Below are 56,252 nucleotides of genomic sequence, written 5' to 3'. Positions count from 1 at the left end.
ACGCCTCGGCCCCATCGGTCAATCCGCCGCCAAGGTCGTGCCAGTCGCCGCCCATGGCGAGCGATGCGGCGCGGATGCTGCCGCCGAAGTCGAAGGCGAAAACCTGCGATCCAGCGTAGCGCCGGAACTGCAAGGCCATGAGGGCGAGCAGCACGGATTTGCCCGCGCCCGTGGGGCCGACGACAAGGGTGTGGCCTACGTCGCCGACATGGAGACTTAGCCGGAACGGCGTTGAGCCTTCGGTCTTTCCAAAGAGCAAAGGGGGCGCACCGAAATGCTCGTCCCGTTCCGGCCCCGCCCACACCGCCGACAGCGGGATCATGTGGGCGAGATTCAAAGTGCTGATAGGCGGCTGCCGGACATTGGCGTAGGCGTGTCCGGGCAGGCTGCCGAGCCATGCGTCAACCGCGTTGACGCTCTCGGGCATGGCGGTGAAGTCGCGGCCCTGAACAATCTTCTCGACCAGGCGCAGCTTCTCGTCGGCTATGCGCGGCTCGGCATCCCATACGGTGACGGTGGCCGTGACATAGGCCATGCCCGCCACGTCTGCGCCAAGCTCCTGCAAGGCCATGTCGGCGTCGAGCGCCTTGTTCGCCGCGTCGGTGTCCACAAGCGCGGACGCCTCGTTGGTCATTACCTCTTTGAGAATCGCCGCGATGCTCTTGCGCTTGGCGAACCATTGTCGCCTGATCTTGGTGAGCAGTCGGGTTGCGTCCGTCTTGTCGAGCAGGATGGCGCGGGTGTTCCACCTGTAGGGGAACGGCAGGCGGTTCATTTCGTCGAGCAGGCCCGGCGTCGTCGCGGTCGGGAATCCCACAATGGTCAGCACGCGCAGATGCGCGTCGCCAAGGCGCGGCTCCAGCCCGCCGGTCAAGGGCTGGTCGGCGAGCAGCGCGTCGAGGTGCATGGGCACCTCGGGCACGCGCACGCGATGCCGGTTGGTCGAGATGGTGGAATGGAGGTAGGTCAGCGTCGCGCCGTCATCCATCCAACGGCACTCGGGCATGAAGCCGTCGAGCAAGGCCAGCACGCGGTCGGTGCGGTCGATGAAGGCGCGCAGCAGCTCCCACGGGTCCACGCCGGTTTTCTCGCGGCCCTCGTAGAGCCATGTTTCGGCGCGCGCGGCTTCCTCGGCCGGGGGCAGCCAGAGGAAGGTCAGGAAATAGCCCGACACGAAATGCGTGCCTGCTTCCTCGAACCCGGCTTTGCGCTCGGCATCGACCAGCGCCGATGCGGGATCGGGAAAGGTGCTGTCGGGATAGGTCGCGGCCTCGCTGCGCTGCGCCTCAACGAAGATGCTCCAACCGGAGCCGAGGCGGCGCACGGCATTGTTGATGCGGCCGGCGACGGCGACTAGCTCGGCGGCGACGGCGGAATCCAGATCGGGACCGCGAAACTTCGCCGTCCTCTGAAAACTGCCGTCCTTGTTCAAGACGACGCCCGAGCCGACCAGCGCGGCCCATGGGAGATAGTCGGCGAGCCGGGATGCGGTGCGGCGGTATTCGGTAAGGTTCATCATGGCCGCGCCCTCACACCGCCAGAAAAGCCGGGATGCGGATATGTCGCCGCCCGACCTCGACGAATTGGGGGTCGCGCTTCGCCGCCCACACGGCCGCGAAATGCCCGATGGCCCATAGCGCGATGCCCACCAGCCAGAGGCGCAGGCCGAGGCCCACGGCCCCGGCCAGCGTTCCGTTCATGATGGCGATGGCGCGCGGTGCGCCGCCGAGCAGGATATGCTCGGTCAACGCCCGGTGGACCGGGATCGAGAATCCCGGCACCGCGTCGAGCTGTTCGAGGCCGCCCGCCATCAAACGAGCGCCCCGCCGCCGAACGAGAAGAACGACAGGAAGAAGCTCGACGCCGCGAAGGCGATGGACAGGCCGAACACGATCTGGATCAGCCTGCGGAACCCGCCGCTGGTATCGCCGAAAGCCAACGTGAGGCCGGTGGCGATGATGATGATGACGGCGACGATCTTGGCAACCGGCCCCTCGATGGACTGAAGGATTTGCTGAAGCGGCTGCTCCCACGGCATCGACGATCCCGACGCATGGGCGGCCGGGGCGAGCATGAGACTGATGGCAAGGATGGATGCGGCGGTCGCCATGCGGCGATAGCCGCGCGAAATCGTGCGGATCATGAAGATTCTCCTGTGTTGGTGGGGATTGCCGAAGGGATGGGATGCGTGATGCGGTAGTCGCCGTCCGGCCCCAGCCCTTCGACGCGGGCAAGCTCGGCAAGCCGGCGCGCGGAACCACGCCCGGAAAGGACGGCAACAAGGTCGATTGTCTCGGCGATCAGGGCGCGCGGGACGGTGACGACAGCCTCTTGAATGAGCTGTTCAAGGCGACGGAGCGCGCCGATGCCGGTGCCGGCATGGATGGTGCCGATCCCGCCCGGATGGCCGGTGCCCCACGCTTTCAGAAGGTCGAGGGCTTCCGATCCGCGCACCTCGCCAATGGGGATGCGATCCGGGCGCAGGCGTAGCGAGGAACGGACCAGATCGGAAAGCGTTGCCACGCCGTCTTTCGTCCGCATGGCGACAAGGTTCGGCGCGGCGCATTGCAGCTCGCGCGTGTCCTCGATGATGACGACGCGATCCGCCGTCTTCGCCACCTCGGCGAGCAGCGCATTGGTCAACGTGGTCTTGCCGGTGCTGGTGCCGCCCGCCACGAGGATGTTGGCGCGGGAAGAAACGGCCGCGCATAGCGTCGCGGCCTGATCGGCGGACATGATGCCCGCCGCCACATAGTCGTCGAGGCTGAACACCGCGACTGCGGGCTTGCGGATGGCGAAGGTCGGGGCGGCGACCACCGGCGGCAACAGGCCCTCGAACCGCTCCCCGTTCTCCGGCAACTCGGCCGAGACGCGCGGGCTGCGGGCGTGAACCTCCGCGCCGACATGATGCGCGACCAGCCGCACGATGCGTTCGCCATCGGCGGCGGACAGCCGTTCGCCCGTATCGGAAAGCCCTTCGGACAGCCGGTCCACCCAAAGGCGGCCGTCCGGGTTCAACATCACCTCGGCCACGGCCGGGTCTTCGAGCAGCCGGGCAATGACGGGGCCGAGCGCGGTGCGCAACATGCGCGCGCCGCGCTGGACCGCTTCCTGCCTGTGGTGGTTGGTGGTCATGTCGGCCCCGCTTCTTCATGGGGCGCGACATGCGATCCCCGGATCGGGGTCGATTAAAAAAGCCCGGAATTGGGCTGGTTCAACAAGTATCTAGCTGCGTGCGGTGATCGGCGGCGAACGGCGGCAAATAGGATGGGTCCGAATACTTACTCTTGATCGCCGTTGCTCTCGGACTCGTCCGGCAACGGATCGTCGGGAAGTGAGTTGAGGTCACGCGACAGCTCTTTGAGGAACCTGTCGCCCGTCGCCAGACGCCGGCCGATATTTTGCATGAAGCCCTCGAACCGCTCCGCGCCTTTGGCGCGGGCAGCGGATCGTGCGGCTCCCGTGAGCGGCGGCGTGATGGTCATCCAGAAATGGATGAACTGCGCGACTGTCTCGCCGAGAACGGCGAGATCCAGGTCGAGCGTGTCGATCTGCCGGCCGAGCTTGTCCAATCGGCGCGACATGGCGGCTTCAAGCTGGTCGTCGGCATCGCCGGACAGGTAGGACATGACCGCCGCCTCCACGATGGCGGATTTCGAGACATTGCGGCGCAGAGCCACCGAACGGCGCAGCGCCATCGCCTCGATCTGCGGAATGAGCGCGGGATCGAAATAAAGATTCAGGCGGGTTCTGGTTGCCATGGGCCTATCCTCAAAGGTCAATTCCGTCATCGGGGTTCAGCGCCACCTGCCGCGCGACCATTCTCATGCGTTGACGCATGGCGCTGGCCTTGGCGGCGTCAACGTCCGGCTCGTCGTCCAGAAACTCGAACTCCTGTTCCGGCGACGACGGTGGGGCGACGATTTCCTCATGCTCCGGCAATTCCGGTTCGCGGCGGATGCCGGCATTGGCCGGATCGCCCTCGGCCCCATGTGCGGCGTCGGTCGCGGAACGGCTTTCCGCCCCGACCACGCGGCCGGACCAATCATCGGCGGATGGGCTGGGCGCAAGCGGAGCGGTGACCGGATCGGGCGGGGTCAGGATGCGTTCCTGAAACTGTGCATCCTCGAAATAGCGGGCCTTGGTCGCGCGGATCGGCGGCGTGCCCGCGACCATCACGATTTCATCGGTGGGCGGAAGCTGCATGATCTCGCCCGGCGTGAGCAGCGGCCGGGCCGTCTCCTGCCGCGACACCATGAGATGCCCGAGCCACGGGGCCAGTCTGTGCCCGGCATAGTTGGTGGAATCGCGCAGCTCGGTCGCGGTGCCGAGCGCATCGCTCACCCGCTTGGCGGTGCGTTCGTCGTTCGTGGCGAAGCTGACGCGCACATGGCAGTTGTCGAGAATTGCATTGTTCGGGCCATAGGCGCGCTCGATCTGGTTGAGGCTTTGCGCGATCAGAAAGCCCTTGAGGCCGTAGCCCGCCATGAAGGCCAAGGCGGACTCGAAAAAATCCAGACGGCCGAGCGCGGGAAACTCGTCCAGCATCAACAGCAACCGATGCCGCTTGCCGGAGGTGGTCAATTCCTCCGTCAACCGCCTGCCGATCTGGTTGAGGATCAGGCGGATGAGCGGCTTGGTGCGGTTTATGTCGGACGGCGGCACGACAAGGTAGAGCGTGACGGGCTGGCGGCTGCCGACCAGATCGGCAATGCGCCAGTCGCATCGCGCCGTCACCCGCGCCACCACGGGATCGCGGTAGAGGCCGAGAAACGACATGGCGGTGCTCAATACGCCCGACCGTTCGTTCTCGGATTTGTTCAATAGCTCGCGGGCCGACGACGCGATAACGGGATGAACGCTCGCCTCACCGAGATGCGGCGTATCCATCATAGCGCGCAAGGTCGCCTCGACCGGGCGGCGGGGATCAGACAGGAAATTGGCGACGCCCGCCAAAGTCTTGTCCTTCCCCGCATAGAGAACATGCAGGATCGCGCCGACCAGCAAGCTATGGCTGGTCTTTTCCCAATGGTTGCGCTTGTCGAGACTGCCTTCGGGATCGACCAGAATATCCGCGATATTCTGCACGTCCCTGACTTCCCATTCCCCTTGCCGGACCTCCAGCAGCGGGTTGTAGGCCGACGATCCGGCGTTGGTCGGATCGAACAGCAGGACGCGGCCATGCTTCGCGCGGAAGCCGGCCGTTAGCGTCCAGTTTTCCCCTTTTATGTCATGGACAATGGCGGATGCCGGCCATGTCAGCAGCGTCGGCACCACCAGCCCGACGCCCTTGCCGCTGCGCGTCGGGGCGAAGCATAGGACATGCTCGGGACCGTCATGGCGCAGATAGTCCCGGTCGTATCGGCCGAGCAGGACGCCATCGGGGCCGAGCAATCCGGCCGCGCGGATTTCCTTGTCCTCGGCCCATCGTGCGGAGCCGTAGGTGGCGACGTTGCGAGCCTCCCGTGCCCGGATGATCGACATGAGGATGGCGGCGGCGATGGCAAGAAAGCCGCCCGATACGGCGATGATGCCGCCCTCGACAAAGATCGCGGGCGCATAGGCGTCGAACGAAAACCACCACCAGAAGAAGGCCGGCGGATAATAGACCGGCAGGCCCGCCAGCTCGAACCATGGTGTTCCAAGCTGCGGCTGGAACCCGAGGCGGAAGGCAACCCATTGCGTCGCAGCCCACGTCATCACCAGAACGATGGTGAGGACGACAGCGATTTGACCCCAAAGGATTCGGCCTCCGCGCAATGCAGCCTCCAGTCGGCAAAAGAGACGGAGCCGAACAGAGAGTAGTCAGAATCGGGATGGGCAACAGGAAAGAGGATGCCGGAGGGCTGCCGGATACTATCGGCGGCAAATAGGACGGGTTCCCTTCACGTTATCCGGCCGAGTGGTCGCCATCGCGCAACTGGCCGGGCGAATCGCCGAAACGCCTCATATTGTTTGCAAGGTTGAGCAGGTTTTTCAGCGCGGCGCTGCGATTGAACGGCAACCAGACAGCGGTAAAGGCAACCGGCTCTGGTTCATCCGCAAAAGGTAGGAAGACGATTCCGGTCGTCGGCAGCAGCGCCGTGGCCGCGCCGACGATGGTGATGCCGAAACCCTGTCCGACCATGGACAACATTGTTCCACGCTCCACATCGAAGCGCAGGATCGACGGCGCAGGCCAGCGTCCGGCATGGCGCAGCACGATATGGTCGTGGACTTGCGGGCCAGTGCCGCCATAGCGGACAAGGAAGGTCTCGCCGGCCAGATCGGCCCATGTGATAGCCGCCTGCCCGGCAAGGCGATGCCCATCCGGCAACACGGCAACCAGCGATTCGGTCCAGATCGGGCGCGTATGGCAGTCAGACAGTTTGGGCTTCCCAACGACGAACGCCACGTCGAGCCGGTCGGCGCGAAGCTGCATCACCGCGTCGCGGGCCGTGCCTTCGATCATCTCGATCTCGATGCCGGGATGGTCTTCCCGGTATTGTGCGATCAGATCAGCAAGGAAGCTGCCGGGGATCAGGGCATGGATACCGATGCGCAGACGACCCCATTTCCCTGCCGCCGTCATGCCTGCGGTCTTCACCGCATGGTCGAGCTGATCGACGCCGGCCGCTATCCGCTCGACGAAGTGGCGTCCGGCCTCAGTCAGTCGCACGCCCCGAGCATGCCGCTCGAACAGAAGGATGCCAAGGTCTTCCTCCAGCGCCTTTACGCGCGCGCTGACGCTGGATTGCGCCACGCCGAGCGCATTGGCCGCGTGGCGGAAGTTCAGATACTCAGCGACGGCAAGCGTCTGGATCAGCGATGCGAGGGGGATACGCGATCCGAGCGTGGTCGGCACGCCCCATGGGCAACCATTCATCGGTGCTGATCGCCGCCGTCGCATCGCTCAAATGCCACTACAGTGCTTCATTGCACGCCGTAGCGGACGCAGTTGCTTGGCTTCCTTAGAATGACGCATTGGATTGCCCCTCCCTCTATGTCGCCTACTACGCACAAGTGACTTGCATGATGGAAGTTACACCATTATGGATGTGTCATGCAACGAACAAGCTTTCTGTCATTAGAGTGTCCCGCAGCCCGAGCGCTGGAAAGCGTCGGTGACTGGTGGAGCATCTTGATCCTGCGGGACGCCTTCCAAGGGTTGAGCAAATTCGATGAATTCGAGAAGAATCTCGGTATTTCCGCGAACATTTTGGCGAGGCGATTGAAACATCTCACAGCCGAAGGGTTGTTTGAAAGGCAACGATACAATGATCATCCGCCTCGATTTGAATACGTCCTTACCGACAAAGGGCGAGATTTCTATCCGGTAGCAATCGCCCTGTTCGCATGGGGAAACCGGAACCTTGCGCCCAATGAAATAGCCATGCGCCTTGGCGACAGGGAAACTGGTAGGGAACGAAACGCCATCATAGTCGATGCGGATACTGGAGAAAAAATCACTCCTGAAAACACGGTTCTTCTAGCAGGCCCAGCGGCAACGGAAGAAACGATGCGCGTCATAAACCGCGTGAAGCGGATAAGCTCAGAAAAAGGAGCGGAATAATCCAATGCGTCGAATTGTTGTGACCGGCATGGGTTTAGTCGGCCCTCTTGGTTCCGGGGCTGAAATAAGCTGGAACAGACTCCTTGATGGAAAATCAGGCATTAGAACATTGCCTGATGAAATTTCCAGCAATCTACCAGTGAAAATCGGGGGACTCGTTCCTAGCCTGATTGAAGATTCCGAAGCCGGTTTCGATCCCGATTTGATCGTTGACACAAAGGATCAACGAAAAATGGATCGCTTCATTCTGTTTGCACTTGCGGCCGCAAAGGAGGCTCTTGAAACGGCGGGATGGCATCCCGCGAGCGACTACGAATTTGAGCGCACAGCAACGATTATTGCTTCTGGTATAGGCGGGTTTCCCGCTATCGCTTCGGCAGTTCGCATAACCGACACTCGGGGGCCACGGAGGCTATCACCGTTTACCGTACCATCGTTTCTTGCCAACCTCGCGGCGGGACAGGTTACCATCAGGTATGGATTTACAGGCCCAATTGGCACGCCTGTAACCGCCTGCGCTGCCAGCGTTCAGGCCATCGGCGACGCCGCGCGGCTGATACGCTCCAACGAAGCCGACATCGCTCTGTGCGGCGGGGCAGAAGCGTGCATTGATACGGTTAGTCTCGGGGCATTTGCTGCCGCGCGAGCACTATCCATGGGGTACAATACTACGCCGGAAATGGCGTCGAGGCCGTTCGACACCGAGCGCGATGGTTTCGTAATGTCCGAAGGGGCGGGTCTGATCGTCATAGAGGAATTGGAACATGCCCTGGCTCGGGGTGCCACGCCCATAGCCGAATTGGTGGGATACGGCACAAGCGCTGATGCACACCATATGACTGCCGGTCCAGAGGACGGTCGAGGTGCGGCCCGTGCGATGAAAATCGCGCTCCAGAGTGCCGGGTTGAAGCCAATCGATATTCAACATTTGAACGCTCATTCCACCTCCACTCCCGTAGGAGATCGAGGAGAAATTGCCGCGATAAAATCCGTGTTTGGCAATCATGATGTGGCCGTAAGCGCCACGAAATCGGCGACGGGGCACCTACTTGGTGCCGCAGGTGGTATTGAGGCAATCTTCACGATACTCGCCCTACGGGATCAAATCGCTCCCCCCACGAGAAACTTAGAAAACCCCGATCCTGTTGCCGCAGGTATCGACCTAGTTCACCGATCTGCGCGGCCCGTTCTCATGGAACATGCCATTTCCAACGGATTCGGCTTTGGCGGCGTTAATGCAAGTGTCGCTTTCCGGCGATGGCAATAACAGTCCCGGACGGTGCTTCCGCGACCACTTCGGCTCACGCCCTCGCTATCCGTGGCGGTACTGAATTCGTGCAGACCTGCCGGCCCATGTCGCTGGCGACCGTGAGCAGGTTGCGCAGCGCGGCGCTGCGGTTGGACGGCGACCAGACAGCCGAGAAGGCGACCGGCTCGGGCTCATCGGCGAAGGGCAGGAAGACAATGCCGGTTGTCGGCAACAGCGCCGAGGCGGCCCCGACGATGGTGATGCCGAAGCCCTGTCCGACCATGGACAGCAGCGCGCCGCGCCCCACGTCGAAGTGCAGGATCGACGGCGCGGGCCAGCGTCCGGCATGGCGCAGCACGATATGGCTATGAACCTGCGGGCCGGTGCCGCCATGCCGAACAAGGAACGTCTCGCCCGCCAGATCGGCCCATGTAACGGCCGACCGCTCGGCGAGCGGATGCTGCTCCGGTAACACCGCCAAGAGCGGTTCGGTCCATATGCGGCGGGAATGGCAGTCGGGCAACTCGGGCGTGCCGGCGACGAACACCACGTCCAGCCGGTCGGCGCGAAGCTGCATCACCGCTTCGCGGGCTGTGCCTTCGGTCATTTCGACTTCAACGCCGGGGTGGTCTTCGCGGTATTGGCCGATCAGCTTTGCGAGGAAGCTGCGAGGGATCAGGGCATGGATACCGATGCGAAGCCGGCCGCTTTCTCCGGCTGCCGCCATGCCGGCGGTCTTCACCGCATGGTCGAGTTGGTCGATGCCTGCGGCTATCCGCTCGACGAAGTGGCGTCCAGCCTCGGTCAACCGAACACCCCGCGCATGGCGCTCGAACAGAAGGATGCCAAGGTCTTCTTCCAGCGCCTTCACGCGGGCGCTGACGCTGGATTGCGCCACGCCGAGCGCATTGGCGGCGTGGCGGAAGTTCAGATATTCGGCGACGGCGAGAGTGTGAACTAAGGTCATCATCGGCACTCGCCCCGAGAGGAGATGATGGCTCAACGGATTTAATCCGTCATTCCTCGTAAGTCTACGCATACCAATTCGCCATGACTCAATCACAATGAAGTTGCGAAAGGTCTGAGTAGTATTGGCAGACATATTAAATAGAGGATCGCGCCGACAATCCAAACCCAACCGTTCCATGCTCCTATGGTGGCAGAATAGAGTGCCGTGAAGCCAAGCGGTCCCGCGATAGAGCTTAGATTGGTGAGGCTTGTAAGCGTTCCCTGTAAAGCTCCTTGCTTGTTACTTCTGACATTGTTTGAAAGCATTGCCTGCAAGGCCGGCATGCCAACACCTCCGGCGGCAAGCAGCAACAAAATCGGGAACACCATCCATCCCTGCGTGGCAAAAGCCAGAAGAATGAAGCCAGTCGCATCCGCAGCCATGCCAAAGAGTAGCGTGCGCCGCTCTCCAAGCCGGCTTGAAAGCGGGCCGGTAACAAACGCTTGGAAGATCGCATGTGTTGCTCCAAATGCCGCAAGCGACAAACCAACAGTCGTGGTGTCCCACTGAAAACGGTCCTCGCCATAGATGACCCATAGGGCCGCAGGCACTTGGCCGATCAGTTGAATAATGAAGAAGACTGCGAAAAGCGCAGCTAGCCCGCGCAATGCATCATCCAGCCGGAACAGAACGAATGGTTTGATGCGAACCGGCTTTCCGGTCCCGCCATGGCTGTGATGAGTCTCCTTGAGAAAAATGCAGGCAAGCAGGAACGCGAAGCCGTTGAGAAGGGCAGCGGCGATAAACGGAGCATGGGCAGAAATACCACCGAGCATGCCACCAAGTGCTGGCCCGGCAATCATGCCTGCTCCATAACAGGCCCCCATGTAGCCGAACCAGCGTGCGCGAGAACCTTCCCCCGTCGAATCGGCAATGGTTGAGGCAGCTACGGCTCCGGTTGCTCCCGTGACGCCAGAAACGAGTCGGCCGATATAGAGAACCCATAAGACCGGCGCTGATGCCATAATCGTGTAATCGACTGCGGCCCCCGCAAGAGAAGCCAGAAGCACCGGACGCCGGCCGTAAGCATCTGAAAATTTTCCAAGCACGGGCGCGAAGACGACCTGCATCAACGCATAGAGTGACAGCAAAGCACCATAGTGACCAGCGACCTGTTCCGCCGGCACAAGCTCGCGCAGAAGCGTCGGAAGGACCGGCATGATGAGGCCGAGTCCCATGGCGTCGAGACTGACGATCAGCAGGGCGATGATGGCAGAGCTGCGCACCTGAAACTCCAGCGCCGCTCAATGCGAGCGACTTTATCAATGATAAGAACATAGACATAGAAATTATCGTTGATAAATTGTCAAGCACTGGCAGAGGAACGTGAATGACCAAACTGGACAAAGGCACCGTGATCGCAGCGGCGCTGGAGCTGCTGAACGAGGTTGGCATGGACAACCTGACGACGCGAAAGCTCGCTGAACGCCTCAAGGTTCAGCAGCCTGCGCTTTACTGGCATTTCCAGAGCAAGCGCGCGCTGCTTGACGCACTTGCGGAGGCGATGTTGACGGAACGCCACACCCGCTCGCTACCCGAAGAGAACGAAGACTGGCGGCTATTCCTGAAAGAGAACGCCCAGAGTTTCAGAACGGCGTTGCTCTATTATCGCGACGGGGCGCGCATCCATGCCGGCACTCGACCGACAGAACCGAATTTTGGCACTGCCGAGACACAAATACGCTTTCTCTGCGCGGCGGGCTTTGGTCCGAAGCACGCTGTTTGGGCGCTCCGGGCGGTCAGTCACTATGTGGTCGGTTCCGTTCTCGAGCAGCAGGCATCTGATGCCGATGAGAGAATGTCGGACAGATCAGATGTGTCCGGGCAGGCAGCATCGTCCTTCCTGCACGATCTGTTTCACGAGTTGGAAACAGAAGGCATAGATGCTGCGTTCAACTTCGGACTTGACAGCCTCATCACCGGTTTCGAGCGGCTACGTTCATCTACAACAGATTAGAGGCTTATCCCCCTCTGCCGCGCGAGTTGCCACGATTCCGATCCGCCCTGCACGACGCCCATGACCTCGCGGCCGAGCTAGCGGTCGATGACCGGCCGCCAGCGGTGCCCTCCGTGATTTCGATGTCGAGATTGGGATGGTCCTTCCGATACTGGCCGACCAGCTCTGCAAGGAAGCTGCCCGGAATCAGGGCATAGACACCGATGCGTAGCCGGCCGCATTCGCCTTGCGCTGTCATGTCGGCGGTCTTGACGGCGTGATCGAGCTGATCGACGCCCACCGCGACCAGCTCCATGAAATGTCTGCCTGCATCCGTTAGCCGGACGCATCGCGCATGGCGCTCGAACAGCAGGACACCAAGATTTTCTCCAGCGCCTTCACGCGCGCGCTGACGCTCGACTGACTGACGCCGAGCGCGTTGGCCGCGTGCCGAAAATTCAGATGCTCGGCAACGGCCATGAACTGAACAAGGGAAATGAGCGGTATCCTGCCGGACAGGATACCGCCATTCATGAAGCTGCGATGACGGGTGCGCCGCATGGGTGCCGACCGTCCTGCCAGTCGCCGGTCAGACGACCGGCGACCTCTCGGCGTGAACGTCACGGAATCGAAGTAGCGCAAGACCCGTCGAAACTAGCATCGCCATCGTCGTGGCGTAACAGATCACGGGCCAAGCCGTATCTCCGTTCAACAGCGTTACCGCTAGTGTCCCGACGATGCTGACGATCAGGCTTTGGACGCAGAAGTAGAAGGCGACTGCCGATCCTGCGATGTCGTCGAACTGTGCAAGCGCGCCGTTGGCGGTAACCGACACCGTAAAGACAATGCCGACCGCTATGACCCACATCGGCACGATGAAGGTGAGGAATGACGGCGAACCGAATAGCTCGCCGATCCCCAACAGGACCGCCCCGAAAACGAGCAACGCCATTCCACGCGCTACGCATCCCGCGATGCCCCATCTGGTGACAAAGGACTTCGCGAACCGGGTTGTCACGATCATGACCAATGCGACGGTGGCGAAGACCAAACTGAATCCAATTTCGGAATAGTCGGCTTGGCCTATGAGCACGCGGGGCGCTGTCGAGAAGAAGACAAAGAATGTGCCCATGCCGGCGCTAAAGCCTATCGTGTAAACCCAAAAGGCCGGACTCGCGAAGATCGGCAAAACGGATCGGCGCGTCCCTGCTCCATCCAACGGGCGGGTTTCGTGCCATCTGAAACCGGCATTCAAGAGTGCGGGTAACGCAAGCGCAGCCAGCGTGACGAATATCGCCCGCCATCCGAAAAACTCGCCGATCAGTGCTCCGGCGATTGGGCCAAGGGCGGGCACAAAGGCCAGCATCGAACTGAAAAGACCGTAGATGACGACGCCCTCGGGCCGGCTGGCATAAACGTCGCGAACCGTCGCGAACGTCGCCACCAGCGCCGCCGACGCGCCGACCGCTTGTAGCAGGCGGAAAGCAACGAAGGCTGCGGCCGTTGACGACCATGCCGCTCCGAGAGAAGCGACGATGAAAAGCGCCCCGCCCGCAAGCAAGACTGGCCGTCTCCCGATGCGATCCGAAATCGGTCCGAAAATCACCTGTCCCACGCCGAGCATCACCATGTAGAGGCTCAACGTGAGTTGGATCATGGATGGCGTCGTATTCAGGATGCCGGGCATCGCCGGAACGACGGGAAGATAAACATCCATCGCCAGTGACGCGAGGATGTCGAAAGGAGCCATCAGCAGCAAGGCTGCCGGCAACGTATAGGCCCACGCGGGGCGTGTGGTGGTCATGACGAATCAACCGCTCGATTAGAGATACCGGGCGGCGTCTGCTCGTCAGCAATCAAACAGGATTGGTCTTACAGAACGCCGCAACAACAATGCTTGTTGTTGCGGCTTACTTGTCTGCTGTAATACTGGCTCCCATGCCGTTGACCTCACATTGAAAAGATGGATGGCGGATCCTATCCGATCATCCCTTCCATCGCAATGCGTCGAGCTGCCAATCCGGGGTTGGACCACCTAGAGTCCAATCCCTCTCTGCCGGCCTAACTGCCAAGACACCGATCCGCCCTGCACGACGCCCATAACCTCGCGGCCGAGCTGGCGGTCGATGACCGGCCGCCACGGGACAAGTGTGAACTCATGGCTCTTTTCGACCACGGCGAACTTGCCGCTCGATAGCTGCACGGTGCCAGTGAACTTGCCGCTCACGTTCTCGCCGTCCGTGGCAGCGCGGAACGGCAGGCCCTTGCTCCCGACCATCTCCGCGCCGACGCGGGCAACCTCGCGCTCGCGCAGGGTGGCGAGAAGGCTACGCCGATAGAAGATGCGGCCGTCCCGTGCTCGGGTGGCATCGCCCTGTTCGATGTGATGCTCGCGGCGCTGGTCCATCGCCTCGCGCACCTGCTGGCCGAAGCCGGTCGGCGCAAGGTCGGCTGTCTCGCCATGGACCAATCGCCGGTCCAACCATGTCGCCCCGTCCGAACGTATCTGCCTTTCCAGATTGGCGGGGGACAGGACGCGAACGCTGGCCTGCCGGTCACGACCGGCGTCATAGGCGGCTGCACGGCTGACCAGATCGTCGGGGATGCGCCATTGGTCGGCGTCGATGCGCTCGACGATTCCGGCGCGGCGTAACGCCTCCAGCCGCCGGACATGGGCATCGACATAGCCCTCGTAGTCGCCGCCCGGAACACGGCCCTCGAATTTCGCCTGCTCCAGATGGCGGCTCGGGCGATAGATGCCGTCCTCGGCGATGGCCGTGATGGTGCGGTCGGACGGTCGCGCTGCCGCTTCTGCCGGGCCGATCTGGATGACGCTGCCTATGCGGGCATCCTCCAGCCGTTCGGGCGCGATGCCGGCGATGTGGTGCGTGCGGCCGTCTATCCCGTCCACCACGATTGTCAGGTTCTCTCCCAGCTCGTCGGACAGGTGCTTGTCCACGACGCAGCCGACGATGGGCGTCTCGGGCGCTCCGTCATGGATTTGGAAGCTCATGGGATCGCGTTCGCCGCCCTGCGGGCCGAGCGCCTTTTGCATGGTTCGGATAACGTCGCCGCGCTCGCCCAACTCACGCAGGACCGGTTCCATGTCCTTGCTCAACTCCCAAACGCCCGGCGCGTGCTCCGTCGCCAGCCCCATCTTCTCCAGCTTGGTAAGACGGCGCAGGCGCAGCGTCCGCCCGAACTGCCGCCTCGGCTCTGCCGGTTCATGGCGCAGGTCGAGGTAACGGGCATCGGCTTCCTCGGCCATGGCGCGGTCGATCCGGGTGAAACGGTCTTGGTCGATTTCAGCCGACAGCTTGCGGGTCTGCTCGATCTCGATGACGGGGCCAAGTTCCAGACTGGCAAGCTCGCTGGCGCGTTCGCGGAGGCCGGCGGAAAGGTAGTCGCCGTTGATGACTAGATCCCGGCCGGTATCGTCGCGGCCGTTGACGATGACATGCACATGAGGATGGCCGGTGTTGTAGTGGTTGACGGCGACCCAATCGAGTTTCGTGCCGAGGTCGGCTTCCACCTGTTTCATGAAATCGCGGGTGTAGGCCGTGAGGTCCGACAGCTCCGCGCCGTCCTCGGGCGAGACGATGAATCTGAATTGGTGGCGGTCGCCCTTGCCGCGATCAAGGAAGGCGTCGCCATCGGCGCGGTCCTCGGTCGCCGAATAGAGCCGGCCCCGCTCGCCGTCGCGTGACGTGCCGTCGCGCTGGACATAGCGCAGATGCGCGCGGGCGCGTCCGCCCTTCCACGCGGCCCGGACGCTGCGCTGCTTGACGATCACGCGGCGGCTGCCGGGCTGGCGATGATGCCAGTGGCCGGAGATGTTGCGGGCGCGCACGAAGCTCGCGCCCCGGCCGCGCTTCACGCCCTTGCCGCTGGCGACCACGGCGCGGGAACGGCCCGGCGATGACGGGCGGGCGGATGACGGCATGGAATGATCGCGGGAGGCTGCCGCCTGATGCTGCCGGGTGATCTTCTTGACCTGCGTGAAAAAGCTCTTGGTCTTGCCAGCCTTCGGCGTGTCGGATCGGATGCGGCCGGGCTTCGGACGGAAGCGGTTTTCGTCGTCGGCGCTCATGGGCGCGACTCCGGCCAAAACCGCCGAAAACAGGCCGATATGGGCGTATGGTGTCGCTTGAAACCCTGCAAAGCCAAGGCTTTGCGCGAAATCGCGGCACGCGGCCCGTCAAAACCATGGTGCCGGAACCGGCAACCTAACCAGTGTGCAGACAACAATAATTTCCAGAAGCGGCCCGACATGGTGCCGTCTTCTTTAATCTTGCCCTCCGCTCTTCCTGCCTTTTCTGCCCCTCCTGCCGGGAATCCTGCCGGGCGCAAACCTGCCTGACCGGATGCCGAAACCAGCGTCGCCGAGCGCAGGAACGCCGCCCTCATGGCGTTCCTCCGTCGCTGGTGTTCGCCACGAAGATACTGCCGTCCTGCGGCTCCGCACGGGCGGGATCGCGCGCCAGAACGGCAGCGCGGCCGTCCCCTGATTGCACCTCGGACGGCGACGCGGCGGCAGCCCGCGTGTCGGCCGGGCGCATGACGAACAGCGGAGCGTCGCGCCAATCCGGCGGCGGTGGTGGCGATGATGGCGATTCGGTTGCAGCCGCGCCGCTGAGAACCGGCGCGAGCGCGGCGACATAGGCCCGTGTCTCGGCCGGCAGAGTGCGCCCGGTCGCAAGGTATTCGTCATAGCGGCCGGGGCCAGCGTTATATGCCGCGAGCATCGCCGCGACATTGCCGTAGCGGTCGAACATTTCGCGCAGGTAGGCGGTGCCTGCGAGGATGTTATCGCGCGGGTCGTAAGGATCGCGGCCGAGACCGTAACGACTGCGTAGCTCGGCCCATGTCGCGGGCATCACCTGCATCAACCCCATTGCGCCGGCCGACGAAACCGCGCGCACATCGCCCGCACTCTCGGCGCGCAGCACGGCGCGAATCCAGTGCTCGGGGATTCCGAAACGCTGCGACGCCTCTGCGATGTGAGCCGCATAGGGATGGGCGGCGGCCGGGCGCTCGACGGGCGCGGATTGCGCGACCGCAACGCCTGATCCGGCGCAGACGGAAAGCGTGCCGGCCAGTATCAGAACGGCATAATGCCATGCAGTCCTGTCTCCGCTTCGCCGCCAGCCTGCCAGCGTGCTCGCTGCGGTCAAGGGCAAGACGCAAGCGTCGGCCGTCTGGTCGCCGAGCGGGACGAATGGGGTGAGCGGTGACGGCGGCAGCGCCGCCGGCAAAATGCTCCGGTGGAGCATTTTGAACCGCGAACACGGCTTCGCGAACAAAGGGATGCCGATCTTGGACCGGATGGCGGGCCGAACGCGCGCGGCTGTCATTCCTCATCCTCGATCTTCCGGGCGTGCTTCCAACGCAGGGTCCAAACCGAAGGATCGTCGTTGGACTGGAACAGTTTGGCGCGGATCGGGAACGGGAAGATCGGTCCCTCCAATCGCATCGACACGAACTCGCCAGCGTTCTCGCTGGAGTCTTTCCATGCGGGGCCGGCGTCCGGGCCGTCCTCGCTATCGAGGCGCACGCGATAGTCGGGCGCGTTTTTCACGTCGCTCGGCTTGGCCGGGACTATGAATAGCTTTTCGTGAAGGCCGAACGAATGAAGCTCTCCCGCATAGCCGGTTTCGGTGCGGGTGAAGGTGCCTATCTCTGCCATGGGAAATCTCCTGTGGTTGGTTCTCGGGGGGGTGGTTTCAGTGCGTTGGCGCGCGCCACTCGTAGCGGCCGACGCCTTCCTCATCGGTCCAGAGCGGGACCGCTCGGCCGATGACGGAAGCTGCGGGGACGGGTCCGAAATACCGGCCGTCGAGGCTGTCGCGGACTTCCCAATTCATCAGGAAGATTTCGCCGGGAGCGATGACGCGGCAGCCCTGCCAGACGGGCAGATTGCGGCCGAGGCTATCGCGCTCCAGCGCCTCGCCCATCTCTATCCCGTCAACCGTGATCGTGGATCGCAAGCGGCATACCCGCTGCCCCGGCAGGCCGAGCACGCGCTTCAAGAGCGGAACGCCTCGCGCGATATAGCCGCGCTCGACCATGAAGGCGGCGAGCGGTTCGGGCGGCATGATGGCGACCAACTCGGGCACGTCGATCCGGTCGGCCGGCTCGACGGTGTAGAATCCGACTGGCGCGCTGGCGGTGGCGTTCCATATGAGTTTCGTCGGCGTCTCGACCGCGCTTGCAGCGGCGATGCCGAGCACCGCCAGCGCCGTCACCGTAAGGGTGCGGCGGCGTGTCATGGGTCGATCCTTCGGTGAAGCCACGCGGCATGTCGCTCGGACGTGTAGGCGTGCGGCTCCAGATTGGCCGTCAAACGGTTGTGGACATGCCGCCAGTGGTCCGGCGAGGCGTCGGCCGGATCGAGACCGAGCGCATCCACGGCGTCGATGGCGGCAAGCGCGCGCTGCACCTTGGGCCAACTATCGAGGCGCAACAGGATTTCGCCGCCGGGGCGGACGAAGGGTAATGTCTGGAACGGCTCGCCCCGACCGATGGCGCGCACGATGTCGATGCGGGAAACGACCGTGCCATGCTCGCCAGATGCCCATCGGACGAAGGCGAAGACGCTGCCCGGTGCGAAGCCGACGACGCTGCGGCGGCGGTCGATGATCTGTACGTAGCTCTTGCGACCGAAGCGTATCCAGTGCTCGACCTTGCGTTTCTCGAAGGTCAGCTCGACCAATGTTGTGAAGGGCGCAGGCCCGTCCGGCAGCGGACGGCCGTGCGCGCTCCGATGGGCGCGACGGGTCATTGTGCGTCTCCGGCGATGTGCTGGTGGGGATTGCGCGCGTGCGCTGCGTCAACGGCGAGCGTCATGGCTCGCCGTTCCCGGCACAACCGGCACCACGCTTCGCCTGCGCGCGCGTCAAAGAAAAAGAGTTAGATTCTCTGTTAGATAAGTTAGCGGTCGGATTCCGCGTTTCAGGCCAAAGCGTTAGCTGCGGTTCGTGCGCCTGATCTGCCGATAGTCGTGCGCCTGATGTGCCGATACCCCGTGCGCCTGATGTGCCGATGGCATTAACAGGGTTATCAACAGTGCCTGTTGATAAGTTTTCCGGGCGGATGCGCAGCAGCTCGCGGCCGTCTTCCCGCTCGATCTGGAGCAGATAGCCGGGGAGCTGCTGGCGGGCCGCGATCCGGCGCAGATCAAGCGCGAAGTCGGACGGCCGTGCGAGGCTGCCGGATTTCTGGTGAAGGTGCGCGACCTCGAAAATCCAGCCGTGGCGCTGGTGCCCAGCGTGCTTTCGGGCGACGCGGTAAAGCCATCGCTCGATGCCGCCAGTCAGCCGGAAATAGGCCGGGTCGATGGTCAGGACCAGCGAGCGGTCGATGACGCTGTTGTAGAACCATTCGGGCAGGACGAACTCCATGCCCTCGACGCGGCCGGCGCCCGTGGTCATTTCCTCCCACTCGTTGATCCATGAGAATTGCCGGCGACGCCAATGCGGGCCGTTGCGGATCGTGGTGGCTATGACGGTCGATTGCAGACGCGCCAGCGCGGCTTTCAGAAGACGGTATTGGTGATTGCCGGTCGGGCGTCCGATGGCGCGCAACAGATGGTAGGGCGTGAAGCGGACAAACCGCGACGTGGCGAAGCCGTTATTCTCGGCCGCGACGATCTGCGAAGCCGCCCATATGAGCACATCGGCGTCCCATATGGTCGCCATGCCGTGCTTGGGCATCCCGAACACCTGCACCTCTATGTCGGCGGCCTTGTAGAGAATCGGCTTGGTGCGCGGGGTCTTCGCCAGCGAGAAAAACGGCCGTTCCATCAAATCGCGCTGATCGCGCGGCGGCGCATCGCCTGTGGCGACCACGAAGGGGTCCAGGCGGCTGCGCTCGCTGTCCTCGGCCGGCCGCGCGGGGTCGTGATCGTCCTCGCGCAGCATCTAGCCGTCGCCCCGTTCTTCGGGCGTGAGCGGACGGGCTGGAAAGACCCTGCCGGCGGTCTTGTCACGGGTGGATTTGCGTTCGCCCGCCGCGCTCCAGTCTTCCAGATCGCGGACGGTGTAGAGGACGCGCCCGCCGACCTTGCGATAGGTTGGGCCGGTGCCGTAGGTGCGATGTTTCTCAAGGGTGCGGATGGATATGCCGAGGAAGCGCGCGGCTTCCTTGGTGCGCAACAGGCGCGGCGGCAGGCCCGCAAGCGGGTTGGGCATGGATCACCTCCAGTCGGGATTGGGCTGCCGGGGGGCGGCAGCGGACTGTGGCGAACCATGGCGAGAGACCGGCGGCGCGTAGCGTGCCGCATTTGCGCCTATGCGCTGGCGGCACCCCCTTCGGGGCGGTGCGCTGCCAATAGATGAGGAATTTCAGCGGCTCGTCGCCCGCCACGCCGAAAAGCCGGAGACATTCCCGCGCGGTTCGGTTAAGAATCGCAGCGGAGCAGACGCGCTGCTCTGGGGCGTCGAAACCCCTCACGAATGGCCGGTGCCAGCCAGAACGGCACCAACTCCTTGACCTTATGGTCGGGGAGCCTGTGGCGTATACAACAGGCTTTCCGAGCTAAAGGCCATGGGGCCGTTTCGTGACGGTTTCGAACTCCCCGATCACCAAGAGTCAGAGAGAATCGTTTGCGGGGGCGCACCGCAGACAAGCTCTCTCGGATACGGGGAATGACCATGCGGGTTCCCGTCGAACTCGATCCAGATGTGGACGATGAAGCGCCGACCGGCGACACCATAACCGTCTATGACGAACGGCATTACGTCACCTATCTGCGTTTGCTGGATGCGAAGGCCGAGGGCGCGGACTGGAAGGAAGTCGCGCAGATCGTGCTGCACCGTGATCCGGTCGCCGATGAACTTCGAACACGCCGTTGCTGGCAAAGCCATCTCGAACGCGCGCAATGGCTGTCGCGTGAGGGCTATCGGAAAATTCTGGAGCAGGCGGCAGCCAACAAGGCGTGAGGGCCACGCCAGCACGATTAACGCTTGTTGGGCTTGATCGGATAATGGAGCAGTAGGCGATAGCCCCCGCGCATCATTTTGATGCCGTGCGCGACCAGGCGGCGGGCCTTGTTCTTGCGGGGGTCGCTCTCGAAATCCTCCTTGGTGCCGCTAAAGCCAAGCAGGACTTCGGCGATGGTACGATAGCTTTCACCGCACAGTCGGGCGTCCAGCGCGCGCAGGGACAGGATATGCCATTCTCGGAGTTGGGCGGGCACCGCTCTGAAATCGGGGCCGGGCGCGCGGCCGTTGAGGGATCGCCAGAAGCGGCGGGCAGCGTGAGCACGAAGCTCCAGAAAGGTATCCATCGGCAGGGTAACGGCATAGAAGGCGGCCGCGTCCGGCATCAACTCGGGTAGCCAGAACTGGTGCGCGACGCCGTCCACATGCCATATGCCGTGCCAGCCATCGGCAGCGCGGCGCAGGTCGAGACCGTCGAGATGCGCCAACGTGAATATTGGTTCGGCGTCGTCGTCCTTGTGGTCGACCGGCGACAACATCACGGCTTGCGGTTGAAGGCGCGGACTCCAGATCGGCGATTGCCGATCATGCGGCGCGTCGGGATCGCACGGGAAATCGCAAACCCCAGCAATGCGCGAATTCTTCAAGATCGCGAGCAGCCGCCGCTCCGGCTAATGCGATGGTCTGGTAGTCCCGACGATATTCGTCGTTGCGGCGCAGGTATTCCCAAGCGAAGCCAGCGGCAGGGATGTGCTTTGTGTGCCCGTATGCCGCCGGAGATCGCCAATCAATGCTGAGCATGGCGTCACCTCCCCAAGCCGGGATGCTGGGCAGCGCCCGGCAAAAAGAGGTTCAAGGATCACTGGAAATATAGAACCCGCTCAAAGCAGATATCTTGAGCGGCTAACCCGATCATTCTTTGGTGTTTTCGTAGCATTGGTGAGCCTTCGGGTCGCCCGTCCGCATGTGCGGACAGAAGAACATGTTTTCATCTGCTGGAGAACACATGCACCTCGCCGTGCGCCGTCTCGATGGTGAACAGGTCGCCGCCCATCTCAGCGTCGCGCGCCATGGCTTCCCAATCGACATAGTAGCGCAGGGCCTCGGGGATCGTGACGCTTTCGGTGGTCAGCTCCTCCATGTAGTCGGCAAGACTGGCGAACTGACCATGATAGCAATCCTCCAAGGTGGATTCCGCTTTGTCCATGTCGCCGCCGAACTGCTCCAGCAGGCCCGCGCCAAGTGCGCCATGTTCTGCGATGAAAGCGGCCATCCGCGCCACGCTGTCGATGCCAGCATATTCGGAGATGCTGACGCCCTCGAAGCCCTCATAGTCGTGAATGGCGTATTCCTCCGCGTCCTCGACGGGGGAACGTGCAAGCATCGCAGCAATCTCGTCCCAGATCTGGTCGGCGTCCTGATTCGCGTCGATCCAAGCTCCATGCAGAAAGCCGTTATTGTAAGCTGCAAGGCAAGCAACATAGATGCGGGGGGTGCTGCCGGATACATTGGTCATGTCTCTGATCCTCGGGTCTGAAGGTCAGCGAAGCGAAACGCCGCGCCTGACCTTCTGGCCGTCGCCGAGACTGGGGTAGCAACGAGCAAGGGCGGTCGGGGGGTGGAGGGGAATCACCCGGCCTGCACAAGCGAAGCGCGGAAGGCTGGGGACACCACACCGGACGGTTTCACTTACCTTGCTGGCGCGAGGGCAACGCCCTTAGCAAACCTGTCGAGCAGGATGCGGCGGCAACCGCGCCGGCCCGAAGACCGAACGCGCTTCCACACTGCGCCGTAGTTAGCCGGAGGACCGCCAGTGGCAGGAGGTTCTCGCACGCCCTACCAGTTAGCAATAGCCCTTCGCTGCAACCGCCGATCACACGCTATGGCGCGAACGGCGGTGCGTTCATCCGGTTCTGGCCCAGCACGATAACCGTGCAATGGTTCTGCGCGCGCGTGATGCCGTTGTAGAGCAGCCTGCGCAGGTGTTCCGCGCCGCCTGTGGCGGTGTGCGGCCAAAGCACGATGACGTTTGGAAACTCGCGGTTCTTCGCGCGCTGGATTGTCATAACAAGATGACCGGGTTGCTGTCGGAAGCCCAGACGCGAACGGTTGCGCACGGACTCCCGCACAAACTCGGTGACTTGCGCGGCGGTGAAAGTTACTTGCCCGTGTGCGCGGCGCAAACGGTCCATGCGATTGATGGCTTGCGCGATTGGCGCATATCCGGCCAAAGGCGTGAGAAGTGCACGAAAATCGGCGCAGGACGCCGTTTCAGGCAAGGCGATATCAGCCAGCAAGGCGTTCGCTTCTTCGTTGTCGTGTAGGTCCCATGTGTGCGGATACGGCCCGAAGGTCGCGCCATTGTTGCGCGTCCACTGTCTTGTCTGAACGGTAGCAAGCGCCGCGCGGATAATTGCGTTGCTTCCATCCGGCGTGAGAATGACCACCGGGCCTTGGCGCTGCGCTATATCATTGGCAATCGCCCAAGCCAGAAGCCCTGTGTTCGCCTGCGTTGCCGCTGCGTCTTGAAGGCGGAAGCCTGCGCCGTTCCATGATGTTCGGTTGTTGAAGGTGTTGGCTGCCAGAACTGTCTTCATATCGCGACCTTCGCGCACGGCGAGCGCGGCGGCCAGCAAGCCCTGCTGCGTGGTGCGCCGAACCTGCGTGAGACGGTGGATTTGTCCCGCGCCTTCAAGCCAGCCCATGAGCGGCGCGGTATCGCGTCCGTTGTGAAGGCACTGGAAGGCGTCCGCCGCTGCCACGATCCGGCAAGAGGGTGCAAGCCCTTTCAGGATGCGCAAGCGGTGTTCATCAAGGTCTTGCGCTTCATCGACCAGAACGAGCGGGTAACTTCGCGCCACCCATTGGCGGACGGCCTCGTTATCCAGAAGGCCCGCCGCCAGGGCGCACGGTCCGTCAAATTCGCTCAACGCACCGGCCTGCGCCAGTATCGCTTGCGTAATCAGGCTCCTGCGCCGCGCGGCCAGTGTCCGGGCAAACACGTCGAAGGTCTGGCAAGCAAAGCGCCGGTGGAAAGCCGGGTTCTCACTAAGCCGCGCGTCCAGACGGCGGCGCGCGCCATTCATAAAGGTGAGCGCCAAGAGCTTGTGGTTTTCGCCTAGCACTCCGTCCTGAACGATCTCTCCCGCGCGGCCCACGAGATTGTGGGTCTTTCCTGTCCCCGCCGCGCCTTCGAAGAAATCGAACGTCATGCAGGCACAAACCGGAACACGTGCATGTCGGCGGTCGAGTCCGCCGCAACGCGCGTAAAGAGCGGTGTGTTAGCGTTCGCGGGATCGCGCAGCACGGTGCACAAAGCATTGAGCAACTGCGCGGCGCGTTCCCGGCAGGCCGCATTCCCCATAAGAATGACGGCGGCGCTCTCATGGGTCGGGGCATAGGACTTCTGGGTCAGCAAATGAGCGGTGAGCGTTTGACTGTCGGCAAACGGGGTTCCCAACCCGGTTGCGAGCGCGGCCAGCATTGCGGCTTCGTCCGCGCCTGCAAGCCAAGAAATCACATGCTCCATCGCCCAGCCCTGCGGCCAGAACACGACTGCGCGCGGCGGCGGATTGCTGGCCTTCACCGCATCAAAGTATCCGCGCCCGTCATTGTCGCCGTCCACGAGGATGCAAGGCTGCGCGTGAACGGCCCGGACCAGGGCGAACGTGTCGGCAACCTTGGCGTCGATGGTCGGTACGATGCCAACGAAGGTGGAGAGAAGCGGCGCGTCATCTCCGGTGTCCTGCCAGCCTTGATGCAGTTCAAGGGCGGTTTGCAGCGCCTCAAGCCATGCTACGTCCGAAACCCCTTCGGGGATCAGGACGCTTTCGTGCATGAGCGCGCCAATGAGCTTCTGCCGCCATGCAAAGAGCAAGTGTTGCTGGTGGTTGGTCGGCTGCGCAGGTATGGCGTCCATGAGCGGTTTGGCGTTCAGGACTCCCCCGCGCGTTTCGATAAAGAGCGTATCGGACGCGGGAAACATCGCGGCGACGATGGGCGAATGGGTGGTCACGAGGGTCTGGTTGCAGAGCGCGTTGAGACGGTTGACCAGTCGCTTCTGCTGCGAAGGCTGAATGTGGAGTTCGGGTTCCTCGACGGCCAGCACAAAGGACTGGCCCGTTTCCGCGCGCGCCTTACCGAACTGCATGAGTAAGAGAAGGCTTTGCAGCGAGACAAGACCCGTACCCTGCCGCTGCGAGGGAAGGGTTGGCCCCGTGCCGTGCGCGAAGTGCGGGACCACGCTTTCCAGAACGGAATCGCTGTCAGTCGAGGTCAAACGCAACTGGAGTCTGGGCGCACTGGCCATGAGCGCGCGCAACTCGTCATTGGCCGCGCCGACGATCTCGGACAATCCCGGCTGATCCTCAAGCCGGGTGCCTTCGGGCGGAGTCCAGAGGCGCGCCCGTTCGGCCCGCACGGCCTGCGCGGGCATGTCCCCGCGCGTCGCCACCACGCGGCGGAACAACTCCGACGAAAAGGAAATCCAGCGGTCCCACGTGCGCGAGGCCGGGACCAGAAAGAAGCCCAGTTCCTGTAGAATTTTCGTGTGGATGGTGCGCAGGTGCGCGTCTTCCGCGAACGGGTCGCCTAACGTGGCTTCATCGTCCACGAAGAAGCGGATCGTCTCGGCCTCCAGTTCTTCAAGATCGAAGCGCGCCGCAAACCCGATCTGCACTGCCAATTCGGTGTGCTGCGCATCCGATGTGGCGCTTAGGGTCCTAGCGTTCGGATCGAACCATTTCTCCACGCCGCGTTCGGGGCTGAACCAAGAGGAATGGTGATGCGGGTCGTTCGGCGTAAAGCCCGTAACGGTGGCGATGCACAGAATGCGTGCCTGCTCGTTCGGCGCGCTGCCGTGAAAATCATGCTCAGTGAGGCGGCGTACCAGTCGGTCACGCCCAAACAGCAAGGCTAGCGCCTCGATGATCGTGGTCTTGCCGCTGTTGTTAGGTCCGACTAGCACCGCATGGCGGCCAAGCGTGATGTCCGCCGAACTAACGCCTCTGAAACCGGCGATCTTCAGTCGGACAATGTGCATCCGTGTATCCCCTTCTCCTCAACCCTATTCCTGTGGGCTTGTATATTCTTACTATTTGCCGTCTACGCTAAGGCAACCTCTACCTCGCCGTCGCCCTCATCTTGAGCTTTCGCGGCTCCAAGGCGGCGACTTATGCTTCGATAAGCGGTACTGACTGCATCGCGCCAACCATCTGCGGCTAAGCTTAGGCTCTCCGGTTCAAGTGCCTTCTTCACATCGTCAGAGGTCCACTCGCGAATGAGTTGCTTCGCCTGAGCGTAGACGACGGCGTAACCCACACGGCCCATCACCAGCCGCTCTGACCACTGCCTCGCCAACTCGCGAACGATCTCTGGGTCTTCATAGGTCGCGTAGCGCACTCCAAGGTGATCCTGTGCCGCACTGACGGCCGAATAAGTAAGATTCACAAACAGTTGGTTCGTTTCCCGAACATAGCGGGCAGCCTTGCCGGTGATTCCCTTTTCAGCGACCTCATCTTCGTCTCTCAAGGGTATGATCTCAGGGGCTTGCTCCAAGTTCTTGGAAATATTGGCTCGCTTCGCCCCAGCAGGATTGAAAATAAGATCGGTCGGGCTGATTGGTGTTTTATTGCTGTCGCCGGCCGTGCCTTCGCTGTGCTCAGATCTAGCGCCCCTTGCGCCGCCTTCATCGACAAGATGTAAGCCATCCTCCATCTCGCGCGGGCTCTTAGTCTTGACCCGCAGCTCGTTGAGCAGGTCCTGTAGCTCCTTTCGGAGATCATCGGTCGAGGCGGACGACTTTGGCGCGAGCGAGTTGACTATCTCAATGAGCCATTCCGGCCGATTGCGGAATGCAAGCTCGGCGAAATCCTCGACCATGACTTGGCGCTGGTCGCTGCCTACAAGTTGAACGAAGCGGCGATACGGCTCATGCCGAACAGGGAAGTTGTCAGGCAGTTCGACGTGGATGGAAATATGGCGAGCGCCGAAGGGGATGCCGAAGGCCGGGGCATCGGCGGCCCACTTCCGCCCCTTACGAACGTCATACATCTCACCCCGGAACACGATAGCGGCGGTACTCACTGAAGATGTCAGCGAGCCAGATATCGACTTGTTATGGCCGCCGTCCTGATATGCTGGGTCATAGAGATAGTGAAGACGGACTCCCTCACCGACCTCAACCACCTCAACGCGGCCGAACGCATCAGCACGTTCTGGAATCGGTTTGAACTGCCGCCGACCGTCGCGCGGATGCGTGCCCTCGTGCAGATATACCTCGACACCGGCCGGAAGGTCGTAGAACCGATGATATAGGTATGTCGTAATCCACTGTCGGTCCTGCTTCGGGTCGCCACTGTAGGGGTCAGCTACCGTGTCCTGATCCGGGTGGTTGCCGAACAGAACAACCTCGGTCCAATCCTCTTCCAGCTGATACTCACCCTCGTCGAGAACCTGTTCGGTGACGTCAACGACTTCCTCGAAGGAGTCCTCGACTGGAATCCATACCTTTCCGTAGATGCCCTCGCGCTTCCCGAGGATCACCTGACTGACCACACCATCACGACAGGAGCGGTAGCGCATCCCAAGGGTGTTCGACGGGAGAGAAGCCACTTTCGCACCCATGCCGAAGTTCCCCTCCAGCGCCATGTCCTTGCCAAGTGAAGCCGCAAGGTCACAGATGTGGTCAAGCTCAGTGCTGCTCAAGCCTGGGCCTGTATTCCAGATCGCCAGCTTTCGAGTTTCACCGCATTCTGGAACAGACTTGCCTTTGATCTCCACGACGCGCCGACCGATAGGCGCTTTTGCAGCGGCCTCTACGGCGTTCATCATCAGTTCCCGCAACATCATCGTCTTCGGGCATTGCTCGATTTGACGCGAGACGGTGAAGTCAATGTCGCGGATTGTTATCGGCGTAATTTGCTTGATGTGGCTCACAACGCCCCCCGCTTAAAGTTTGAACTCGCCGCCGCCTCGGCCCGTGGACTTACCAAAGCGCGCTTCGACCTCCGACACAGCGTCTCGCAGCGCTTTCATGACCTTTCGGACTTCCGCTTCCTCGTAAACGTAAGTCTGACGATTTGAGAGGTTGCCTATAAGTCGCACGGCCTCAAGCGCCTTGTTAGTCCGCTTTTCGGCCAGCTCGCGGAACTTTGCGTGCTTCTTCTCATCCGCAGCCATACGCCCTTCGCCTAAATATGTTGAATCCATGCGAGATTGGTGGCGCCTGTCAGCGTTAGAGTCAACATATTCTGAAAATATCTTGCAAATATGTGACGCTTTACGACGACGAACCCGACGCCGGGGGTGCAGCCTTTTCCGATGACGTGGCATTGGAATGCCGCTAAAAGACCCTGGCGCTTTCGCGCCGGGGGCCACACCCCGCGTTTCTCAAGCCGTTTCGGGTGAAAATTTGGGTTTGGCACTGAGAGCTATTGTTGAAGTGCATGTCCTAAGGTGATTGTCTGGTTACAGACAGGCCAACACTTCTCTATCTATAGATAGGCGAGCCAGACAGGTGTGACCATATGGTGGATTTCAAGAAACTACGGGAATCTAAGGCAAAGCCAAAGCCTACGAACCCGCGTGATATATTCAATGGGCTGCCGAAGCCGCCAGGCATCAACGATTTGTATGCCAGCCAAGCTGAGGTTCTAGATGCTTGGTATGCACGGCGCACCGACAAAGATGTAGTAGTTAAATTGCACACCGGTGGTGGCAAAACACTTGTTGCTCTGCTGATGGCTCAGTCAGTGATGAACGAGACCGGTGAGCCTGTGCTGTATCTCGCGCCGACCAATCAACTTGTTGAGCAAGTAATCGCGAAGAGCAAAGAGTACGGCATTGCGGCGGTCCCGTACATCAAGGGACAACCACTTTCGGCAGAGTTCCAAGACGGTAAGAGTGTGCTGGTCGGCGCCTACGAAACGCTCTTCAATGGGAGGAGCAAGTTCGGCGTTCGCGGATCAGGGCAAGAAGTAATTAAGGTCGGTGCCATCGTGCTCGATGACGCGCACGTGGCGCTATCGTCAGTCCGCGAAGCCTTCACCCTGAACATCTCTGTTAAAGACCATAAAGACGTATATACCGAACTTGCTGACCGCTTCCGCCCCGCGTTCAAGGATGTTGGTCGTGGCGGTTCCTTCGGCGACATCATCAGCGGCAAGGAGTTCGGCGTCATTGAGGTTCCAAGCTGGGCTTGGCATCGGAAACTTGATGAGATTCAGCAGTACCTATCGGGTGAGGTCGACGACATCGATCCGTTCGTGTGGCCATTCCTTCGAGACAATCTGGGCGTCTGTCACTGTCTCTTCAGCAAGTCGGCGGTCAGCATCACGCCGATCTTCCCGCCAGTCGATCTCTTGCCGACTTTCGAGGAATGCGGCCGTCGCATTTATATGTCGGCGACGATTGCCGACGACAGTGAGATTGTCCGGACTTTCGGAGCAGCCCAGGAAGCCGTGGCTATGCCCGTAACCTCGACGTCTCTAGCTGGCGTCGGGGAGCGGATGATCCTTGTTCCGGGGCTTATGAAGCTGGGTGGAACGGCGATACTTCCTATGGTGAAGGACATCGCTACAAAACTGGCTGAGAGAAAACGGGGCGTCGCGATCCTTTCGGCATCGGGTGCGGCAGCTAAAGAGTGGACCGACATCGCCGATTACCCAGAAACAACCAAGGCGGTATCGGCCCAAGTCGCGGAAATGCAGGCAGGTGACTCTTATGGCCCTGTGGTGCTTGCCAACCGCTACGATGGCATCGACTTGGCAGGGAACGCTTGCCGCTTTCTGGTGATGGACAATCTACCCCAAGGCACCACCAATTACGACGTCTTCCGCATGAACGTTGTAGCGGATGCCGCAGTGAACTCGCTGCTCGCCCAGCGCATCGAGCAGGGCATTGGCCGTGGAACCCGTGGCGGCGCGGATTACTGCGTCATCATGCTGGTGGGAACGAAGTTGGTTGGTTGGATCGGACGGAAAAAGAATCTCGACTTCCTCACTGCCAGCACGCGGGTCCAACTTAAGATGGGCCAAGAGGTGAGCGAGGCGGTGACAAAACCACAGGAAGTCCGTGAGACGATTCTCAAATGCCTGAAGCGTGATCCCGACTGGGTCGCCTATCACGCCTCCGAACTCGCCGAGGCCGCTCACGCCGCCCCGGTCGACACGGTGGCGTTGAAAGTGGCTTCTGTCGAGCGCAGAGTCTTCAAGCTTCAGCGTCTTGGGCAGTATGAGAAGGCGCTCTCGGCGCTAGAAACCTTGATAGACGACGTGACGCTGTCGGATGATCCCCAGCGGCGAGCTTGGCTTGCGGCCTTGGGAGCACGGATCGCCTACCAAATGGAAGACGAGCCGAAAGGTCAGAAGCTACAGACCACAGCCTTTTCCGTTAACAACAATCACAGCCCGCCGCGAAAGCGACCGATGTACGTGGCGCGGCCGACGCCGGGCAAACAGTCGGGCACGATTGTCAAGCGTCTGAGAGAATACGACCAGCGAGCGGCTATGCTAGCGGACTTCGACGAGATCATGAGCGACCTCGTGCCGGAGGCTTCCCCATCCCGGTACGAGGAAGCCTTGGCCAACCTCGGAGCCTACCTCGGCTTTGACGCAGAGCGGCCGGAGAAGGTGCACAAGGTTGGGCCGGACGTTCTGTGGCGCACCGATGCAGAGTTTGACTTCGTAATCGAGGCCAAGAGCGAGAAAGTCGACGGAAACCCGCTCTATAAGAAGGATCACGCTCAACTACTGGAGGCTGAGCACTGGTTCAAGCAGGCGTATCCGGGCCGCGATTCGATACGGGTATCTGCGCTCCCAGAGGCAGTGGCGGATGAAAAGGCGACCCCGGTTGGGAGTTTTGCTTTCCGCCTAGACGATGTCACCAAAGTCGTGGGTGCACTCCGAGGTGTGCTGGTCGAACTCGTAGGCGCAAGCGGGGATGCGGCCGCACTAAGGGAACAATGTGAGGCCGCTTTGACGAAGGCCGGACTGAAGCCAGCTATGATCCGGGATCGCTTCATGAAGCCGTTCGGCAAAAGCAAGCTGAAGGGCAAATAGTGCGATTGGACTCTCTTTAAGGGCAATCGCCAAAAGACAACAGCGCGTGCCGAATTTCAGTAAGCCTCTTTCCTACTCGGATATGCATCACCTCCGTGGCGTTGCAACTCAATGGGTACAAGGTATGGTTCGGTTAGGGGGAGAGCAACGGCATGGATTTCAAGAACCTGAAAGTTTCTGGATGGAGGCAATTCAACTCCATAAACATCGACTTTCACCCGCGTCTTACCATCCTTGCGGGCGCAAATGGTGCAGGCAAGAGCACGTTGCTCAGAATTCTTTCGCAGCATTTTGGCTACAGCTACAACCTAATTGCCACTCCCACCATCGCTAAGAATGGAGTGCTTAGCTATCTCACCGGATTATTCGGTCGAGGAAAAACACAGCCGGAAAACCATAATGTTCTTGGTAGCATTACATATTCCAACAATGTCACATCCCCCCTAGTCGTTCCCGAATCCGGACAGATAAGTTACACCGTCGGAATCCAGAACCAACAGCACGTTGAAGGACTTTTCATCAACTCACACCGTCCGGTGAGCAACTATCAGGCCATCGCCTCCATCCCGACAAATGCGATCGGTGTCGAACAGGCGTACCAAGCCTATAGCCAGGAGGTGATGAACAAGTACAACAATGCCTATACTCAATACAGCCCGATATACAGGATCAAAGAGGCAATCATATCGATGGCTACATTCGGTCCTGGAAACAGAAACGTTCAGAGGAATTCCGAACTAGAAAAAACCTACGACGACTTTAAGGCTATGCTCACCAAAGTGCTGCCGGATACGATTGGATTTACGGACATTAGCATCCGAATTCCAGATATCGTGATCGTTACAAAGACGGGAGAGTTCGTTCTTGACGCTTCATCCGGCGGGCTGATGGCGCTCATCGACATGGCATGGCAGATGTTCCTATTCTCCAGAGGAAAGTCATCCTTTGTTGGCGTGATCGACGAGCCTGAAAATCATCTGCACCCTTCAATGCAGCGGGTCATCATCGGGAACCTACTAGACGCGTTTCCTAAGGCCCAATTGGTCGTGGCTACACACAGTCCTTTCGTGGTGTCGTCGGTTAGAGATTCCTCGGTGTACGTACTTCGCTATGCGGATAGCGAGCAGATGGGGGCGCCCAGCCGTTCAGTCTACTCAGAGAAGCTAGACAACGTTAACAAGGCCGGAACAGCAAGCGAGATACTTCGGAGCGTCCTCGGTGTACCAGTTACATTACCGCTTTGGGCAGAAAGCCAGATAGAATCTATCGTTCAGGACTTCGACATCATGGCTCTGGACGCACAGACAATCAGCCAACTCCGCGCCCGATTGGAGCAAAATGGGTTAGGCGATTATTACTCAGACGCCCTGGGCCGGATGTCGCAACGCCGATGATAAAGCTTGAGAAGCGTCCGATACCGAAACGCCTTGAAGACAACGCGGCGGCTTGGACTAAAGCTGTCGTGGATAAGAAAAATGCCGGCTTGGTTCCGACTCCGACCGAACTCGGCCGCTATCGGCATCCCGATATCAAGGACGTGCTCGTCGAGGAGACTGCCGGCAAATGCGCGTACTGCGAAAGCAAGCTACAGCACATTCACCACGGTGACGTAGAACACATGTATCCAAAGTCCCTTGATCCAACGAAGACATTTGAATGGGGAAACCTGACACTCGCTTGTGAGGTATGCAATCAGCACAAGAGCAACAAAGACCCGCTTCTCGAACATATCATCGACCCGTATCAGACGGATCCGGAAGGGCATCTAATTTTCGTAGGTGGCTTAGTGTTTGCGCGCGGAACCTTGGAGGGTACCTCCACAAGAATTCTTTTGGAACTGCACCGCGCAGAACTCGTGGAGATGCGCAACGACCAGTTGGAAAAGGTGATGGCGATCTACGCTCAGATTCTGGATGTCACTCTTCCGCTGCCCGTAAGACGGGCGCTTTATCAAGATCTGCTCCAACGTGAAGCGAGCCCGAGAGCCCCATACACCGCAATGACCAAATGCCTCGTCGCAAGCATGGAGAGAGCACTTGATCCGGCAATTCTCGCCGCGTGACTTCGCGCGAATTTTCAGGGGCACGCTTTCAATTCTTCGGTCCAAGAGCGTGATACGTCACTACGCTTCTATGAACGGTATGGGGCCGCGCTTCTATCGTAGCAGGGTGCCAGCTGAATTGCCAATTTCTCCGCCTCGTCACCCAGAGGCAGACCGGCCACTTTCCACCAATGACTGCCTTCCCCGCCTCAATTTAATAGGGCTATAGCGTAGCTGTAGTTCTCCGTTTCGTCGGCTTCGGCCCGCCACTTGCCCTCGCGAAATCGTTCTCCACATCCGGCTGCGGCCGGATTTTCTCGTTGTTTTCGAGGGTTATGCAGGTGGGGCTGAGCACTGGCCTTGGTGCCAGGTCGCCCGCAAGCGGTCTCTCCGGGCCGATATTCTCCGGAGCTGTGAACTGCGCCAGTTTCGGTGAATTTCTGTAAGAGGCTGAAATCGAACGCATACTTCCGTGACCCGCTGAACACTTCGACAGCGGTCGCGTTTCGAGATGCGACTGCGGTCCAACGGATGTGCGAGCCTAGAAGTTGTCGCGCTCATTCTTCGGCTTCTTCGGTGCCCATCACTCCTGTGGCATTGCCCTTATGTGAGCTGAAACGGCCCTTCGTCCCACTTGCTGCTGGTGAACTCGTTCAACTGAATCCCAAGCCTCCCTGGATCTTCAACCAGAAGGTACCTCCAGACGCCGTGCCCGCCGAGGCGATTGACCGCTTCCACCCATCGCTCTGCGGCCTTCGCCTTGGCATCGGCGTCGTCCGTAACTTGTCCTTTGATCTCCACGATGACATTCTCGTCGCGGTCCGTGACGACGATGAAGTCTGGGAAGTAGCGAGCAAGCAGGCCACGCTGACGATAGGGAATCGTGAAACCCAACCTGTCGTTCTTTACCCACCGCTTCACACCGCTATGGCTATCCAGCAGGAACGCTGCGCTCTGCTCCCACTTTTTCGTGTCAGCCACCATCGCATTCAAATGGCAGCGGGTGACTGGATAGATCGGCTTCGTAGTGTGGAAGTCGACGTAAATCGTACTTCCCCTGCCTGCCGCTCCCTGGGGGATAATCGCGACCTCACCTTGGTCGGTCGCGGAGCCCATCTTGATGGCCTCCAAAAGAGACCCGATGGCCGCCTGCATATACTCTCCGACAAGCAGTACATCACAGGGGCGGCTGTCCCCTTTGCGGTCCAGTTTCTCTGCAAGAAAGCGCTTGGCTGCAAAGGCGACCTTCGGAAACAGCTGGTGGACAGGCACGGCCTCGGCACCGTTGTCGGCTTGCCATCGATCGCATATTTCCCGTGCCAACCTGAATGCAACTTGCTGGTCTCGGAAGCGGGAGCGCCAATCCTTGAGAGACAGGATCGGTCGCTCGCCTGGGCCGAACGCGGCGAGGCTACCGTCCGGCGTCGTCAATGGGGTCAGCTCGACAACTTGAGGGATCTTCATCGGGTCGAGCGTGACCTTGGCGTGCCGGGGCTGATCGTGGCGAACTGGGTGGAGGGTAGGTTGTGATCGCATCGATGCGCAATCTTGCTCGGCAGCCACGAAACCGACGGCTCGGGTCACCCCGCGCAGCACGACAGCTTCGCGACATCCTTGTCGAAGGTCTGCGCGGCGAGCTTCAGGCCCTCGACCGTGGTGAGATAGGGGAAGATCGTCTCGCCGAGCGCCTTTGTCGTCATGCCGAACTTCAACGCCAGGACAAGCGTCTGGACACTGTCGGCGCCCTCCGGCGCCATGATCACGCCGCCCAGCAGGCGGTCGGTCGCCCGGTCCGCGACCAGCTTGATCAGGCCGCGCGTGTCGCGGGCGGCGAGCGCGCGGGGTACGTTGTCGAGGGTCAGCACGCTGGTCTTGACGTCATGACCCGCCGCGCGCGCCTGCGCCTCGGTCAGGCCGACGCCGGCGACCTGCGGATCGGTGAACACCACCCAGGGCATCGCGGCGTTGTCGTAGCGCTCGGCCCCGCCCAGCACGGCGTTGCGGGACGCGAGCTTGGCGCCATAGGCGGCCATGTAGACGAACTGGTCCCGGTCCGTCACATCGCCCGCCGCATAGATGCCGGGGCGTGTCGTGGCCATGTCGTCGCCAACCTTGATCGCGCCGCGTCGATCGGTCTCGATGCCCATTTCGGCCAGACCCAGCCCTTCGGTGTTGGGCGCGCGCCCGGTGGTCAGGACAAGGTGATCCGCGGTCAGATCGCGTACGTTGCCGTCAACCGTTACCGTCAGAACGGCGCGGTCGCCGTCGCGCCGCGCGGCGTCATAGGTCACGCCGTCGAGGATCGTGAGACCTTCGGCACGCAAGACCTCGGCGAGTGCCCTAGAGACCTCCGGCTCTGCCCGCGGCAGCAGGCGCGAGCGGCAGACGATGGTGACGCGTGTGCTCATCCGCGCCATCATTTGCGCGAGTTCCACGCCGATATAGCCGCCGCCGAGGAGAATCAGGCTCTCGGGCAGCCGCTCCAGCTCCAGGAGCGACGTGCTGTCGAGCGTCGGGACGTCCAGGATACCGGGGATGTCGGGCACGGCGGGCCGCCCGCCGGTGGCGACGATGACCTTGGGGGCTGTGATCTTGCGCCCGCCGATTTCGACGCCGCCTTCGACCAGACGTGCCGGACCCTCGTCGAGATAAGTCACGCCATCGTAGCCCGGCAGCAGGTCGGCATATTTCTTCTGGCGCAGCGTCGAGACGAGATCGTCCTTGGCCGCGACCAGCGCCGCCCAGTCGGCGACCTGCGCCTCGCCCCTGAGGCCCGGGAACCGATGCGCCGACTGCGCGCCGTGGACAGCCTCGGCGGCACGGATCATCGTCTTGGACGGCACGCAGCCCACGTTCACGCAGGTCCCGCCGATGGTGCCATGACCGATCAGGGCAATCCGCTTGCCTCCTTCGGCGGCGGTGATCGCGGCCGAGAACCCGGCCGAGCCGGCACCGATCACGGCAAGGTCGAAATCGTCTTTCGGGGCGCAGTCGTCTTTCATGGGGTCATCCGTCCGTTCGAGTGTTCAGTCGCCGCTGCCGCCGTCAGACAGCCTAGACCTGTAAAAGGCGCCCAACAGGCACCCGCTGCGAGCCATCCCTTTCGGGCCGGGCGATCCGCGGTCGGGCTGTCCGTTCGGTCGTCTGCAAGCTCCCCGTCGCGTACCTCTCGTCTGCTATTGATGAGAGGTGTAAGGTCTGTAGCAACTACAGGCTCAAGGGGAAACTGGCCGATGACCGATCACGAGAGCGAGAGCGGCCTTACACGCGGAGACCTAGCTCGGACGACCGACTGCAACATCGAGACGATTCGCTATTACGAGAAGACTGGCCTGCTGCCCGACCCGCCCAGGACGGGCGCAGGCTACCGCATCTACTCCTCTGTGCATGCCACGCGCCTGCGCTTCATCCTGCGCGCGCGCGAACTCGGGTTCTCGATGGAGGACATCCGCGGATTCATGGGGCTCGAAGACGGTGCCGCGCCAACTTGCGCAGAGGTCAAGGAGCGGACCGAGCGCCACCTTGCCGATGTCCGCGCGAGGATCGCGGATCTCAGGCGCATCGAAATCGTCCTCACCGAGACCGCATCCAAGTGTTCGGGCGCCGAGGTTCCGGACTGTCCGGTGCTCGACGCAATTTCCAGGTCCGCCAATCCATGACCCCTCGCGAAACCATCCTCGCCGCGCTGCACACGCGGCTCTCGGCGCTGCCTGCCACCGCCCTGCGCGGCGACGTCCTGCCCGAGCGCGTACCGACCAATGGCTTGCTGATCCTGCGCGATGGCGAGCCGGGAGAGCCCGAAGTGACGCTGTCGCCGCTCGCCTACCACTATCAGCACCGCGCCGAGATCGAGGCGGTCGTGCAGGGCACCGACCGTGACGCTGACTTCGACACGCTGATCGCCAGCATCGGGGCTGCGCTCTCGATCGACCGCACACTCGGCGGCCTCTGCGACTGGGTCGAGGCGGAAGCGCCGCGCCCGGTCGATCTGCCGGTCGAGGGCGCGGCCAGCCTGAAGGCTGCCGTCATCCCGGTGGTGCTGCATTATTCCACGGCCGACCAGCTGGCCTGACCCAACCGATCATAGGAGACGAACATGGCACGAGCCCAGGGGGCGCGGGCGCTGATGGCGCTTGCGTTCGAGACCACCTATGGAACGCCGCCCGCCAGCGGCTTCACCCGCATGCCCTTCGCCAGCACCTCGCTCGGCGCGGAGCAGCCGCTGCTGAACTCGGAACTGCTCGGCTACGGACGCGATCCGCTGGCGCCGATCAAGGACGCGGTGACGGCCGACGGCGATGTCGTGTTGCCGCTCGACGCAGAGGCCTTCGGCTTCTGGCTGAAGGCGGCCTTCGGCACGCCGACGACCACCGGCGCGGAAGCCCCATACAGCCACGAGTTCCAGTCGGGGTCCTGGACGCTGCCCTCGATGTCGATCGAGACGGGCATGCCCGAGGTGCCGCGCTACGCGATGTATTCGGGCTGCGTCCTCGACCAGATCACCTGGCAGATGCAGCGCTCGGGGTTGCTGACCGCGACGGCGCGGCTGGTCGCGCAGGGCGAGACGGTGGGCACGACCACCAGCGCGGGAACTCCTGCCGCGCTCGAACTGAAACGCTTTGGGCATTTCAACGGCGCGATGACCCGGAATGGCTCCCCGCTTGGCAATGTGGTCTCGGCCGACATCACCTACGCGAACAACCTCGACCGGATCGAGACCATCCGGAACGACGGTCGCATCGACGGCGCGGACCCGTCCATCGCGGCACTGACCGGCTCCATTGAGGTGCGCTTCGCCGACAGCACGCTGGTGACGCAGGCCATCAACGGCGAGGCCTGCGAACTCGAGTTCGGTTATTCGCTACCCTCCGGAGAGAGTTTCACCTTCACCGTGCACGCCGTCTACCTGCCGCGCCCGCGCATCGAGATCTCGGGGCCGCAGGGCGTTCAGGCCACCTTCGACTGGCAGGCGGCGCGCGACAGCGTCGTTGGCCGGATGTGCACCGCAACCCTGATCAATGACATTGAGGTGTACTGATGCTCACGCTCGACCTGACCAACGCGCCCCGCTGGCACGACCTTGCCCCGGGCGTGCGGGTGCAGCTGCGCCCGCTGACCACCGCCCTGATGGTCGCGACCCGGAGCGATCCGGCCGTCGAGGCCATGCCGGACAATGCCTCCGACGAGGAACGCGCCGTCGCCTTCGCCAAGGCGCTGGCGCGGCGGGCGGTGCTCGCCTGGGAGGGCATCGGCAACGCCGACAGCAAGCCTATCGACCCGAGCCCGGAGGCCATCGACGCGCTGCTCGACATCTGGCCGATCTTCGAGGCGTTCCAGCTGACCTACGTCTCGAAGGGCCTGCTTCTGGAGCAGGAAAAAAACGCCTCCGCGCCCTCGCCGAATGGTCCTTCGGCGGGGGCGAGCGCTACTGCGAAGCCTGCGCGCAAACCTGCCCGGACTGCCCGACGCGGCTGAACCGTCCGGAAACGCCGGAGGGTTGGCAGGTCTGGGACCTGGTCGGCCGTCTCGGCGGCCAGCTGCGTGTGCTGCCCGGCGCTGTGATCGGCTGGGACATGTCGGCGGCGCTGGCGCTCGGTGACGCGCTCGGCGTGCCGCCGCTCGCCATGGCCGAACTGCTGCCCGTCCTCGAAGCGGTGATGGTCGCCAAGCTGAACGAGGAACTGGCCGCGAATGGCGGCAGCGGTGTCAGGTCTTGATCTTCTCGATCAGCGAGACGCCGGGCAGCCCCTCGAAATGCGCGTCGCAGGTCAGAAGCGTCGCGCCTTGGGCCCGTGCAGTTGCGAAGATGATGGCGTCGGCGGTTGCCAGCTTATGCTCCCGGCACGCCTCCGCCGCCGCGAGCGCGATCTCGGTATCGAGCGGAACGACAGTGCAGACCTGCGTGAACGCGATGACCTGATCCGCCTTGTCCTCGCCGACCTCGCGGGTCAGCCATTTCGCCAGCTCGAGCTGGACCATGGTCGGGACAAGCCACTCGGCCTGTTCGGGCAATTGCCCGGACATCTTCTCACCCGTTGGTGAGCCGATCAGCCATTCGATCCACGCCGACGTGTCGACGAGGATCATCAGAGCCGATCCGTCCGGTCGCGATAATCGGTGGCGGACGCGCCGCGCGCGAGCCCCTTCAGCGCCTCCCGCTTGGGCACAGGCACCAGCAGGACGCCCGTGCCTTTCGGGATGAAGGCAAAGGTCAGCCCGGCCTCCCAGTGCTGCGCCGCGCGGATCGCCTTGGGGATCGAGATCTGGAACTTCGAGGACAGGGTCGCGGTCTCGGCCATGGTCATACCCTCATGTAATCGATGCCTAAAACGTAAGACGCCGGTGCGGCGAAAGCAAGGACTCTGACCAATGGCTGAAAAGCGAGTGTCCGTCCGCCTCGCGGCCGTGGGCGGACGGCAGGTGCGCGCCGAACTGGAAGGCGTCGGCGAGGCCGGATCGCGCGGCTTTGGACGGCTGAGCCGGGAGATGGAAGCGGCGAACGCACGGCTCGCGGCCGCCGCCGCAGTTGGAGCCGCAGCTGCCGCTGGCGTGGCGATGATCCGCTCCGGCCTCCAGACCGTCGATGCGCAGGCCAAGCTCGCGCAGTCGCTCGGCACCACCGTCGCCTCGATCCAGACCTTGGAGCGGGCGGGCGAGTTGGCGGGCGTGTCGATGTCCGGCATCGAGCAGGCCACCAAGGATCTGACGCGCCGTCTCAGCCAGGCGGCCGCCGGGACCGGTCCCGCTGCCGACGCGCTCGACCGGCTGGGGCTTTCCGCATCAGAGTTGATCGCGCTGCCGCTGGACCAGCGCGTGGGTGCGATCAACGCCGCCATCGAGAACTTCGTGCCTGCCGCAGAGCGCGCGGCTGTCGCGGGCCAACTCTTCGGCGAGGAAGGCTCCATCGCGATGAGCCGGATCGACACCGCGACGCTGCGCCAGGCGACCGAGGACGTACTTGCCTTCGGTGTCGTCGTCTCCGAACAGGATGCCGACCAGATCGAGCGGACGAACGACGCGATCTCGCGCCTCGGCCTCATCTGGCGGGGACTTTCCAACCAACTGGCCGTTGCCGCCGCGCCGGCGCTGGAAGCAGTGGCGGACGCCATCGCGGTTGTCGCCAGCCGCACCGGTCCACTTGGCATCGCAATCCGCGGGCTCTTCGACAACATCGGTCGCCTGACCACCTATACCGCCACCTTCGCCGCATTCCTCGGCGGCCGGTGGGTTGCGGGACTGGCAGCAGCGGCGCTGTCGGTGCGGGGCCTCGCAACCGCTCTCGTTGTTCTACGCGGGGCACTTATCCGCACCGGCATTGGTGCGCTGATCGTTGGCGCCGGTGAACTGATCTACCAGTTCACCCAACTTGCGCAAGGAGCCGGTGGTTTCGGCAATGCGATGGCCTTGCTTGGCGATGTCGCCTCGGAGGTCTGGGACCGGATCAAGCTGGGCGGAGAGTCGCTTTCGCTCTCCCTCCAATCCGTGTGGGCTTCCATTCGCGCGGGCTGGCTTTCAGCGCTCCAAAAGATCCAGAAGACGTGGGCGGACTTCCTGCACGCCGTGGCGCGCGGCCTCGACGGCATTCCAGGCATGGAGTCCACCATGCTTGGCGTCTATGGAGCGGCGGTTAGCGCCGGGTCTGCCTTCTACGAAACGGCTGGCGCGGCTGCGGAGGCGAGCGCAGAGGCAGATCGGCTCGCGGCTTCTGCGAGGGCAGCAGCAAACGCCGCAGTAGCGCCCCTCAGCTCGATCGAAGCGCTACGTCAGGCACTATCGCGCGCCAGTGAACCCGACAGTTCTGCGCTGACCGATGCCACGGATGCGGCCGAACGATTCGAAAGCGCCCTCGGCGATGCCGGGCGCGCAGCCACAGAAGCAGGTGCTGCCGCCGGAACGGCGGCCGCCGCAGCGAAGCCCGACACCGAGTCCGCGGTCACCGGGTGGCAGGCGGTGACCGCTGCGCTGAGCGACTATGCCAGCAAGGCACGGGAGACCGGCGGCGATATCGGCCAGAGCCTCGTCAGCGCCTTCCAGTCGGCGGAGAACGCCGTCGGCGAGTTCGTGAAAACGGGCAAGCTCAATTTCACCGACCTCGTCACGTCGCTCATTGCCGATCTCGCCAAGCTGGCGGCACGGCGGTTCATCCTCGGTCCAATCGCGAATGCGCTAGGCGGCATTCTCGGCCAGGCCGGTGGCCTGTTCGCCAATGTGTTGCACGCGGGCGGCATCGTCGGAGCTGGCGGACCGGTACGGATGGTGCCGGCGCTCGCCTTCGCCGCAGCGCCCCGAATGCACTCCGGAGGCGCCTTGGGTCTGCGCCATGATGAGGTGCCCGCGATCCTGCAGCGGGGCGAGCGGGTGCTCTCACGGCGCGAAGCCCAGAGCTACGGCGCAGGCGGCGAGGTCAACGTCACCATCATGGCCCGCGATGCCGAGAGCTTCCGCCAGTCACGCACACAGGTCGCGGCCGACATCGCCCGCGCCGTGTCGCTCGGCCGGAGGGGCATGTGATGGCGTTTCATGATGTCAGGTTTCCCGACAATATCAGCAGGGGCGCACGCGGCGGTCCTGAGCGGCGCACGCAGATCGTCGAGCTCGCCTCAGGCGACGAGGAGCGCAACGCCAGCTGGGCTAATTCGCGCCGCCGCTACGACGTCGCCTACGGCATCCGCCGCGCCGATGACCTGGCGGCGGTCGTCGCGTTCTTCGAGGCGCGCAACGGGCGGCTTCACGGCTTCCGCTTCAAGGACTGGGGCGATCACAAGTCGTGCCTGCCGTCGCAGGCGCCGGCCGCAAGCGATCAGCAGATCGGGACCGGCGATGGCGCGGCGACCGCCTTCCAGCTGGTGAAGCGCTACGCCTCCGGCGCGCAATCGTGGACGCGCGCCATCGCCAAGCCGATGGCAGACACCGTGCGCATCGCGCTCGGCGGGGTCGAGCAGCTTTCCGGCTGGTCGGTTGATACCACGACCGGCGTCGTCAGCTTCAGCGCCGCGCCGGGCGCTGGTGTCGCCATCACTGCGGGCTTCGAATTCGACGTACCCGTCCGCTTCGACACCGACGCGCTCGACGTGACGCTCGACCTCGAGCGGCTCGGCTCGATCACGTCCATTCCACTTCTGGAGATCCGGCGATGAAGTCGCTCGACCCAAACTTCCAGGCACATCTTGATGAGGGCACGACGACGCTCGCCTGATGCTGGCGGATCACCCGTGCCGACGGCGTCACCTTCGGCTTCACCGATCATGACCGGACGCTGACCTTCGACAGCACCGACTTCGAACCGGAGAGCGGGCTCACGGCATCCGAGGTGCGTTCGGGCTCGGACCTCTCGGTCGATGCGCAGGATGCCGAGGGCGTGCTGACCTCCGACCGCATCACCGAGACGGACATTCTCGATGGTCGCTGGGACAATGCGGAGGTCGAGGTCTGGCGGGTCAACTGGTCGAACACGGGTCAGCGCGTGCTGATGCGCCGCGGCGCCATCGGCCAGATCCGGCGCGGTCGCCTGGCATTCGTCGCAGAAGTTCGGTCGCTCGCCCATGTGCTCGGCCAGACGGTTGGACGGACATTCCAGGCCAGTTGCGACGCGGAGCTCGGCGATGTGCGCTGTGAGGTCGATCTCGAGGATCCCGCCTTCAAAGGCACCGGTGCCGTCATTGATCTGCTGCGCGACCGCGCCTTCACCGCCTCAGGGCTCGGCGGTTTCACCTCAGGCTGGTTCACCTTCGGCACGCTGAACTGGACGAGCGGAGCGAACGTGGGGCGGCGCACCGAGGTGCTGGGCCATGACGTCACGGACGGCGTCGCGGTGCTGACGCTACTGGAAGCGCCGGTGCGCGCGATCACCGAGAGCGACGGCTTCACCATCCGCGCCGGCTGCGACAAGCGCATCGAGACCTGCGGGACGAAGTTCGCCAACACCGCCAACTTCCGGGGCTTTCCGCACATCCCCGGCCAGGACACCATCCTGCGCTACGCCACAAGAGACGGCAGCCACGACGGAGGGGTGTTGTGATCCCCGCCCATCCAGAGCGCATCATCACCACCGCGCGCTCCTGGCTCGGCACCCCATACCACGATCAGGCCTCCCTCAAAGGCGTGGGTTGCGACTGCCTTGGGCTCGCTCGCGGGGTTTGGCGCGAGGTGGTGGGGTCCGAGCCATTCACGATCCCGCGCTACAGCCGCGACTGGGGTGAAACTGGTCCGCGCGAAGTTCTGGCCGAGGGCGCACGGCGCATGATGATCGAGGTCGAACCCTCATATGCCGGTCCCGGCGCGCTGGTCCTCTTCCGCATGAAGCCCCGCGCCATCGCCAAGCATGTGGGAATTCTGACCGCGCCAAAGAGCTTCCTCCACGCTTATGAGCGGCTCGGCGTGATCGAGGAGCCGCTCACCCATGCCTGGCGCCGGCGCATCGCCTTCGCTTTCCTCTTCCCGGAAAAGATCTGATCCACCATGGCAACTCTCGTTCTCGGCGTGGCTGGCGCTGCCATCGGCGGCAGCATCGGCGGGGCCATCCTTGGCGTGAGCGCCGCGACGATTGGCGGCTTCGTCGGCTCCGCAATTGGTTCTGTCGTCGACAGCTGGATCATTTCCTCGTTGGCGCCCACCCAGCGGATCGAAGGGCCGCGGCTCGACAGCTTGCGCATCACGTCGTCCACCGAGGAGCCGTCATCCCCCGTGTCTATGGACGGATGCGGATGGGCGGCAACATCATCTGGGCGACCGATTTCCGCGAGGAGATCAACACGACCACGCAGGGTGGCGGCAAAGGTGGCGGCGGCGGCAAGGACCAGACCACCGAGTACCTCTACTATGCCTCCTTCGCCGTGGCCGTGTGTGAAGGTCCAATCACCGGGATCGGTCGCATCTGGGCCGATGGCAAGCTGCTTGATACTGCCGGGATCACCTGGCGCTGGTATCCGGGTGACGAGACACAGACGGCCGACCCATTCATTTCGGCCAAGATGGGCGCGGCGAGCACGCCCGCCTATCGCGGTACCGCCTACGTCGTCTTCGAAGAGCTGCCGCTCGGCAACTACGGCAACCGCCTGCCGCAGCTCTCCTTCGAAATCTTCCGTCCGCTCGCCGATCCCGACACCGCTGAGGGTTTGACGCAGGCGGTCACGATGATCCCCGCCTCCGGCGAGTTCACCTATGCGACGGAAAGCATTCGCAAGGGGAGCAGCGGCGAGCAAACGCCCGAAAACCTGAACGCACTCTCGGACACCGCTGACATGATGGTGGCACTCGACCGGCTGCAGGCCATGGCGCCGAAGGTCGAAAGCGTCAGCCTGGTCGTCGCCTGGTTCGGCAACGATCTGCGCGCGGGGGCGTGCCAGATCAAGCCCGGCGTCGAATACGCGGAGAAGACCACGAGCCCGAAGACGTGGAGCGTCAACGGCGTCAGCCGGGCTGCTGCCCATCTGGTCAGTCGCGATGACGAGGACCGGCCGGTCTATGGAGGGACTCCCGCCGACTTCGCCGTGGTGCAGGCGATCAAGGAGATGAAGGCCCGCGGCCTGCGCGTCACCTTCTATCCCTTCATCCTGATGGATGTTCCGCCTGGGAACACCTTACCGAACCCGTACTCGGACAACGCCGCCGAGACTGGCCAGCCCACTTTCCCGTGGCGCGGCCGGATCATCTGTTCGCCCGCAGCCGGCTATGCTGGCAGCGTCGACAAGACCGCCACGGCGGGCACACAGGTCGCAGCGTTCTTCGGCGGGGCCAGTTCGTCCGACTTCGCGGTGTCTGGAGAGACCGTCTCGTGGATCGGTGCCTCCGGGGACTGGGGTCTGCGCCGCATGGTGCTGCACTACGCTCATCTCTGCGCGGCGGCAGGTGGCGTCGATGCCTTCCTGATCGGCACCGAAATGCGGGGGCTGACCACGATCCGCGCGGGAGCCAGCACCTATCCCACGGTGCAGGCGTTACGCGATCTTGCCGCCGATGTGCGCAGCATCCTCGGCGGTGCGACCGAGATCAGTTACGCCGCGGATTGGAGCGAGTATTTCGGGCACCAGCCGGCGGACGGCTCCGGCGATGTCTACTTCCACCTCGACCCGCTCTGGGGCGATCCGCAGATCGATTTTGTCGGCATCGACAACTACATGCCGTTGTCCGACTGGCGTGATGGCTTCGAGCATCTCGACGCGGCCGAGGGCTGGCCCGCGATCTACGATCGCGCCTATCTGCAGGGGAACATCGCGGGCGGCGAAGGCTTCGACTGGTTCTATGCCAGCGCGACGGACCGCTCGGCGCAGGTGCGCACCCCTATCACCGATGGTGCCGCCAGCAAGCCGTGGGTCTTCCGCTACAAGGATCTGCGCAGCTGGTGGTCGAACCCGCATTACGACCGCCCCGGCGGAGTGGAGAGCGGGACGCCGACGGCATGGGCGCCAGAGTCCAAGCCCGTCCGCTTCACCGAGCTCGGCTGTCCCGCGATTGACCGCGGCACCAACCAGCCGAACGTGTTCTTCGATCCGAAGTCTTCCGAGAGCTTCGTGCCGCATTTCTCGCGCGGCTGGCGCGACGACGCCATCCAGCGGGCATACCTCGAGGCAACCTATCTGTTCTGGAGCAACGGCGAGAACAACCCGCTGTCGTCGATCTACGGCGACCGGATGGTGCACGTCCCCGAATGCGCCGCCTGGACCTGGGACGCGCGGCCATATCCGTTCTTCCCCGAGCTGACCGACGTCTGGACGGACGGACCGAACTGGCGGCTCGGGCACTGGCTGACCGGCCGCCTCGGGGCTGTATCGCTGGCCGCGCTTGTCCGCCATCTCTGCCTGCGCGCCGGGATGCCAGAGGACAGGATCGACGTCTCCGGCCTCTGGGGCGCGATCGAGGGCTACGCCATCGGCGCGCTCGAAAGTCCGCGCGCCTCAATCACCACGCTGTCGCGCCACTTCGGCTTCGATGCCGTTGAGACCGAAGGCGTGATCCGCTTCCTGATGCGCGGGCGGGCTGCGGTCGCCAGCGTGACGCCGGAGGATCTCGTCGCCGCGCGCGAGGGCGACGTGCTCGAACTCACGCGGGGCCAGGAGACGGAGCTGCCGCAGGCATTGAAGTGGCAGGTGGCCCGCGCCGACGAGGATTACGACGCCGCACTCGTCGAGGCCCGGCGCATCACCGTGGATACGAGCCGCATCGCCTCCGAGAGCTTCCCGTTCGCCGTGCCGCCCGAGGAGGCCGAGCGGCGCTGCCGTCGCGCGCTCATGGAAGCCTGGTCCGGGCGCGAGAGCGCCGTCTTCCGCCTGCCGCCGTCGCGGCTGGCGCTCGATCCGGCCGACGTCATCACGCTGGTTCATGACGGACGTAATGTCCCCCTGCGCTTCGTCTCGACCGCCGACACAGAGTCACGGAGTATCGAGGCTCTCTGCCAGGACCGAGAAGCCTACGATCTGCCGCCCGGTGCGCCACGCCCCGCGGCGCTGTCGAAGGCGGTGGTGTTCGGTGCACCCGAAGCTGTCCTCCTCGATCTGCCGCAACTGAGCGAGAATCAGCCCGCGCATCGGCCTTTCGCCGCGGCCCATGCCGTGCCGTGGCCGGGCCAGATGGCCGTTTTCCGAAGCCCTTCAACGGACGGCTTCGAACTGCTGACAAGCTTCGGAACACGGGCGCGTATCGGTGTTCTGGCTTTTGACTTCTGGTCGGGGCCAACCTCGCGCTTCGATCTCGGCAACGTACTGATTGTCGATCTGCTCTCGGGCACACTCGAGAGCGTCACCGATCTGACCCTGTTGGGTGGCGCCAACGCGCTCGCCATCGAGAGCACACCCGGCGCCTGGGAGATCGTTCAGGCGGGATCGGCCGAGCTCACCGCGCCGGGCCGCTACCGGCTGACGCGGCTCCTGCGCGGCCAGCGCGGCACGGAAGGCGCAGTGGGCAATCCCGCGCCCGCGGGTGCTCGGGCCGTCGTGCTCGACGACCGCCTCGCCTCTCTGCCGATCGCCGAGGCCGATCTCGGACTGCCGTGGAACTGGCGCATCGGCCCCGCAAGCCGGCCCATGAGCGACGAGACTTACGCGGCGCAGGGCTTTACGCCGGAGGGTGTGGGGCTCCGGCCGTTCTCGGTCGCCCGTGTCGAGCAGCCATGGCGAACGCCGCGCACGCCCGGCGATCTGACGATCCGCTGGACCCGCCGCTCGCGGTCCCTCTCGGCCGACAACTGGGGCGTGGTCGAGGTGTCGCTGTCCGAAGAGACGGAAGCCTACGAGCTCGAGATCCTCGACGGGGCAACCGTCAAGCGGGTCCTGTCCGCTGCCAACCCCAGCGCGCTCTACACCGCCGCCCAGCAGACCGCCGACTGGGGCGCACCGCTCGGCCCCGGCGACACGCTCACCATCCGCATCTTCCAGCTCTCCGCCCTCGTCGGGCGGGGCGCGCCCAAGACCGTCACGCTCAGCTTCTGAAGGCTTTCCCCATGTCCGATGCCACCACCCACCTCCTGCTACCCTACATCCTGGCGGCACAGGCGCAGAAGCATGTCACCCACAACGAGGCGCTGCGGCTGCTCGATGGGCTCGTCCAGCTTTCCGTCCTCGACCGCGACCTGACCGCACCGCCCGGCAGTCCTGCCGATGGTGATCGCCACATCGTCGGCTCGGGCGCCACCGGGGCATGGGCGGGATGGGACCTGAACGTCGCGCTCTGGACCGACGGGGCCTGGCTGCGCCTGCCGCCATGCGCGGGCTGGCGGGCATGGGTGGAGGACGAAGGGCTGCTGCTGGTCTACGATGGTTCCGTTTGGATCGGCACCACCCCGACGGCGCTGCAGAACCTTGCGCTGCTTGGGTTGGGCACCACCGCCGACCCGGCCAACCCGTTCTCGGCCAAGCTCAACGCCGCGCTCTGGACCGCGAAAACCTTCGCCGAAGGTGGCACCGGCGATCTCTTCTACACCATGAACAAGGAGACCGCGGGCGATGACCTCGGGCTGACGCTGCAGACCGGATTCGTCACCAAGGCGCTGATGGGCCTCTTCGGCTCGGACAGGTTCCGGCTGGCAGTCTCCGCCGACGGTAACAGCTTCTTCGACGGACTGATCGTCGACAACGCCACCGGCATCGTCGACCAGCCCCGGCTGCCGCGCTTCAAGGGCTACACCAACTACGACAACTACGTCGCCGTCGACACCTGGACGAAGATCGGCATCAACAACACTGACTATAACGATCAGGGCGCCTTCGATGCTGGCAACAACCGCTTCGTCGCGCCCGTCGCCGGCACCTACCTCTTCGGCGCGACTCTGCTCTACAAGATCAATTCCAGCACCAATGCGCGGATGCGCGGACGGCTCGTGCTGAACGGAAGTACCGAAATCCGGGGCTCGCGGGGGGAGATTTCGGGGGCGCACGCCTCCGAGGCGACGGCGCTCTGGCTGCAGACCATGGTGCCGCTCGCCCAAGGCGACACCGTCGAGCTGCAGGGCACCTTCCGGGCCGCCGACGGATACTTCGCGGCCGATCACACGTCCTTCTGGGGCTGCAAGGTCGGGTGAATGCGCTGAAGGACGGTGCCGTGATGCGGGAGCAGGCACGCACGTGCAGAATGATGGGATCCGAAATGTCGAGATCGGGGAGAGTGGCTTCTCTTCGGCCAATAGACACAGATGCGAACGCCGGGCAGGCCGCCGAAAGCATCGCACGCGTGCAACCGGCGCTCCGCATGATGAAGCTGGCGCCGGAGCGAACTCCGGCGCCGTTCGCTCAGCGGGTCGGGCCGCCGTAGACGATGCCATTCGGCCGATCACCGACCGGCACCGTCCTCACCACTTCCTGTCTCTCGACGTTGATGATCGAGACGCTGTCATCGGCGATATTCGTCACGAACACGTAAGCCCCGTCCGCCGATGCCGACACGCCGTGGGCGCCGCCGCCGGTGGTGAGGGTCTTCACAACCTGCCCGGTCGCGGTGTCGATTACGGACACGGTGTCGTTCGGCTCTGCGTCCGTGCCCTGGTTGGCCACGTAGACATAGGCTCCATCCGGGGTCGCGAACATCTGGATCGGGTTCGGCCCCACATCGATCCTGTTCGTCACCTCGCGGGTCGATGTGTCGATCACGGCGACACGGTTCTCGTCTCGAAGCGAGACATAGACCTGATCGCCCGAGGGCGTGAACCCGACCTGAACGGGCGCGGTCCCGACCGGAATGCGCGCCACCTCGGAAAGCGCCTGCGTGTCGATGACGGATACGGACCCGTCCTCGACATTGGCAACGTAAAGCTCGGTCTCATCGGGGCTGAGCCGCAGGCCGTGCGGATAGTCCCCGGTCGCGACACGCCCGATGACTTCGGCCCGTGCGAGGTCGACCACGGCGATCTCGTCTCCGCCGGCCAACGAGACATAGGCGCGCGCCAGCCGGTCGGCGACCACGTGGGCCGGGTGGGAGCCCACCGCCACGGTCGCCTTGGGCGTCGCGACGTTCTGCGGATCGAGAATGACCAGCAGACCTTCGGCCGCGCCGTCCGCGCCGTGCCCGTGCCCGTCCGACCCGTGATCCCCCTCGGTGGCAGGATCGCCAACGGCCAGCAGCATCTTGCCATCGGGCGTCAGATCGACGTTGTGGGGCGCGACCGGGATCGAAACCGTGTCGACCGCTCCCGTGCCGAGATCGATGGCGCTGATGGAGTTGCCGCCTTCATTGGCGGAATAGACGGTCCCGCCGGTCTGACCAAAGGACGCCGGCGCCTCGCCAGCGTTCGCCTCCAGCCATGCCTGCATTTCGGCGATCTCGCCTTCCTGCGCCGCGATGATCTGCTCCGCCCATGCCCTGGTCTGCGGATCGTTCCCGTATTGCTGGACGATCCTGGCCATGTCGATCGCGCCCTGATGATGCGGGATCATACCCCGGACGAAGGCGACATCCGGATCGTCGGCCATGACGCCATCCATCATCGGTCCGTGCATTTCATTCATCGATTCGACGTAGGCCCGGGTGAAATCGGGAAGGCTTTCGTTCGCATGGGGGGCCTGCGCGTTTGGCGAAGTCATCATCCCCTGCTTCATTCCGCCCTGCATCATCTGGTGCATCGCACCCATGCATTCCGGGGTCATGGCCTGCATCATGGCCTGACACTGCTCGGGCATCATCCCTTGCATGCCGGGCATCTGGCCTGAAGGCGGCGTTGGAGCGGGCGCCTGCTGCACTTGCGCGGGCGGGGTTCCGGGGTGGTGGGTGTCATGCCCGGCCTGCGCGAGGGCAGCGCCGGGCAGGCCTGCCAGCAGGCTGACAGAAAGGGCGATTGCGGTTCGGTTCATTGATCTGATCCTTTGGTTCCGGAGCGTCGGCCCGGATTCGCGGACGCGGTTCTCCGTTCTGTTCGCTGGTCTTTCGGGTTTGCGCCGGAGCGGCCGGAGACATCTCTCGCTCTCGCGGCGATCCCTGCGCATCACGCAGCGGCGAGACGCGGCGGCCTCAGGATGCCTTCGGGTGATCGGTCGTGCGGATCATGGCGCACAACCGTGAAAGCCTCACCGTTCACGGGCGGGCCGAACTCCGGCGGCGCGACGAGAACCGCGGCGGCCAGACAGGTCTGGCAGCAATCCACCAGATTTGGGCTAACGTCCGTATTCACGCAGCCAGCACTTGGACCTGCGCCATGGTCGTCCGGCATATGATGCTCGGCGCAGTGGCTTGCCGTAGCGGCGGCCTGTTGCTGGTGGATGGCATGTCCGGCGGGGCTGGCATGTACCGGGACCTGCAGAACCAGGGCGCCGATGGCAAGCACCAGAATGCTGACCGCAAACTGGCGCAATTGTCCGCATCTCGCCCGGAAAACAGCTCGCGCGCGCCCGCTCATGCGCCGCCTTCCTTCCCGGTCACACGCCGGGCCCGTGCGAGGCCAAGTTCACGTCGCGCGCCACCCGACGCCGCGAGACCGCCCGGCTGACGGAGGCAAGCCGCCTCGGCCAGGTGCTGCTTCGGAATTTTCGCAAGCTGGGCGGTCATGTCGGGCCTGCCTGTGTCAGATTTCCCGCGAACCGAGGAAGCGCCCGAAGGTCCGGGTGGTCGGGCCGAACAGGAACGCTTGATAAGGCTCGGGATTGACGCCCGGGAAATCCATGCCGGGCGAGCCGGCAGGCATTCCGGGAACGGCCAGTCCGGTCGCGTCAGGCCGCTCGGCCAGCAGGCGGCGGATCGCTACGGCCGGCACATGGCCCTCGACCACGTAGCCGCCCACCTCGGCGGTGTGGCACGATGCCATCTCGGCCGGCACGCCGAGCCGCTGCTTGAGGCTGTCCATATCGGCGAATTCCACCACCCGCACCGGGAAGCCTGCGGCCTCGATATGCGCGACCCAGCCATCGCAGCAGCCGCAGGACGGATCCTTGGTGACGCTGACCAGAGGCAGCGCTTCGGCATGTCCCCGTCCTGGCATGGACATCAGCAGGGGGAGAGCGCCGGCAGCCGCCAGAACGGCGCGCCGGCTGATGCGGTGATCGTTTCTCATCTTCAAACCTCGTTTGATGGATTGCATTGTCGCGCCATTATGGTCCGGGGGGACGCACAAAGGGGTGAGCAGCAAATCGAAGGCCGCGGCACCGCCATCACAGCCTCACCTTCCGCAAACGCGCAGCATTGGCGATGACGCTGACCGAGGACAGTGCCATGGCGGCCGCCGCGATGATCGGCGACAGCAGGATGCCGAAGAACGGATACAGCACGCCCGCCGCGACCGGCACGCCCAAGGCGTTGTAGATGAAGGCGAAGAACAGGTTCTGGCGGATGTTCCCCATGACCGCTTCCGAGAGCCGGCGGGCGCGGACGATGCCGGTCAGATCGCCCTTGAGCAAGGTGACGCCCGCGCTCTCCATCGCCACGTCGGTGCCGGTGCCCATGGCGATGCCGACATCCGCGGCCGCCAGCGCCGGCGCATCGTTGACGCCGTCGCCGGCCATCGCCACCACCTCGCCCGCCGCCTTGTGACGCTGCACGACCGCGCTCTTTTGATCGGGCAGAACCTCGGCCTCGACCTCGTCGATGCCGAGCTGGCGCGCGACGGCCTTCGCCGTGATCCAGTTGTCGCCGGTGAGCATAACCACCCGGATCCCTTGCGCCTTCAGCGCGGCGAGCGCCTCGGGCGTCGATGGCTTGACCGGATCGGCGATGGCGAAGATGGCAGCGACGCGGCCCTCCACCCCCATGAAGATCGCGGTTGCCCCGTCCTCGCGCAGCCGGTCGGCCTCATCGGCCAGCGGCGCGACGTCGACGCCCTGCTCGGCGAGGAACTTGGCATTGCCGAGGGGAATGCGCTTGCCCTCGACCGTGCCGTAAGCGCCCTTGCCGGTCGGCGAGTCGAAATCCGCAACCGGTGCAGTCGCGATCCCGCGCTCCTCGGCCGCGCGCACGATGGCCAGCGCCAGCGGATGCTCGCTGGCGCGTTCGACGCTGGCGGCAAGCCGCAGGGCCTCGTCCTCGGTAAAGCCGGGGGCGGGAACGATGGCGGTGACGGCGGGCCGGCCCTCGGTAAGCGTGCCGGTCTTGTCGACGATGATTGTATTGACCTTCTCCATATGCTCCAGCGCCTCGGCATTCTTGATCAGGACGCCGTTCTGCGCGCCGCGCCCGACGCCGACCATGATCGACATCGGCGTCGCCAGCCCGAGCGCGCAGGGGCAGGCGATGATGAGAACGGAAACCGCCGCGATCAGACCGAAGGAGAAGCGCGGCTCCGGGCCCCAGATCGACCAGGCGATGAAGGCGAGGACCGCGATCACGATCACCGCCGGCACGAACCACCCCGATACTTGGTCGGCGAGGCGCTGGATCGGCGCGCGCGAGCGCTGCGCCTCGGCGACGAGCTGGACGATCTGCGACAGCATGGTGTCGCGGCCGACCTTGCGGGCCTCGATCACCAGCGCGCCGGACTGGTTCATGGTGCCGCCGATGGCAGATGCGCCGACCTCCTTGGTCACCGGCATGGACTCGCCGGTCACCATCGATTCATCGACGGCGCTGCGGCCTTCCAGCACTTCGCCATCGACCGGTACCTTCTCGCCGGGTCGCACCCGCAGGCGGTCGCCGACATGAACGCTATCAAGCTGAACCTCCTCCTCGGTGCCGTCGTCACGGATGATCCGGGCGGTCTTGGGGGCGAGGTCGAGCAGCGCACGAATCGCGCCGCTGGTGCTTTCGCGCGCCCGCAGCTCAAGCACCTGCCCAAGCAGCACCAGCACGGTGATGACCGCCGCGGCCTCGAAGTAGACCGCGACGGACCCGTCCGGCTGCCGGAACGCATCCGGGAAGATGCCCGGCGCCAGCGTCGCCACAGTGCTGTAGATCCAGGCCGCACCCGTGCCCATGGCGATCAGGGTGAACATGTTGAGGCTGCGGTTGAGCAGCGATTGCCAGCCGCGCCGGAAAAATGGCCATCCGGCCCAGAGGACAGCCGGCGTGGCGAAGACAAGTTGCAACCAGTTGGAGGTCCGCAGACTGATATAGTGGTGCAGACCGAAGAAATGGACGCCCATCTCGAGGATCACCACAGGAATCGTCAGCACCAGCCCGATCCAGAAACGGCGCGTCATGTCGATCAATTCAAGATTAGGCTCGGCCTCGAGGCTGGCCAGCACCGGCTCCAGCCCCATGCCGCAGATCGGGCACGAACCCGGGCCGACCTGCCGGATCTCCGGATGCATCGGGCAGGTGTAGATCGTCCCCTCGGGAACCGGCTCTGCCTTGGCCGCCGCCGCGGCGGCCGGATCGAGATAGCGTTCGGGGTCGGCCAGGAACTTCGCGCGGCAACCCGCCGAACAGAAGTAATAGGGCCGGCCGGCATGCTCGGCCTTGTGCGCGGCCGTGTGGGGATCGACCATCATTCCGCAGACCGGGTCCTTGACCTTGTGCGTGTCGTCCTGGGCGACGGCCGCGTGATCATGCGCATGACCGTGGGCGGAATGAGCGTGAGTCTGGTTCTGGTGATCGTGTTCGGTCTTGCTGGTCATGTTCACGCCTCCTCGGCGTTTCCTGAGCTTGCCTTTTACCTGTTCTGCGCCTTCCAATCGCTGGAAGGTCAAGAGGCGATCGGAAGCCGGAGTTCCTGCCCGTCAGTGATTGCCGTGGACCTTTCCGACGCTTGCCTGCCCTGGCCCGGCATGTGACCGCATGATGTCGATGTCGGCTGCAGTCTCCTCACCGTCGAGGCAGTATTCCTCTATCTGGATGGTCGAGAAGTAGATGTTGAATCGCTCGCGCAGGAGACTACTCGCCTGCCGCAGCACCCGCTCGCCATCCTGCCAGTCCCGAACGCAGATGTGGCTCGAGAAGACATTGCGCCCGGATGTCAGGCTCCAGGCATGGACGTGATGCACATCGGTAACCCCCTCCACCTGTCGGATGGCCTCGATGGCGGCTTCCAGGTCGAGGTCTTCCGGCGTGCCTTGCAACAGGATGTGCAATGCCTCGCGCAGAATGCCCCAGGAGGCCCAGAGCAGCACCAGCCCGAAGGCCATGCCAAGCAGCGGGTCGATGGCCAGAAAGCCCGTGAACCGGATCACCAGTGCCGAGATGATGATCAGGAAGCTGCCGACGAAGGTCTGCAGGATGTGCCAATAGGCGCCGCGCATGTTCAGGTTGTCCTTCTGGCGCTCGTAGAGCAGCCAGAGCGCGACAAGCTCGGTGGCGATCCCGCCCGCAGCGGCAAACAGCATCGGCGTCGTGGCAAGCTCGATCGGCTCCATGAGACGCATCGCACCCATCCACAGCACGAAAAGCGCCATCGCGACGAGAAAAAGGCCGTTGAAAAGCGCGCCAAGGATCTCGGCCCGGACATAACCGAAGGTGCGCGCCGGGTTGGATTTCCGCTCGGTCAAGCGTAGCGCGACCAGCGCGATGAGCACGCCGCCGACTGCCGAGAAAGTGTGGAAGGCATCGGAGATGACGGCGACCGAGCCCGTCCAGATGCCGATTCCCAGCTCGATGACAAAGTAAAGGCCGGTGAGCCAGCCCGAGATGACAAGCGCCTTGCGATCGCCGCCCGCGGGCATGTGACCGGCATGGCCGCCGTGAGACATCGACATGAGTCCGCCTCCTTGTTGCTTAGGGAGAACGCCGGCATCCGGCGTCCTCTGCCTGGCCTATGCGCTGACCGCGAATTCGGTCATCATCCCGGTCTCGAGATGCGGCATGTGGTGGCAATGCAGCATCCAGCGCGCGGCCTCGCCGGCGTCGAGCGCGATATCGACCATCGACATCGGCGGCACATACACCGTGTCCCGCAGCGCGCCGCGGACCGCACGTCCGTTCAGCCCGACGACCTGGAACACATGCCCGTGCAGATGCATCGGGTGGCCCATCATCGACATGTTGTGGAAGGACAGCACGACCCGCTCGCCGCTGCGCGCGGAAAGCGGGCGATGCTGGCCCCAGACAGCACCGTTGATGGTCCAGACATAGGGCTGCATCGTGCCGCCCAGCATCACCATGTGGCTGCGGTCTACCGGCCGATCCGGCAGGGCATCGGCGGCGATCAGGCGCGACTCCTGCGCAAGGTCGGTGTCGAAGGAAGGCGCTTCGGCCTCCGCCATGGTGTCGATGCGTCGGACGTCGGCGCCCTGCGTGGCAAGGATCAGCCCGGTGCGCTCGCGCGCGCCTTCCCGCAGCGCGAGGATCGGCCAGGCGCCGCCCTCCTGCGGCAGGTCGATCTCGAGATCGAGCCGCTGGCCCATGGCCAGGCCGAAGCGCGTGCCGGAAAGCGGCTGAACGGCATGGCCATCGACCGCGATCAGTCGCGCGGGCGCGGCTCCGGTGTCGATCCAGAACACCGTCGCTGCTGCGGCGTTGATCACCCGCAGGCGGATGCGCCCGCCGCGCTCTACCTGCACCACCTCGGGGTCTGACAGCGTGCGGTCGTTAGCAAGATATGCGTCCCAGTCGTAGTCGTTGAGGTCCATCGCCATGCCGTCCATGGCACCCATCCCCATCATGCCGCCCATGGCGCCATGATCCATGCCGCCCATTGGCATGTTCCCCATCGCGCCGTGGTCCATCGCGGCCATGCCGCCCATGCCCGCACCATGGCCGCCTCCGTGACCACCGGCGGCCTCGTGACCGCCAAGGATCTCGGCCATCACCTCCTCGGGCGCCTTGAACGAGAAATCATGCAGGAACAGCACCACCTCCTGCCGGTCGGCAGCGATATCCTCGGAGCTGCGCACGATCAGCGGTGCGGCCAGAAGGCGCATCTCGTGCAGCGGCACATGCGCGTGCATCCAGTAGGTGCCGGGCAGCGGCGCGAAGTCATAGGCGCGCGTCTCGCCGGGGGCGAGCATCGGCAAAGGCATGTCGGGCACGCCATCCTGTGCGTTGGGCGGGATCTGGCCGTGCCAGTGGATCAGCGTGTCAACATCGAGATCGTTGGTCAGATCCACCCGGAACCGCGCGCCGGGATCGAGTGTCAGGCCCTGTCCGGTCGGCCCGGCAAGACCCCAGACCGTGGCAGCGCGGCCGTCGAT

The 56,252-nt window shown here is 63.5% G+C and carries 54 protein-coding genes and 2 pseudogenes (2 of these 56 cut by a window edge); 18 read left to right on the top strand and 38 right to left on the bottom strand.

The genetic code is table 11. The annotated features are described in order from the left end of the window. From trbE to ACFOOL_RS06195, 7 genes are all read right to left on the bottom strand, one after another. On the bottom strand, nt 1–1,519 hold the 5' portion of the coding sequence (gene trbE, locus ACFOOL_RS06225) for a conjugal transfer protein TrbE (RefSeq protein ID WP_380095823.1). It extends 974 nt beyond the left edge of the window; the window shows 1,519 of its 2,493 coding nt (coding positions 1–1,519); the start codon lies at nt 1,517–1,519; its stop codon lies beyond the left edge, outside the window. 10 nt (nt 1,520–1,529) lie between these two features. Then, entirely contained in the window at nt 1,530–1,811 is a 282-nt protein-coding gene (locus ACFOOL_RS06220) for a VirB3 family type IV secretion system protein (protein WP_023514520.1), read from the bottom strand. After that, nucleotides 1,811–2,143, bottom strand: a complete 333-nt coding sequence (locus tag ACFOOL_RS06215) for a TrbC/VirB2 family protein (RefSeq protein ID WP_023514521.1) — start codon at nt 2,141–2,143, stop codon at nt 1,811–1,813. Before ACFOOL_RS06215 ends, ACFOOL_RS06220 begins: the two co-directional genes overlap by 1 nt. Further along, a complete protein-coding gene (gene trbB, locus ACFOOL_RS06210; protein WP_023514522.1) occupies nt 2,140–3,135 on the bottom strand; it encodes a P-type conjugative transfer ATPase TrbB in 996 nt (331 codons plus the stop codon). Before trbB ends, ACFOOL_RS06215 begins: the two co-directional genes overlap by 4 nt. A 146-nt stretch (nt 3,136–3,281) precedes the next feature. After that, entirely contained in the window at nt 3,282–3,761 is a 480-nt protein-coding gene (locus ACFOOL_RS06205; RefSeq protein ID WP_380095820.1) for a CopG family transcriptional regulator, read from the bottom strand. Nucleotides 3,762–3,771: 10 nt separating this feature from the next. After that, nucleotides 3,772–5,760 (bottom strand): conjugal transfer protein TraG, encoded by a 1,989-nt coding sequence (locus tag ACFOOL_RS06200; protein WP_380095818.1) that lies wholly within the window; start codon nt 5,758–5,760, stop codon nt 3,772–3,774. A gap of 130 nt (nt 5,761–5,890) precedes the next feature. Next, nucleotides 5,891–6,865 carry a LysR family transcriptional regulator gene (locus ACFOOL_RS06195; RefSeq protein ID WP_380095816.1) on the bottom strand — a complete coding sequence of 325 codons (975 nt, stop codon included), beginning with the start codon at nt 6,863–6,865 and terminating at the stop codon, nt 5,891–5,893. 177 nt (nt 6,866–7,042) lie between these two features. Between ACFOOL_RS06195 and ACFOOL_RS06190 the strand changes: the two genes are divergently transcribed. Both ACFOOL_RS06190 and fabF read left to right on the top strand, forming a co-directional pair. Further along, a complete protein-coding gene (locus ACFOOL_RS06190; RefSeq protein ID WP_037405040.1) occupies nt 7,043–7,552 on the top strand; it encodes a winged helix-turn-helix transcriptional regulator in 510 nt (169 codons plus the stop codon). A 4-nt stretch (nt 7,553–7,556) separates the two neighbouring features. Further along, nucleotides 7,557–8,819: a beta-ketoacyl-ACP synthase II gene (fabF, locus tag ACFOOL_RS06185; RefSeq protein ID WP_037405038.1), complete on the top strand. Its 1,263-nt coding sequence runs from the start codon at nt 7,557–7,559 to the stop codon at nt 8,817–8,819. Between the two features lie 34 nt (nt 8,820–8,853). Here the strand turns inward: fabF and ACFOOL_RS06180 are convergent, their stop codons facing one another. Beyond that, nucleotides 8,854–9,768: a LysR family transcriptional regulator gene (locus ACFOOL_RS06180; RefSeq protein ID WP_449240184.1), complete on the bottom strand. Its 915-nt coding sequence runs from the start codon at nt 9,766–9,768 to the stop codon at nt 8,854–8,856. Between the two features lie 92 nt (nt 9,769–9,860). After that, complete coding sequence (gene tet(G) / locus ACFOOL_RS06175; protein ID WP_164685248.1) at nt 9,861–11,036, bottom strand: tetracycline efflux MFS transporter Tet(G); 1,176 nt, start codon at nt 11,034–11,036, stop codon at nt 9,861–9,863. Nucleotides 11,037–11,140: 104 nt separating this feature from the next. Here tet(G) and tetR point away from each other — a divergent pair, with 104 nt between their 5' ends. Further along, nucleotides 11,141–11,767 carry a tetracycline resistance transcriptional repressor TetR gene (gene tetR / locus ACFOOL_RS06170; protein WP_023517523.1) on the top strand — a complete coding sequence of 209 codons (627 nt, stop codon included), beginning with the start codon at nt 11,141–11,143 and terminating at the stop codon, nt 11,765–11,767. On the opposite strand, the pseudogene ACFOOL_RS06165 reads toward tetR, so the two are convergent. The 12 genes and pseudogenes from ACFOOL_RS06165 to ACFOOL_RS06110 form a co-directional block, all read right to left on the bottom strand. After that, nucleotides 11,764–11,868: pseudogene (locus ACFOOL_RS06165) on the bottom strand (DUF3363 domain-containing protein); the annotation flags it as partial. The gene tetR and the pseudogene ACFOOL_RS06165 overlap by 4 nt on opposite strands. Before the next feature lie 214 nt (nt 11,869–12,082). Continuing rightward, nucleotides 12,083–12,307, bottom strand: a complete 225-nt coding sequence (locus ACFOOL_RS16460) for a helix-turn-helix domain-containing protein (RefSeq protein WP_023517525.1) — start codon at nt 12,305–12,307, stop codon at nt 12,083–12,085. Between the two features lie 28 nt (nt 12,308–12,335). Continuing rightward, entirely contained in the window at nt 12,336–13,550 is a 1,215-nt protein-coding gene (gene floR, locus ACFOOL_RS06155) for a chloramphenicol/florfenicol efflux MFS transporter FloR (RefSeq protein ID WP_380095813.1), read from the bottom strand. Between the two features lie 231 nt (nt 13,551–13,781). Beyond that, a complete protein-coding gene (locus ACFOOL_RS06150) occupies nt 13,782–15,014 on the bottom strand; it encodes a DUF3363 domain-containing protein (RefSeq protein ID WP_380095938.1) in 1,233 nt (410 codons plus the stop codon). 168 nt (nt 15,015–15,182) lie between these two features. Beyond that, nucleotides 15,183–15,689 (bottom strand): annotated as a pseudogene (locus ACFOOL_RS06145) (relaxase/mobilization nuclease domain-containing protein); the annotation flags it as partial. Between the two features lie 143 nt (nt 15,690–15,832). After that, entirely contained in the window at nt 15,833–16,153 is a 321-nt protein-coding gene (locus ACFOOL_RS06140) for a hypothetical protein (protein ID WP_380095811.1), read from the bottom strand. After that, nucleotides 16,150–17,100, bottom strand: coding sequence for a lytic transglycosylase domain-containing protein (locus tag ACFOOL_RS06135; protein WP_380095809.1), 951 nt, complete (start codon nt 17,098–17,100; stop codon nt 16,150–16,152). The genes ACFOOL_RS06140 and ACFOOL_RS06135 overlap by 4 nt, the downstream gene beginning before the upstream one ends. Further along, the gene (locus tag ACFOOL_RS06130; protein WP_125334611.1) at nt 17,097–17,432 is read right to left on the bottom strand and encodes a DUF736 domain-containing protein; all 336 of its coding nucleotides are present in this window, start codon (nt 17,430–17,432) and stop codon (nt 17,097–17,099) included. Before ACFOOL_RS06130 ends, ACFOOL_RS06135 begins: the two co-directional genes overlap by 4 nt. Before the next feature lie 37 nt (nt 17,433–17,469). Beyond that, nucleotides 17,470–18,015 (bottom strand): S26 family signal peptidase, encoded by a 546-nt coding sequence (locus ACFOOL_RS06125; protein ID WP_380095807.1) that lies wholly within the window; start codon nt 18,013–18,015, stop codon nt 17,470–17,472. Next, nucleotides 18,012–18,527, bottom strand: coding sequence for a DUF2840 domain-containing protein (locus ACFOOL_RS06120; protein WP_380095805.1), 516 nt, complete (start codon nt 18,525–18,527; stop codon nt 18,012–18,014). Before ACFOOL_RS06120 ends, ACFOOL_RS06125 begins: the two co-directional genes overlap by 4 nt. A 61-nt stretch (nt 18,528–18,588) precedes the next feature. Beyond that, nucleotides 18,589–19,665, bottom strand: a complete 1,077-nt coding sequence (locus tag ACFOOL_RS06115) for a replication initiator protein A (protein ID WP_380095804.1) — start codon at nt 19,663–19,665, stop codon at nt 18,589–18,591. Continuing rightward, nucleotides 19,666–19,935 (bottom strand): helix-turn-helix transcriptional regulator, encoded by a 270-nt coding sequence (locus ACFOOL_RS06110; RefSeq protein WP_380095802.1) that lies wholly within the window; start codon nt 19,933–19,935, stop codon nt 19,666–19,668. A gap of 462 nt (nt 19,936–20,397) precedes the next feature. Between ACFOOL_RS06110 and ACFOOL_RS06105 the strand changes: the two genes are divergently transcribed. Further along, complete coding sequence (locus ACFOOL_RS06105; protein WP_380095936.1) at nt 20,398–20,685, top strand: DNA -binding domain-containing protein; 288 nt, start codon at nt 20,398–20,400, stop codon at nt 20,683–20,685. Between the two features lie 17 nt (nt 20,686–20,702). Here ACFOOL_RS06105 and ACFOOL_RS06100 read toward each other — a convergent pair whose 3' ends face one another. The 7 genes from ACFOOL_RS06100 to ACFOOL_RS06070 form a co-directional block, all read right to left on the bottom strand. Then, entirely contained in the window at nt 20,703–21,224 is a 522-nt protein-coding gene (locus tag ACFOOL_RS06100) for a DUF2285 domain-containing protein (RefSeq protein WP_380095800.1), read from the bottom strand. A 46-nt stretch (nt 21,225–21,270) separates the two neighbouring features. After that, the gene (locus tag ACFOOL_RS06095) at nt 21,271–21,486 is read right to left on the bottom strand and encodes a transcriptional regulator domain-containing protein (RefSeq protein WP_380095798.1); all 216 of its coding nucleotides are present in this window, start codon (nt 21,484–21,486) and stop codon (nt 21,271–21,273) included. A gap of 187 nt (nt 21,487–21,673) precedes the next feature. Continuing rightward, a complete protein-coding gene (locus ACFOOL_RS06090; protein WP_380095796.1) occupies nt 21,674–22,201 on the bottom strand; it encodes an antirestriction protein ArdA in 528 nt (175 codons plus the stop codon). A 364-nt stretch (nt 22,202–22,565) separates the two neighbouring features. Then, nucleotides 22,566–23,897 carry a UvrD-helicase domain-containing protein gene (locus ACFOOL_RS06085; RefSeq protein WP_380095794.1) on the bottom strand — a complete coding sequence of 444 codons (1,332 nt, stop codon included), beginning with the start codon at nt 23,895–23,897 and terminating at the stop codon, nt 22,566–22,568. After that, the gene (locus ACFOOL_RS06080) at nt 23,894–25,726 is read right to left on the bottom strand and encodes an ATP-dependent nuclease (RefSeq protein WP_380095792.1); all 1,833 of its coding nucleotides are present in this window, start codon (nt 25,724–25,726) and stop codon (nt 23,894–23,896) included. The genes ACFOOL_RS06085 and ACFOOL_RS06080 overlap by 4 nt, the downstream gene beginning before the upstream one ends. A gap of 62 nt (nt 25,727–25,788) precedes the next feature. Continuing rightward, a complete protein-coding gene (locus tag ACFOOL_RS06075; protein ID WP_380095790.1) occupies nt 25,789–27,621 on the bottom strand; it encodes an ATP-binding protein in 1,833 nt (610 codons plus the stop codon). 12 nt (nt 27,622–27,633) lie between these two features. Then, nucleotides 27,634–27,864, bottom strand: coding sequence for a hypothetical protein (locus ACFOOL_RS06070; RefSeq protein WP_380095788.1), 231 nt, complete (start codon nt 27,862–27,864; stop codon nt 27,634–27,636). Nucleotides 27,865–28,211: 347 nt separating this feature from the next. Between ACFOOL_RS06070 and ACFOOL_RS06065 the strand changes: the two genes are divergently transcribed. The 3 genes from ACFOOL_RS06065 (at nt 28,212) to ACFOOL_RS06055 (ending at nt 32,805) form a co-directional block, all read left to right on the top strand. After that, nucleotides 28,212–30,743 carry a DEAD/DEAH box helicase gene (locus ACFOOL_RS06065; RefSeq protein ID WP_380095786.1) on the top strand — a complete coding sequence of 844 codons (2,532 nt, stop codon included), beginning with the start codon at nt 28,212–28,214 and terminating at the stop codon, nt 30,741–30,743. Nucleotides 30,744–30,895: 152 nt separating this feature from the next. Then, nucleotides 30,896–32,137: an AAA family ATPase gene (locus ACFOOL_RS06060; protein ID WP_380095784.1), complete on the top strand. Its 1,242-nt coding sequence runs from the start codon at nt 30,896–30,898 to the stop codon at nt 32,135–32,137. After that, nucleotides 32,134–32,805, top strand: a complete 672-nt coding sequence (locus ACFOOL_RS06055) for an HNH endonuclease (RefSeq protein ID WP_380095782.1) — start codon at nt 32,134–32,136, stop codon at nt 32,803–32,805. The genes ACFOOL_RS06060 and ACFOOL_RS06055 overlap by 4 nt, the downstream gene beginning before the upstream one ends. 582 nt (nt 32,806–33,387) lie before the next feature. Here the strand turns inward: ACFOOL_RS06055 and ACFOOL_RS06050 are convergent. Further along, a complete protein-coding gene (locus ACFOOL_RS06050; protein WP_380095780.1) occupies nt 33,388–34,347 on the bottom strand; it encodes a hypothetical protein in 960 nt (319 codons plus the stop codon). A gap of 17 nt (nt 34,348–34,364) precedes the next feature. Beyond that, nucleotides 34,365–35,786: a mercury(II) reductase gene (merA, locus tag ACFOOL_RS06045; protein ID WP_165054030.1), complete on the bottom strand. Its 1,422-nt coding sequence runs from the start codon at nt 35,784–35,786 to the stop codon at nt 34,365–34,367. 231 nt (nt 35,787–36,017) lie between these two features. Between merA and ACFOOL_RS06040 the strand changes: the two genes are divergently transcribed. The 5 genes from ACFOOL_RS06040 (at nt 36,018) to ACFOOL_RS06020 (ending at nt 38,501) form a co-directional block, all read left to right on the top strand. After that, complete coding sequence (locus tag ACFOOL_RS06040) at nt 36,018–36,443, top strand: MerR family transcriptional regulator (protein ID WP_165054027.1); 426 nt, start codon at nt 36,018–36,020, stop codon at nt 36,441–36,443. Beyond that, on the top strand, nt 36,440–36,856 hold the full coding sequence (locus tag ACFOOL_RS06035; protein WP_197644523.1) for an acyl-CoA transferase: 417 nt from the start codon (nt 36,440–36,442) through the stop codon (nt 36,854–36,856). Before ACFOOL_RS06040 ends, ACFOOL_RS06035 begins: the two co-directional genes overlap by 4 nt. A gap of 24 nt (nt 36,857–36,880) precedes the next feature. Beyond that, nucleotides 36,881–37,822 (top strand): phage tail tube protein, encoded by a 942-nt coding sequence (locus ACFOOL_RS06030; RefSeq protein ID WP_197644520.1) that lies wholly within the window; start codon nt 36,881–36,883, stop codon nt 37,820–37,822. After that, entirely contained in the window at nt 37,822–38,259 is a 438-nt protein-coding gene (locus ACFOOL_RS06025; RefSeq protein WP_197644516.1) for a hypothetical protein, read from the top strand. Before ACFOOL_RS06030 ends, ACFOOL_RS06025 begins: the two co-directional genes overlap by 1 nt. Before the next feature lie 68 nt (nt 38,260–38,327). Then, entirely contained in the window at nt 38,328–38,501 is a 174-nt protein-coding gene (locus ACFOOL_RS06020) for a DUF7697 family protein (RefSeq protein ID WP_264224550.1), read from the top strand. Here the strand turns inward: ACFOOL_RS06020 and ACFOOL_RS06015 are convergent. Together ACFOOL_RS06015 and ACFOOL_RS06010 are read right to left on the bottom strand one after the other, a co-directional pair. After that, complete coding sequence (locus tag ACFOOL_RS06015) at nt 38,491–38,871, bottom strand: type II toxin-antitoxin system VapC family toxin (RefSeq protein WP_197644513.1); 381 nt, start codon at nt 38,869–38,871, stop codon at nt 38,491–38,493. The genes ACFOOL_RS06020 and ACFOOL_RS06015 overlap by 11 nt on opposite strands. Then, nucleotides 38,871–39,089 (bottom strand): AbrB/MazE/SpoVT family DNA-binding domain-containing protein, encoded by a 219-nt coding sequence (locus ACFOOL_RS06010; RefSeq protein ID WP_197644510.1) that lies wholly within the window; start codon nt 39,087–39,089, stop codon nt 38,871–38,873. The genes ACFOOL_RS06015 and ACFOOL_RS06010 overlap by 1 nt, the downstream gene beginning before the upstream one ends. A gap of 64 nt (nt 39,090–39,153) precedes the next feature. On the opposite strand from ACFOOL_RS06010, the gene ACFOOL_RS06005 reads away from it, so the two are divergent. From ACFOOL_RS06005 to ACFOOL_RS05980, 6 genes are all read left to right on the top strand, one after another. Next, nucleotides 39,154–41,295: a phage tail tape measure C-terminal domain-containing protein gene (locus ACFOOL_RS06005; protein ID WP_380095774.1), complete on the top strand. Its 2,142-nt coding sequence runs from the start codon at nt 39,154–39,156 to the stop codon at nt 41,293–41,295. Then, the gene (locus ACFOOL_RS06000) at nt 41,295–41,921 is read left to right on the top strand and encodes a phage distal tail protein, Rcc01695 family (RefSeq protein ID WP_380095772.1); all 627 of its coding nucleotides are present in this window, start codon (nt 41,295–41,297) and stop codon (nt 41,919–41,921) included. Before ACFOOL_RS06005 ends, ACFOOL_RS06000 begins: the two co-directional genes overlap by 1 nt. Nucleotides 41,922–41,989: 68 nt before the next feature. Then, the gene (locus tag ACFOOL_RS05995) at nt 41,990–42,802 is read left to right on the top strand and encodes a DUF2163 domain-containing protein (protein WP_380095934.1); all 813 of its coding nucleotides are present in this window, start codon (nt 41,990–41,992) and stop codon (nt 42,800–42,802) included. Next, nucleotides 42,799–43,236: an NlpC/P60 family protein gene (locus ACFOOL_RS05990; RefSeq protein ID WP_380095770.1), complete on the top strand. Its 438-nt coding sequence runs from the start codon at nt 42,799–42,801 to the stop codon at nt 43,234–43,236. Before ACFOOL_RS05995 ends, ACFOOL_RS05990 begins: the two co-directional genes overlap by 4 nt. Continuing rightward, complete coding sequence (locus ACFOOL_RS05985; RefSeq protein WP_449240186.1) at nt 43,188–47,207, top strand: baseplate multidomain protein megatron; 4,020 nt, start codon at nt 43,188–43,190, stop codon at nt 47,205–47,207. The genes ACFOOL_RS05990 and ACFOOL_RS05985 overlap by 49 nt, the downstream gene beginning before the upstream one ends. Nucleotides 47,208–47,218: 11 nt before the next feature. Beyond that, nucleotides 47,219–48,295 (top strand): DUF2793 domain-containing protein, encoded by a 1,077-nt coding sequence (locus tag ACFOOL_RS05980; protein WP_380095766.1) that lies wholly within the window; start codon nt 47,219–47,221, stop codon nt 48,293–48,295. A 208-nt stretch (nt 48,296–48,503) separates the two neighbouring features. Here the strand turns inward: ACFOOL_RS05980 and copM are convergent, their stop codons facing one another. The 6 genes from copM to ACFOOL_RS05950 form a co-directional block, all read right to left on the bottom strand. Beyond that, nucleotides 48,504–50,057 carry a CopM family metallochaperone gene (copM, locus tag ACFOOL_RS05975; RefSeq protein ID WP_380095765.1) on the bottom strand — a complete coding sequence of 518 codons (1,554 nt, stop codon included), beginning with the start codon at nt 50,055–50,057 and terminating at the stop codon, nt 48,504–48,506. 131 nt (nt 50,058–50,188) lie between these two features. Further along, entirely contained in the window at nt 50,189–50,599 is a 411-nt protein-coding gene (locus tag ACFOOL_RS05970) for a hypothetical protein (RefSeq protein WP_323042943.1), read from the bottom strand. A gap of 165 nt (nt 50,600–50,764) precedes the next feature. After that, a complete protein-coding gene (locus ACFOOL_RS05965) occupies nt 50,765–51,250 on the bottom strand; it encodes a DUF411 domain-containing protein (protein WP_323042944.1) in 486 nt (161 codons plus the stop codon). A gap of 97 nt (nt 51,251–51,347) precedes the next feature. After that, entirely contained in the window at nt 51,348–53,744 is a 2,397-nt protein-coding gene (locus ACFOOL_RS05960; RefSeq protein ID WP_380095763.1) for a heavy metal translocating P-type ATPase, read from the bottom strand. Between the two features lie 102 nt (nt 53,745–53,846). Beyond that, nucleotides 53,847–54,818 (bottom strand): cation diffusion facilitator family transporter, encoded by a 972-nt coding sequence (locus tag ACFOOL_RS05955; protein ID WP_323042946.1) that lies wholly within the window; start codon nt 54,816–54,818, stop codon nt 53,847–53,849. A gap of 57 nt (nt 54,819–54,875) precedes the next feature. After that, nucleotides 54,876–56,252: the 3' portion of a multicopper oxidase family protein gene (locus ACFOOL_RS05950; protein WP_323042947.1), read on the bottom strand. The gene runs 132 nt beyond the window's last position; 1,377 of the gene's 1,509 nt are visible here — the last part of the coding sequence; the start codon falls outside the window, past its right edge; the stop codon is at nt 54,876–54,878.

It is taken from the genome of Devosia honganensis (genome assembly GCF_042648785.1).
Classification (GTDB): domain Bacteria; phylum Pseudomonadota; class Alphaproteobacteria; order Rhizobiales; family Devosiaceae; genus Devosia; species Devosia honganensis.
Note: the sequence above shows the minus strand (reverse complement) of the source record. Positions and strands in the feature narration are given on the sequence as shown.

What these genes read in the sequence shown, in the direction of transcription:
- ACFOOL_RS06220 (WP_023514520.1), bottom strand. Translation starts at nt 1,811, where the DNA reads ATGGCGGGCGGCCTCGAACAGCTCGACGCGGTGCCGGGATTCTCGATC.
- ACFOOL_RS06215 (WP_023514521.1), bottom strand. Translation starts at nt 2,143, where the DNA reads ATGATCCGCACGATTTCGCGCGGCTATCGCCGCATGGCGACCGCCGCA.
- trbB (WP_023514522.1), bottom strand. Translation starts at nt 3,135, where the DNA reads ATGACCACCAACCACCACAGGCAGGAAGCGGTCCAGCGCGGCGCGCGC.
- ACFOOL_RS06205 (WP_380095820.1), bottom strand. Translation starts at nt 3,761, where the DNA reads ATGGCAACCAGAACCCGCCTGAATCTTTATTTCGATCCCGCGCTCATT.
- ACFOOL_RS06195 (WP_380095816.1), bottom strand. Translation starts at nt 6,865, where the DNA reads ATGAATGGTTGCCCATGGGGCGTGCCGACCACGCTCGGATCGCGTATC.
- ACFOOL_RS06190 (WP_037405040.1), top strand. Translation starts at nt 7,043, where the DNA reads ATGCAACGAACAAGCTTTCTGTCATTAGAGTGTCCCGCAGCCCGAGCG.
- fabF (WP_037405038.1), top strand. Translation starts at nt 7,557, where the DNA reads ATGCGTCGAATTGTTGTGACCGGCATGGGTTTAGTCGGCCCTCTTGGT.
- ACFOOL_RS06180 (WP_449240184.1), bottom strand. Translation starts at nt 9,768, where the DNA reads ATGACCTTAGTTCACACTCTCGCCGTCGCCGAATATCTGAACTTCCGC.
- tetR (WP_023517523.1), top strand. Translation starts at nt 11,141, where the DNA reads ATGACCAAACTGGACAAAGGCACCGTGATCGCAGCGGCGCTGGAGCTG.
- ACFOOL_RS16460 (WP_023517525.1), bottom strand. Translation starts at nt 12,307, where the DNA reads ATGCGGCGCACCCGTCATCGCAGCTTCATGAATGGCGGTATCCTGTCC.
- floR (WP_380095813.1), bottom strand. Translation starts at nt 13,550, where the DNA reads ATGACCACCACACGCCCCGCGTGGGCCTATACGTTGCCGGCAGCCTTG.
- ACFOOL_RS06150 (WP_380095938.1), bottom strand. Translation starts at nt 15,014, where the DNA reads ATGGCCGAGGAAGCCGATGCCCGTTACCTCGACCTGCGCCATGAACCG.
- ACFOOL_RS06140 (WP_380095811.1), bottom strand. Translation starts at nt 16,153, where the DNA reads ATGAGGGCGGCGTTCCTGCGCTCGGCGACGCTGGTTTCGGCATCCGGT.
- ACFOOL_RS06135 (WP_380095809.1), bottom strand. Translation starts at nt 17,100, where the DNA reads ATGACAGCCGCGCGCGTTCGGCCCGCCATCCGGTCCAAGATCGGCATC.
- ACFOOL_RS06130 (WP_125334611.1), bottom strand. Translation starts at nt 17,432, where the DNA reads ATGGCAGAGATAGGCACCTTCACCCGCACCGAAACCGGCTATGCGGGA.
- ACFOOL_RS06125 (WP_380095807.1), bottom strand. Translation starts at nt 18,015, where the DNA reads ATGACACGCCGCCGCACCCTTACGGTGACGGCGCTGGCGGTGCTCGGC.
- ACFOOL_RS06120 (WP_380095805.1), bottom strand. Translation starts at nt 18,527, where the DNA reads ATGACCCGTCGCGCCCATCGGAGCGCGCACGGCCGTCCGCTGCCGGAC.
- ACFOOL_RS06115 (WP_380095804.1), bottom strand. Translation starts at nt 19,665, where the DNA reads ATGCTGCGCGAGGACGATCACGACCCCGCGCGGCCGGCCGAGGACAGC.
- ACFOOL_RS06110 (WP_380095802.1), bottom strand. Translation starts at nt 19,935, where the DNA reads ATGCCCAACCCGCTTGCGGGCCTGCCGCCGCGCCTGTTGCGCACCAAG.
- ACFOOL_RS06105 (WP_380095936.1), top strand. Translation starts at nt 20,398, where the DNA reads ATGCGGGTTCCCGTCGAACTCGATCCAGATGTGGACGATGAAGCGCCG.
- ACFOOL_RS06100 (WP_380095800.1), bottom strand. Translation starts at nt 21,224, where the DNA reads ATGTTGTCGCCGGTCGACCACAAGGACGACGACGCCGAACCAATATTC.
- ACFOOL_RS06095 (WP_380095798.1), bottom strand. Translation starts at nt 21,486, where the DNA reads ATGCTCAGCATTGATTGGCGATCTCCGGCGGCATACGGGCACACAAAG.
- ACFOOL_RS06090 (WP_380095796.1), bottom strand. Translation starts at nt 22,201, where the DNA reads ATGACCAATGTATCCGGCAGCACCCCCCGCATCTATGTTGCTTGCCTT.
- ACFOOL_RS06085 (WP_380095794.1), bottom strand. Translation starts at nt 23,897, where the DNA reads ATGACGTTCGATTTCTTCGAAGGCGCGGCGGGGACAGGAAAGACCCAC.
- ACFOOL_RS06080 (WP_380095792.1), bottom strand. Translation starts at nt 25,726, where the DNA reads ATGCACATTGTCCGACTGAAGATCGCCGGTTTCAGAGGCGTTAGTTCG.
- ACFOOL_RS06070 (WP_380095788.1), bottom strand. Translation starts at nt 27,864, where the DNA reads ATGGCTGCGGATGAGAAGAAGCACGCAAAGTTCCGCGAGCTGGCCGAA.
- ACFOOL_RS06065 (WP_380095786.1), top strand. Translation starts at nt 28,212, where the DNA reads ATGGTGGATTTCAAGAAACTACGGGAATCTAAGGCAAAGCCAAAGCCT.
- ACFOOL_RS06060 (WP_380095784.1), top strand. Translation starts at nt 30,896, where the DNA reads ATGGATTTCAAGAACCTGAAAGTTTCTGGATGGAGGCAATTCAACTCC.
- ACFOOL_RS06055 (WP_380095782.1), top strand. Translation starts at nt 32,134, where the DNA reads ATGATAAAGCTTGAGAAGCGTCCGATACCGAAACGCCTTGAAGACAAC.
- merA (WP_165054030.1), bottom strand. Translation starts at nt 35,786, where the DNA reads ATGAAAGACGACTGCGCCCCGAAAGACGATTTCGACCTTGCCGTGATC.
- ACFOOL_RS06040 (WP_165054027.1), top strand. Translation starts at nt 36,018, where the DNA reads ATGACCGATCACGAGAGCGAGAGCGGCCTTACACGCGGAGACCTAGCT.
- ACFOOL_RS06035 (WP_197644523.1), top strand. Translation starts at nt 36,440, where the DNA reads ATGACCCCTCGCGAAACCATCCTCGCCGCGCTGCACACGCGGCTCTCG.
- ACFOOL_RS06030 (WP_197644520.1), top strand. Translation starts at nt 36,881, where the DNA reads ATGGCACGAGCCCAGGGGGCGCGGGCGCTGATGGCGCTTGCGTTCGAG.
- ACFOOL_RS06025 (WP_197644516.1), top strand. Translation starts at nt 37,822, where the DNA reads ATGCTCACGCTCGACCTGACCAACGCGCCCCGCTGGCACGACCTTGCC.
- ACFOOL_RS06015 (WP_197644513.1), bottom strand. Translation starts at nt 38,871, where the DNA reads ATGATCCTCGTCGACACGTCGGCGTGGATCGAATGGCTGATCGGCTCA.
- ACFOOL_RS06010 (WP_197644510.1), bottom strand. Translation starts at nt 39,089, where the DNA reads ATGACCATGGCCGAGACCGCGACCCTGTCCTCGAAGTTCCAGATCTCG.
- ACFOOL_RS06005 (WP_380095774.1), top strand. Translation starts at nt 39,154, where the DNA reads ATGGCTGAAAAGCGAGTGTCCGTCCGCCTCGCGGCCGTGGGCGGACGG.
- ACFOOL_RS06000 (WP_380095772.1), top strand. Translation starts at nt 41,295, where the DNA reads ATGGCGTTTCATGATGTCAGGTTTCCCGACAATATCAGCAGGGGCGCA.
- ACFOOL_RS05980 (WP_380095766.1), top strand. Translation starts at nt 47,219, where the DNA reads ATGTCCGATGCCACCACCCACCTCCTGCTACCCTACATCCTGGCGGCA.
- copM (WP_380095765.1), bottom strand. Translation starts at nt 50,057, where the DNA reads ATGAACCGAACCGCAATCGCCCTTTCTGTCAGCCTGCTGGCAGGCCTG.
- ACFOOL_RS05970 (WP_323042943.1), bottom strand. Translation starts at nt 50,599, where the DNA reads ATGAGCGGGCGCGCGCGAGCTGTTTTCCGGGCGAGATGCGGACAATTG.
- ACFOOL_RS05965 (WP_323042944.1), bottom strand. Translation starts at nt 51,250, where the DNA reads ATGAGAAACGATCACCGCATCAGCCGGCGCGCCGTTCTGGCGGCTGCC.
- ACFOOL_RS05960 (WP_380095763.1), bottom strand. Translation starts at nt 53,744, where the DNA reads ATGACCAGCAAGACCGAACACGATCACCAGAACCAGACTCACGCTCAT.
- ACFOOL_RS05955 (WP_323042946.1), bottom strand. Translation starts at nt 54,818, where the DNA reads ATGTCGATGTCTCACGGCGGCCATGCCGGTCACATGCCCGCGGGCGGC.